The following is a 57671-nucleotide window of genomic DNA, read 5'->3' as shown; positions in this document are numbered from 1 at the left end:
TTCACGCCCCGACCCGACTTGCGGAACAGACCGGGGAACAGGTGTTTTCGCAGGAAAAATCCCAGTGCGCCACGAGTCCCTGCGGCAAAAAGCATTGCAAACTCATAGTGTAAAAGCACACGCCAGCTTTCATTGCCGATAAAGAACCCCTGGTATTTTTTGAGAGCCGAACCGCTGCCGCTCAGGGCATCGACAACGCGATCTTTCGGGACGGCACTGCGCTGTTTTTCCACGTCATTCCCCTGTTCTGGTCACTGTCCATGTGTGGCCTAACACCAACTATTGGTGGAGCTTCTATTGATACCATCATTGTGACAGTCCCCCTCACAGATGAGAGAGCTCTGAAAACTCTGGCTCAAGTAAATTAGTCTCGTATCGAAAGCGGAACTTGAACAATAGGGCTCAATAGATTTCCGTTCGTCGTTTTCAAAAATCGTACTCTCGAATGATCTAGCTTCATATCGTTTCGTCGGCGGCAGCCGACAGGTATTGACCGCATACCGGCACCCAAGGGTCGACGAATCCGTAGTCGAATTCGGTTTCCCGGTTCTGCTGGATCGCAATGATGTTGCTTCTAGTCAATATAGTATAAAGAAACCGGTCCTGCAGTGCTGCAGCCGGGCCGATCATCCGTACCCGATCACCGTACCATGCAAAATACATTTCTGCGGCTAGCTTCTTGGTTGGATTACCCTCACCTGCCAGTGAAGCAAACTCTGTGACGAAGTCATCTATCCCATCAAGCTTCAGAACATCCTGCCCGAAGTGATCTTGCAGCGTACGCCTCAAAAACTGCATCGTACCACCCATTGACAAGGGAAGCGCGGCCAGTGCTGCGATGGCGCCGCCTCCAATCAGGAACATTCGCCGTCGCATGTTCATAGCATTTCCCCCGCATAAAGCGACAAAGCCGCCAGCGTCAAAGTCGGATTGGCCGCCGCCCCAGTCGTGAACACGCCAGATCCTAAGCATGCCAGATTTGGCACACCAAAGACACGACATTTCCTGTCGACAACACCATTCGAACTATCACCGGACATGGGCGTGCCACCGATGATATGTGCTTCTGTGGCGTGAAATCCACCAATTTTGACGATGTCATGATCAAACGGTATCAATGAAGGTAGTATCTCAAGTCCACGGGCGAGACCTGCATAAGTGTAGTCACTATGTCCACTCCACAAAATGACCGGCTCATCGTTCTTTAAGACTACCCGGTTAGTTGCCTGCGGAATATCCTCTGCAACCAATTTGAGTCTAAGTCGCTGTAGCCATTTGCCTCGCTCTATACGGATCGAAGGGGGGGCATTCCAGCTTTCAATAAGTACCGACGCCGCCTCGCTACGGAAATCGCCATCATAGAGCCCATAGCCAATCCCAGTAATGGATGTTCCACCATAATAGTTATCAAATGGGATGTTGATCCAGAGAACCTGACCAAGCTGTTCATGAATGCCACGCCCAACCAAATCGGACCCAATACCTGACCGCAAAAGAATTGCCGAGTTATAGATTGGATTCGCACCCAGCCCGACAAAATCGGCACGTAGTGTGATTGGTCCATCCTCTGCAGTATTGACCACAACTCCCGTCACCTGCCCCGCAGCGGTCTCCACCGCTCGGCATTCGGCGTTCAGCAGGAAATTGAACCCGTCATCCTCGAACAGATCCAGTGAATTCAGAATTGTGAATTTGGCATCGATGGGGCACAGGTTGCAAACCCCCGATGCACAGCAATTGGCCCGCCGTCCGCCGTTGGATCGGGCGCATGGCATGGGCTGCCAGCTCGGTTCGGCCTCAAACATCCGGCGTTCCGCGCGGGTCGGGACATGAGGCGGAAAGGGAAACGGCGCACTGCGCGGCGCATAACCGGCCGGATCGGAGCCGGCGATATCCATGATGTATTCTGCCTCGACCATGTAAGGTTCGACATCGGCATACGAGATAGGCCAGTCCTGCGCCACGCCATAGCGCGAATGCAGCTCGAAATCGCTGGGCTGCAAGCGCGGCGTATTCCCCCACCAGCAATTCGAGCACCCGCCGAACTGGTGGCGCACGGTCCAGTCCTTGCGCTGGCCGGAACTGTTTTCTTGTACAACAGTAGAAGGTATAGGATTCAACCGGTTCTCAAGTTGAGTTGTGTGATCAATAAACGTCCCACGCTCAACAAACAGAACCTTCAGCCCTTTATTCTTCAGCTTGTAGGCAAAAAAACACGAGGCGAAGCTCGATCCGATCAGAATAACGTCCCAACCGATCTTCCGCGCTTCTGTTGTGGATATCTGTTTCAACTTATCGTCCTGTTTGTTCCTGTTGCGAGGCGCGGCTCTATTTCTTGCTCAAAGAAACTACTGAGCTTGCGGTCATAGGCATTCGGACTGAATTCCTGTGCCACGCGTGCTCGGGCCGCTGCCCCCATACGCGTACGTAATTCTGGGTCGCGCAACAATGTAGCGAACCCCCGCGCCATGTCTTTGCTATTTGGATCCACAAGCACTGAAATCGTGTCATCTAGCACCTGCGTGTGAGTTGCCAGACGGGTCGCGACCAGCGGACGCCCGCTATCAAGGTAGGAATAGACCTTCATCGGTGTGTTACGGCCTTGTATGCGTGGTGAAACTGTAATCGCGGCGGCGCGCAGATAGGTCCCCAGTTTTTCCACCGGGCGCGGGCCTAAAAACCGGGCTCTGTCCGCAACACCCAGTCGCTGTGCCTTCGCCTTGTATTGTGCCAGATGCGCATCAGACCCGCCAACGACGACCAGCTCAACAGGCGTCTCATGCTGATCGATCAGAGCAAAGCTTTCGAGCAGCAGGTCCACACCCTGATACCCCTCAAGATTTCCGACATACATGATAACAGGCTGATCGGTTTCAAGATCTTGAGGTCGTTCATCTTCATCTGCATCCGACAACATCGTGACATCTTCCAGAACCTGCACCGGAAGATTCGGTGCATGATCCACGACAATGTCTTTCAAGGCCTGGCAGCAGGTGATCGCTCCAACGGCATTTCGGGTAGCCACGCGTTCAGCCCAAACAAGCGCCCATCGCACCCATGCGGGAATATCATACTTGTCGGTGATCTGTTCGGGGATGGAACTGTCTACATCACAAATATAGGGTACGCGAAAAAACGGTTGCAACAGCATTGCGAAATACGCGGATTCTTCGACGGCGATAATCAGGTCATACCGATTCATCAAGAGTTTCCAGAAAATCATTGGAAACATCAAGCAGTCACACAGCAGCTTTTTTAGTGAGAAACCCGGCGGGACATTTCGCAATCCAATTAATGCGGGCACTCGGGTAAAACTACAACGTTCGATTTCAATATTTTCACCTTCGGCGAATATCATGACATCAATGTCGTATCCACGACGCGACAGCGTTTCCAACAACATCTTCGTCGCAAGGGGTGTCCCCCTTTGCACCATGAAAGGCTGAGGTGCCAATACCAGAATTTTCATGTCAAAAGCCTCGTTAAAAACAGCTCGCGTAGCCGCAATGTCAGCACCAATTATTCAGAAAAGTCCCGATATTTCCTCTTAATTTTCGCAACTGAGAACAAGGCCCTTCCCACTTCCACATTCAGGAGAAATTTGTTCAGAACCCAATCTTGTATCTATGCCGATCCGTTCAGAACAACACCGGATCCGCTCAGGTTCATCTCTTTGAATATATCGAGGCTCCCCAAGATTTCCCCCGACGTTACCTTATTCGCTTCAATCGTGAAAATCCCAAGATCCTGCGTGCTTTGGCTGGCAAAGCTATTTGAAGTATCTTCAAGTCCCGGTGCGTCAATAATCACTACGTCATAAATCTTACTAAGCAAAGTGATCAATTCCTGAACCCGATCAGCATTATAGATGATCGATGGGTCCGCCGTCGAAATCTGAGTGCCAATGCAGTCGAAACCACCGTCCGAGGCTGTCGCCAGCACGCATTCATTCAATGGCTTGTCACTGTGGATTGCCGGAATGAAATTAGCTTTGTCCAGAATTCCAAGGCTCTTGGTCAATTGCGCAGTCCGGAAATCTCCGTCCACCAAAACACAGCTCTTGCCGATCTGGGCACTGGCCCAGGCCAGCAGCACAGACGTATATGTCTTGCTTGCATTTGCGTTGTGCGACGTCACAAAAATGGACCGCAAGGCATACTCGGTATGCAGGTTGACGTTGTCCGTCAGACGCAGGGCTGCATCCGCCAGTACTTTGTTCTTGGACAGAAGGCCGAGCAAATCCTGCGCCGACCCGATTTTTGATAAACGCGGCGTGCTGCCAAATACTGACAATCCCGTTTCGCTGAAAACCTGCCGGGTGGTCGAAAGCCTCTTGGGTCGCCATTCCAGCGCCAGCGCCAGCGCCGCACCAAGCGACAGGCCTCCGACCAAAACCAGAACCGCCGCGACTTTCTTGCGCGGATGTGATGGGCTTGATGGCGGGTTGGCATATCTGACAACCTTGGCATCCGAGATTGGGATTTTCTGGAACTCACTGATCTCCCTGTAGCGCCCAAGGAAGTCTTCGTAGACGTTGCGGTTGATGTCAGCCACACGCTGCAACTGATTCAATTCAATTAGTTGCTTTGAGCGTTCCAAATTCAGACCCTCGAAACTACGCAAGCTAACCTCAAGAGTTCTGACGTTGAGCCTGAGAGTTTCGACGCGGTTGTTCAGTTGAAGCAACTGGTTTTCGACTTCGTTAGTCAGGTCGGCTTCGTTTTTTGCAATCGCACGCCGGATCGATGCCATCCGCGCGGAGTCTTCCGAAAAGTTCTGGGATTCCGCTGCTTCCTCGCGCCGCAGTTCAATGAGCGTTCTGCGAAAATTATTCAGCGCATCGCTGGTTAGGATATTGGCTGTCGCCAGCGGACCTTCGGTTTTGTTCATGTGCGTGGCACGCCGAACTTGGGCTTCGGCTTGCGCCAGTTCTGCCCGAGCGTTGACCAGTTTTGTCGTGAACTCCTGCATCTGCTGTTCCAAACGCGCGCCGTTTTCGGCATCCGCTTCCATCGCGCCGCGCATTTCGAGCACAGCCCGTTCCGAGGCCTCTACGTTGCTGGCCAGTTCTTCAACCCGGCCTTCCAGCCAGGCCGTAAACCGGCCTGCCGCTTGAAACCGCTTGTCGGCCAGAAAGCGTATGTATTCACTCATGACCGTATTCGCGATCGCCGCAGCCTTTTGTGGGCTTTCCGAAGTGGACTCGATTGACATCAGAAATGATGTGCCTTGCTGTCGGATAGACAGACCATTACGGACGGTGCTAACAGCAGATCCAAGCTCTCCGACCAATTGGTCATTTAGAGAGGCGGCTTCAAAAATTTCCGAGTTTGCCGGAGCACCTGTAACCGCTCCGGTCCCCATCTCCTGCCGAGACGGGCTGATCACCGATTTGACCGTATCCTTAAACCAGGTAAGGGCCGTCATTGCCAGATTAGGCTCCTGTATTTCCCTGAGGCTGGGATTGAATTCCGGATCTTCATCCAGCCTCAGCTTGCGCACAACATTGATCAGAATATCGTTGGACCGCATGATCGCGATCTCACCTTCGATCACTGCATTGCTGAGGACTTGGGCTTCGACAAGATCGAAAGAGTTCTGCTCGCTCAATCCCTGCCCGCCCAGCAGAAGTTGACCGCCGGATGTATAAGTCGGCGTGATCGACATGAGATAATAGACTGCACAGGAAAGACAGATAAACGCCGTCGCTGCAATCAGAACGATGCGACGGCGCAACGCAGTCACAACATCCATGAACTCAAGCGTCTTGGGAGGAGACCCTGCAGCAGTCGGCAAACGCATGTTCAGTTTTCTGTCAGGCGGTATAGCTTTGTTCATACTTTTTCACAGGATCAAAAGATCAAAGCAGGCCCGCGGGTCACAACAACGCTCTTTCGTTCACAATCACTACTTTTGGGCGAAATTCACCCGTGGGCACAACCATATTTCAATCTCGGAGATTACAGCCAATTCCAGCCGCTGAAAAGTCAGGACGTTACCTGCAGCCAGATTTGTGCCGCACTTTTCATAAATGTTTACAAACAAACCTCAATTCGAGGAAATTTACATCATTGTTCTCATGCATCGCGCCATTTACACAGTTGAACTTAAAATCCTTGCCAAACTGGTGCGATGTCTCTGTTGGCTGTTAGTTGGTAGGGTTCAATTCACGCGTTTCCAAACCAACCGCCGCCTCGCTTCGGGGATCGCCTTGGCCAAACTGTAACTGCTCTTAAATTCTCACTTGCCCTTAACGACATTCTTGGAAATGGTCCGAAGGCAATCCCCGTCCAGCAAGTAAGCCTCAAGGGGCGGGAAGTACTTTATTGTTCTAGTTTGGTGATGCCGAAGGTTGAAATTGAAATGAAGTGTTCAAAAAAACCGACATTTATTGGTATCGGTGTTCAAAAATGCGCCACATCATGGTTGCATGATCTTCTGAATGCGCATCCGCAGATATTTACAACTGACCCAAAGGAAATAGATTTCTTTTCCTCTTACTTTGACCGTGGCTACGAATGGTACGAACGGTTTTTTGTCGATGGTACTGACTGTGAGGCCCGGGGGGAAACATCCCCATCGTATTTCTATCATCCATCAGCCGCGACGCGCGCCTACGCCTACAATCCGGATATGCGGATCATTGTCATTTTCCGCGACCCCATCGCGCGGGCGTTCTCCAATCATCTGCACGAGCTAAGAGCCGAGCACTTTACCAAAAGCCTGGATTTTGAAACAGGCCTACAAAACAATCCCTGCTATATGGAACAAGGTCGTTATGCCACACATCTGGCAAGTTGGCGTGCCGTCTTTCCTGAAGACCAAATTTTGCCCCTTATCTTTGAGGAAATCATCCAGGACCAGGCGGTGTCAGTTCGCAAAGTCTATGACTTTCTGGGGGTGGACGCGAACGCAGAAATCGATGCTTCCCGCACCAGCGCCAATGAAAGTGTCGCGTATCGCCGGGCCGGGTTGCAGAAGGTTCTGCAAGCAGGCGGGCACAAGCTTCGGCGCGCAGGTTTTGGGTCTGCGTTAGAGAGATTTAAATCCCTTCCGCCGGTTGCCGCCTCATTGAACCTAAACAAGCGAGATCTCCGGAAAGAAATCCCCAAACCTTCACCCGAGACACGCGAGCGTCTCGCCGCCGAACTGGCAGATGAAATGTGCGGGTTAGCGCAAATGCTGGGCCGCCAATCCTTGCCGTGGGAAAGCTTTCCTGCTGAACGACAACAGGCTTAGAGACCTGATTGGTTTTGGGATCCTCTCCTCAACTCGCTCAAAAACCCTGATGCGAACGCATAAAACCCAACACGCCATTGGAGAAATCATGCCCCATATTGAAAAGTAGAAGTAATTGGGCTTTGTATGCTGTTAAAGTAGCTAAATGTTGTCCAATTTTTTTGCTTATCTATATTGTCCGAAACATCTTGGTTTCACTGTGATATGAGTACGCCGCGTTCATGATTGTCGAAACCAAAAGTGTCGGAATTGCGTTCGTCGGATGTGGATATGTGGCTGATCTATATCAGGCCGCGCTCGCCAACTGGGCACGGCATCTCGATCTGCGCGGCGTTCACGACCGCAACACAACCCGGCAGCGACAGTATGCGAAGCATTACGACCTACAAGAATTCAACAGCATTGAAGACATCCTGGCAAACCCCGACGTCGAGATCGTGGTCAATCTGACCCCACCCGATCAGCACTACACGGTGACGAAACAATGCCTTGAGGCAGGACGGCATGTGTATTCCGAAAAGCCACTGGCGCTTGATTTCGGTGAAGCCCGACAACTGGTCGAACTGGCCGAAAAACAGGGTCTCCATGTGGTTTCTGCCCCGTCCAGCTTTTTGGGAACCGCGGCGCAGACACTCTACAAGGCCGTGCGCAGCGGTGAACGAGGGCAGCCCAGACTGATTTATGCCGAGATGGATGATGGTATGGTGCATCGGATTGGTTACGAGAACTGGAAAACGGCGTCGGGCGCATATTGGCCGGCTGAGAATGAGTTCGAAACCGGATGCACGCTGGAACATGCAGGCTATGCTCTGACATGGATGGTCGGCATGTTCGGACCGGTGCGCCGGATGGTATCTTTTGCCAATTGTCTTGTTCCGGACAAGGGCTCGCATACTCCGCCGAATTATTCCACTCCAGATTTTACCGTGGCCTGCCTGGAGTTCGACAATGGCCTGGCGGCCCGGCTGACCAACAGCATATTGGCACCACATGACCACCAGTTCCGCATTTTCTGCGAAGACGGCGTGCTAAGCTTGGCCGAAACATGGGATTTTTCTTCCCCTGTCCGCTCATCACCTGTGCCGTCGACCAGATTCCGGCGTGGTGCCAAAAAGCTCCTTGGGCTTGATTTCGGTCGGCGGGTCACGCCTGAAAGCTCTCGGGAAATACACACAGCCAAGCGGGGCTATCCGATGGATTTCGCGCTGGGGGTTGCAGAAATGGCTAACGCGATACGCAACGGTGCCACGCCGCGCTTGGCCGGTGAATTCTCACTGCACATCACCGAGGTTTCGCTGGCCATCCAGCACCCCGAAATATTTGGTGCCGAGTATTTCCCAACCACTACCCCAAGCCCCGTAAAGCCCATGACCGCATTTTAGGTTGGTTCGTTGAACGCACTACGCCACAAGCCGGAACCATCACCTCTTGTGAGCCGTGACATCGTGCCGACCGATTGCTATTCAAATGAAAGATTTTGAGAAGGCTATTCGAGCATGCAAGTTGAAGAAACCGCCCTGCCCGGTGTCCTTATCCTGACACCGGCGCGGTTTGGGGATGCGCGGGGGTTCTTCAGCGAAAGCTGGAACCGACGCACGATGGCCGAGGCTGGTATCGACCTCGATTTCGTGCAGGACAATCATTCGCTCTCGGCCACGGCCGGCACCATTCGTGGGCTGCATTACCAAGCCCCGCCACACGCGCAGGACAAGCTGGTGCGATGCGGGCGCGGGGCGTTGTTCGACGTGGTGGTGGACATCCGCAAAGGCTCTTCCACTTATGGACAATGGATCGGGGTCGAGCTTTCTGCCGAAAATGGCCGCCAGATTCTGGTGCCTCAAGGGTTTCTGCATGGCTTCGTCACCCGGGTGCCCGATACCGAGGTTCACTACAAATGCACCGACTACTATGCGCCAGAGTGCGAGGGGGCCGTACGCTGGGATAGCTGCGGAATCGACTGGGGCCTCAAAGGGAACCCGGTGCTGAGTGACAAAGACACGACCGCCCCGGCCCTGGCTGATTTCGACAGCCCCTTTGTCTGGGAGGATAAGGGATGAAGCTGCTGGTCACGGGTGGGGCCGGGTTTATCGGATCCGCCGTGGTGCGGCGGGCGATCCGCGACGGGCATCAGGTGATCAACCTGGATGCGCTGACCTATGCGGCCTGTCTTGAAAACGTGGCCCCGATTGCCGATTCCCCCGATTATACCCTCGTTCGGGCCGATATCCGCGACCGCGCGACACTGGATGCGGTCTTTGTCGAGCATATGCCAGACGCCGTGATGCATCTGGCGGCGGAATCTCATGTGGACCGCTCAATCGATGGGCCCGGAACCTTTATCGAGACCAATGTGACGGGCACTTATACCCTGCTTGAGGCCGCGCGTGCCTATTGGCTCGGGCAGGAAAAGCCGGGTAGCTTTCGGTTTCATCATATCTCGACTGACGAGGTTTATGGCTCGCTGGGGCAGACAGGGCAATTCACCGAAGATACGCCTTATGATCCGCGTTCGCCCTACTCGGCCAGCAAAGCGGCCAGCGATCATCTGGTGCGCGCCTGGCACGAGACCTATGGCCTGCCGGTGGTGCTGAGCAACTGCTCCAACAATTACGGCCCCTATCACTTTCCCGAAAAGCTGATCCCGGTGGTGATCCTGAATGCGCTGGCCGGACAGCCAATCCCGGTTTATGGACGGGGCGAGAATGTACGCGACTGGCTTTATGTCGAAGATCACGCCGAGGCGCTGTTGCAGGTGGTGCAGCGGGGCAAGATTGGTCGATCCTACAATATCGGCGGCGAGAACGAGGTCCGCAATATCGAGCTGGTGCAGATGATCTGTGCGATCCTGGATGCCAAACGCCCCAAAGCCACGCCCCATGCAGACCAGATCACCTTTGTCACCGACCGCCCGGGTCATGATCTGCGCTATGCGATCAATCCCACCCGCATCCGCGAGGAACTGGGCTGGCGGCCCTCGGTCTCGCTGGAAGAAGGGCTGGAAAAAACGGTTCAGTGGTATCTGGACAACGAAGCCTGGTGGCGGGCGCTGCAAAACCGGGATGGCGTGGGGCAAAGGCTGGGGGTGAAAGCATGATCCACCTGCTTCATCTGGCTGAAAATACCTCCGCCGGAGGCATGAAAACCCGATTTTCCGAACGGAATGAAAGACCGCGCCCATGACCATCCTGGTGTTTGGGCAGACCGGGCAGGTGGCACGCGAGCTGGCACGGCATCCCAAGGTGCAATGCCTGGACCGGGCGGCTGCGGATCTGAGTAGCCCCAGCGCATGCGCGGCGGCCATCCGCGCGGCGCAACCACAAGCGGTTATCAACGCGGCAGCCTATACCGCTGTGGACCGAGCCGAAGAGGAAGAGGGGCTGGCCACAGCCATCAATGCCATATCACCGGGAGAAATGGCGCAAGCGAGTGCAGCTTTGGGCATTCCCTTTGTCTCGATCTCAACCGATTACGTGTTTTCCGGCACCGGCCAACACCCATGGAGGCCCGAAGACGCAGCCGCTCCACTTGGCGCATATGGGCGTTCAAAACTGGCGGGTGAACAGGCCATCACCGCTGCGGGAGGCGTGACAGCCATTCTGCGCACGTCATGGGTGGTGTCGGCGCATGGGGCGAATTTCGTAAAAACCATGCTGCGATTGGGCCGCGAGCGGGACCGTCTGACCATTGTGGCCGATCAGATCGGCGGACCAACACCCGCCCGCGATATCGCGACAGCCTGCCTTGATATGGTCGCACAGCTTGGCACCGATCCGGATAAGTCAGGAATCTATCACTATGCGGGCACGCCTGATGTCAGCTGGGCGGATTTCGCGCGTGAAATCTTCACCCAGACAGGGACCCGATGCGACGTCGTGGATATTTCCAGCGCCGATTATCCGACCACCGCACACCGCCCGCTCAATTCCCGCCTCGATTGCTCCTCACTGGCGGCCACATTCGGCATTAAGCGACCGAACTGGAAAACAGGTTTAAAAGATATTCTGGCAGAATTGGGAGAGATCCGGTGAGCACACGCAAAGGGATCATACTGGCAGGCGGCAGCGGCACACGGCTTTATCCGATCACCATGGCTGTCAGCAAACAGCTTTTACCGCTCTATGACAAACCGATGATCTATTACCCGCTCAGCGTTCTGATGCTGGCAGGCATTCGTGACATCTGCATCATCACTACGCCGCAAGATCAGGATCAGTTCAAACGAACCCTGGGTGACGGCAGCCAGTGGGGGGTCCGCCTGACCTATGTGATGCAGCCCAGCCCTGACGGGTTGGCGCAGGCCTATCTGCTGGCCGAGACGTTTCTGGACGGTGCCCCCAGTGCGCTGGTGTTGGGTGACAATATCTTTTTCGGCCATGGCCTGCCGGACCTGCTGGCTACCGCCGATACGCGACAGACGGGCGGTACCGTCTTCGGCTATCACGTGGCCGACCCCGAACGTTATGGTGTGGTGGATTTCGACACCGATGGCCGGGCGCGTAAAATCATCGAAAAGCCGGCGCAGCCGCCTTCGAACTATGCGGTGACGGGTTTGTATTTCCTCGACGGCACAGCCCCTGCACGCGCACGCGGCGTGACACCCTCGGCCCGGGGCGAGCTTGAGATCACCGATCTGCTGCAAACCTATCTGGACGACGGCAACCTTCAGGTCGAAACCATGGGGCGCGGCTATGCCTGGCTGGACACCGGCACTCATGGAAGCTTGCTGGACGCGGGCAACTTCGTGCGCACGCTCGAGGAACGACAGGGTTTGCAGGCTGGTTGCCCCGAAGAAATCGCCTGGCGACAGCGCTGGATCAGCGAACAGGCGCTCCGCAATCGGGCAGAGATGTTTTCCAAAAATACCTATGGCGCCTATCTGGAAGGGCTTTTGAAATGAAGATCCTGTTCGTACATCAGAACATGCCTGGCCAATACCGCGAGTTGATCCAGTGGCTGGCAGCACAGGGCGGGCACGAGCTGGTCTTTCTGACCCAACGCAACCCTGCGCCACAAATCGCCGGGGTCAAATCCGTTGTCTACAAGCCTCATCACGTGCCAACCAATGATGCTTATGGCCTGTCCAAGGTCTGGGAAGAGGCCACAGGCGCGGGCTTTGGTGCGGCGATGGTAGCGCGCCAGCTTGAGCGTCAAGAAGGTTTCAAACCGGATCTGGTGCTGGGCCATTCCGGTTGGGGTGAGTTGCTCTTTTTCAAAGAAATCTGGCCGGATGTGCCAATCTTGGGCTTCTTTGAATATTTCTACATCCGCACCGGGGGAATGGTTGGCTTTGATCCCGAGGAGCCGGTGTCGGAACACACACCCTTCCTGCTGCATGCACGCAACGCGGTGCCTTTTGCCAATATCCAGACGGTCGATCTGGGCCATGTGCCCACCGAATGGCAAAAGAACACCTTTCCTGACAGTTTCCACGACAAGTTCTATACCTGCCATGACGGTATCCGAACCGACCTGTTGGGGCCCGACCCGCAGGCCAGCCTGTCACTGGGACGGCTGGGGCGATCGCTGACGCGCGAAGACGAGGTCTTTACCTACATGGCACGCAACATGGAGCGCGCCCGTGGATTCCACATCTTCATGCGGGCCCTGCCGAAAATTCTGGAAGCACGCCCCAATGCGCGCGTGGTGATCATCGGCGGTGATGATACGTCTTATGGCCGCAAAAGCGGCCATCCCGGTGGTTTCCGTGGTGAGATGGAGGCCGAGGTGGGCCATCTTCTCGACTGGGACCGGGTGCATTTCGTGGGCAAGGTACCCTATTCCAACTATTGCCAGATCGTCCAGCTCAGCCGCTGCCACATAGCGCTGACCATGCCGTTCGTAATGTCCTGGTCACTGCTGGAGACGATGGCGATGCAGGCCACGGTGGTATCATCGGATGTGGCCTCGGTCCGTGAGGCAATCACCCACGGCGAAACCGGCCTGCTCGTGGATTTCTTCGACCACGACGCACTGGCCGATCAAGTGATCGATGTGCTGGCCGATCCTGCAGCCTACGCCCATATAGGCCCGGCGGCGCGGGCACATGTGGTCGAAAAATACGATTTCCTGACCCGCTGCCTGCCTGAACACATTGCTCGTATGAACAGTCTGGTCCCGAAGGCAGCGCGGATCGGGATGTCGGGATAAAGCGTGGTCAGCGGCCCCTTCGCCTGCGCGCAGGATGATAGGGTTGTTTGAGTTACAATAATGCCTCTTTGGATAACAATTGAAACCGAACGGCTATACCAGTCCCACTAAACAAAGCAAATATTTCAGCCGAAAATCGGATTTGAAACGGAATGGATTCAATCAAAGATCAACAATAAACCCGTTGTAAGATGAACGTTTCATCAAGGGCATCACTCGGTCAAAAGCCTTGCTTCAATTCACTGCGTTGAACTAAGTAGTAATCACTCAGTGTCGATATTTAGGATCGGTGGTCGACTAACCGCTTGATGAAATTGTATATGAAGCGTTTTCTTTTTTTTAGTATTGGTTCGGTGATTGGGGCAACTATCGACTTTGCTGTAACCTTTAGCTTAATCAATTTGGGTTTGGCACCTTGGCTTTCCCTCGGCCTAGCAATGACGATTTCAGGCAGCACAGTCTACGTAATCCACCAGAAAATCACTTTTGCTGATCTGAACTCCAGCGACTTGCATAGCGGCCGGTTGGCCGCATTTTTGACCAGTACCGTCCTAATTTACGTGTTCCGCATAGCTGTTTTTGAGTGGTTGGGCCTGTTCGGATTTACCACCGCGATCGCCTTGGCGATAGCCCTAGTTGCCTCGGTGGCGGTCAATTTCATAGTCAGTCGTATGCTCATTTTCACCCGTATTGGGAGGAGTAGATGACTCTGATCTCATTAATAATCCCATGCTATAATGAGGCGGATGTTCTCGACGCACTAGCTGAGCGGCTGCGGCAAAATCTTCCCGACATTGCAATGAAGGCGGGGGTGCGTTTCGAACTCATTTTTGTCGACGATGGCAGCCGAGACGCCACTTGCAATAGTTTGCAGGCACTCAACTTTCACTGGCCAGCCCAGCTTTTGATTTTGTCGCGAAATTTCGGGAAAGAAGCCGCTTTGACTGCCGGACTCGACGTCGCGAAAGGCGATGCGGCAATCATGATGGATGCCGACCTCCAGCACCCCCCCGAACGGATACGTGATCTGATCGAAACTTGGCGACGGGGCTATGATCTGGTCTATTTCTTTAAACAAAACCGTGCTCGCGAAGGTCGTAGCCGTAACATGGGGGCGCGGTTCTATTACTGGCTCATCAATCTCGGCGCGCGCGCGCCAATTCCGGAAAATGCGGGTGACTTTCGGCTTCTGAATCGAAAAGTAATTGATGCTTTTCGCAGTCTGCCCGAGCGCGAAAGGTTTCTCAAAGGACTTTATGCTTGGGTTGGGTTTCGCCAAATTGGCCTTCCGTTTGACATTGAGGAGCGACATGGCGACGGACCGAGCCGATTTACGCCGTTCAGATTGTTTGAGCTTGCACTTGATGGGTTGACATCCTTTACAGTCGCTCCAATCCGGCTGATCTCACTTAGTGGTATTTTCATTTGCTCGCTCAGCATGCTCTATTTGGTTTGGATTGTAGGTGAACGACTGATTTTTGGGTCGCCGTTTTCCGGGTTTGCATCGATTGTAGTTCTCGTGGTGTTTTTTGGAGGAGTTCAACTTTTGTGCTTGGGCATAATCGGAGAATATGTTGGCAAGGCACTACTCGAAGCCAAACAGCGTCCGACTTATCTGTTGCGTGAAACAATTGACCTGTTCCAGATAGAGCACGAGCCAGTGATCGCTCACTTACATGATGCAGATGTTAAATCCTAGGCCACTTAACCTCAAACTAATCGCTGACGACTATGGGCTGGGTGGGTGTCATGACAGGGTCATGCGTAGACTTCTGAAAAACGGCGCGATTGATGCAGTATCAGTTCTGGTCGAAACTTGCAGTCAGGCTTCAGCAAAAAAACTGCTGGAGGTTGCTCCGGCTGGTGGGATTGGCCTTCACTTCAATCTTACTTATGCTCCTCCCGGGGAAGCTCCCCGCCCATCGAGAGGCCAATTACTATTGGCAGCCACCCTTGGCATCGGGCGGGATACGGCAAGGCAAAGGCTGGCTGAGCAAAGAGTGCTTTTTGAAGAATTGTTCCATCGCACCCCCGATTTCTACGACGGCCATGAACATGTGCATGCCTTTCCAGTTCTACGCGAGTTAGTCTTGGCCGCCGCTGTTGAAGACAGTCGGCCAGTGCGCAGTATGGTACCGATCGATCGCCCAGAGAATGCCAAAGCCCGCGTCTTGGCCATGCTTGGACGCGGCATTGCCGCTGCGGCGGCGGCAAAGGGTGTGGAGACCAACTGGAGATTTGCAGGAGTCCTTCCAATACAATCCCCTGACCAAGCAATTGCAGCCCTAGAAACCCAATTGGCACAAATGCCATCCTTGGTCTCAACTGCCCCGGGACCGATATGGTTCATGGTCCACCCCGGTGACATCAATGATCCGCAACAAGTGCCGGGCCATCCCCCACGCCTGCGTACGCTCGAAGCCGCGCTTTTGGCCTCTCAAGTGCCTGAGGATGGAGTATAGCGATAAAGCGTCCAACCTCTCGCCCCTTCTTCCGCCACTACGGGCGTTAGCCAATCAAGACCAGACGCAACCAACGCTGTCACACCTGGGCGCTTCCGACGCTCCATAATACCAATGAAGAGATGAACGTCTTCGGCCCGACGACCCTCGGCTACGGCTTGATCAAAGAACTCGCGTAGCTCGTCTTCGGTGTCTGCGTCCCAAAGCCGGATGTGTTCTGCACCAGTATAGAAAGCGAGGTGCGTCTTACGCGCGAAAACCGTATCCCCGTCACCTAATTCACCGCTTACCCTATTGAGCACATTGGCAAGCTCTGGATTACTGCCTGCGGCCACAATTCTGCTGGTATGTCGCGCCGCTAGGACGGGACCAATCAGGATAGCTGCTGTAAGGGCTATAACAATAATACGACTCGCTATATCCGGGGATTTTCGCAAATCAAACAACCAGATACAGAAAAACGCCGCACCAGCGCCGATCCAAGGCATAAGATAGATATGGTAACGCGGTTCATAAGCTTTTAGGTTCACCAGAAGAAGCTGTGCAACAGTAATGGCCAGAAAAGCCAGGAAAAACAGCCCGCGTCTGTAAAGACCCGCGATGATTAGCCCCGGCAGGAACAAGAGGGCAAGGATTGGCCCTGCCAAGTAGGGCGCTTGCTTGACCCCCACGTCATAAAGGTCGCGCAAGAACCCCTTTGCCATTGCTGCAGGGTCGTAGAGTAGCACCTCAGACAGGCTGTTGAACCGTGAGCGGGCTTCGATCATGCCTTCCCAGGATATACGCTCCTCAGTAAAATAGGTGAGCGCGAGGTTGTGATGGGTGCCTTCGGGCATCAGGCTGGATCCGGTAACAAAAGCGAATCCGATGAAACCAAGGATTGCGATAGCGAAACCCGCGAGACTGGCTAAAAAGGCGGTGATTTTTTTGGGGGTATCTGCCTGAAGAAGTGGCAAGGCCAACAAAAGTACCAGCGTTACCCCGTTGGTACGGGTCATCAAGGTAAGCACTATTATGAACCCAACAGCGAACCAGAGTGTGATGCGCTGTCGCTTGGCGGCCAGAGCCGCCATCATTAAGGTCAGACTATAGAGCGCCAGCATATAGATATCGGATGTGGCCATCACGGCGTATTCCCAAAACACCGCTCCGGAAATCAACCCGATCACAGCGCCAAGACCTACCCAGGCGTTAAAAAGAAGCCGAAAAAAGATGTGTGTCGAAATCAACGTAATTGCTGCCGAGATCAAACTAATGAACTTCCCGGCTATAAACCAATCCCCGACCACGCTATTCACGGTCGCCAAGGTCAGGGAAAAAAATGGAGGGTGAAATTTGGTCTGGAGTGGTTCGCCGTTCAGAACCCGGGCGGCTTCACCAACCATACTACCGATGAAATCATTCTCCGTTCCGTAGCCAGGAAGTGATCGAGCCGCCGCCAAAACCGCAAGGTATCCAACCGTGAGCACAATAAGTGTCGCGGCGAGCACATCCGCAGCTTTTGTCCAGAAGTCAGCAACTTTGAAATCCATATCGGCCTGTTGTGACCCAACCGCATCCGACCAACTCATAATTGAACCCGTACCCATGAAATAGCGACAAATTCTGGCTTGCTTATAACAGGCCCACTATAGTGCTAACTAGCTACACCAAACCAAGGCACAAAGCTACCAAGTTCCCTTATTTGCCGACACTATAACACTCTGAATTTTCCTACCGATTGCCCCAGGCCATATTAGGCAACACCAAGTCAGCGTCACAGCACACGGCGCGCGCTTTTATGCTCCGCGCCTACGTGTTCTGGAGTTGAGCCCAAAACATCAGGACCGATCTCTTAGTCACTTCCGGGCAGGTTGACGACTATTTCGGAGTCAGAACCGCGCCCAGCATCCCCGTCAAGAGCCTTCCTCGCGTGAAACTATCATGTTTCTTATTTCTGAAGCCTAGCGCGAACGTCGGCGGCACAGGAAAATGACAAATAGACCTGCGACGGTGTAGACCGCTGTCAACGTGAAAAGGCTGGCCGGGATGAAGACATAGGTTAACACCGACAGCAGAACAACTACCGTTGTGGTCCCGGTGATGCAGTTCATACGCCCGCCCTCTGATGCATGCTAAGCGCAGCCAACGCACACAAACGCGCTTCAGTTTCACTAATGACCCATCCATCGACCGAAACAGTACGGCCCGCGGCAAAATCAGCCTGAATCGCTTGGCGTGCCGCAACAGGCGTACAGGCAGAACCAAGACTCGAGCTAAGAGCCGCACGGTCGGCAGGTATAAGCCGATTTTGGATCAGCCAGCGGCCGATTTCAGCAGCGCTGTTAATGGCTTGCGGCTTGGCACTAGCTGGGAGTGTGTCGCAAACCAAAGCTGCGGCTGATAGAAGCAAGACATCACGGCGTCTCATATTGATCCCCCTAAAGATTTTTCACCCGGTGAAGCCCCTTGAGGTGCTCAGCCAGTCGGATGGAAAAGGCCACAATCGAAAACGTAGGCTGCACGTAACTTCCAGTCGTGAACACCGCACTGCCTGCAATGAACAAATTCGACATTCCATGAACCTTGCAATTTCCATCTACCACGCCGCTATGCGGAGTTTCGGACATACGGGCTGTACCGATAGCGTGCTTACCTTTAGGAAGGTAATTTGGCAGCGCGAAATCATCCCGCAACACCTCCGTCCATGATCGACCCAATCCAAGGCGCCCCAGTTCCTGTACCATCAGTTCGGTTGATCTTTTGAAGGTCCTCAGCTCGTGGTCGGTTAGCTGCCAATCAAGCCCAGTGCGGCGCTGTCCGAAGCGGTCCGTTTCATCGACCAGAACCACTCTGCTGTCGGGGTTCGGAATACATTCTATGCTAAGCCATGGACCAAGCCATTTCCGTTCAAACAGATTGTCATCACCCGACAGTTTGCTCGCGACCGAACCGGCAACGTCGTCGAGATCTGTAAAAACATTAAGAATATGCGAAGATAAATAGGACGGCGGCCAATTCCCATTGCGCAGTGACCGACGCAACATACGGCTGGACCGCACACCTGGAGCCAATGCCGCATCAAGAAAATGAAACATAAAACCGCCAATCTCCTCTTGACGCAGCAATGCTTCGGACGAGGTCGCCGTGGCCCAGAACCCTCCTTGGTCGAGAGAGGCTTCCCCATCGTAAAGACTAAGTTGCCGCTCTGTCATGTTCGGCCAAAGCCACAGCGCCGGTCGAATTGCAACATGATCAGCGAAATAGCGCCCGACCTGATCATGCTCATTGCCAAGACCATTTTTGGCCACACTATCAGACAACAACAGCAAGCGCGCAGTTTCGATACCACCCTGCGCCAATACATAACTGTCAGCCTGAACCCGGAACTGTGGCCCGTCGATACAGGCGACCTTCAGACCAGTGACAACACTAGCCGTATCGTTCGTTTCAATCTCCAGGACGTTGGCATGTAACAAAACTGTCAGATTAGCCGCCACCTCAAGCGCCTCTTCGTATTCGAATCCAAAGAGTGTGGGCGGGCTTGAGCAGGAAACCGTGTTTTGCAGGATATCGCTGTTCCAGTTGATTATCTCTCCTTCAAGCTTGCCTGCCCAATAGGAGAAATCAAAACTGCGATCCTGCTGAATCTGAACGTAGGCTGCTGCTGCACCGTAATATGGTTCAATATCTTCGTACGAAATCGGCCAACGCGAGTGTGGAATCCAGTCACGACCTTCAAAATCCAAAGGGGTAAGCCGCATGCAATATCCAGCCCAGTGGTTGCTTGATCCCCCCAAGAATCTTAGACGCGATTGGTTGATCGGCTCATAGGGGCGTCCCAGATTGGGTCCGGCATAAAGATCTTGGGTTTCGTCTTCGAGGTATGTGCCACCGCTTTCAAGCAGCAATATCTTCAAGCGGGACGCTTTAGCTAACTCCAAAGCTGCCGTGATGCCAGCTGGCCCGGCACCAACAATGCAGATATCCGCTTCTAGAAGCGCACCATCTTCAAGATTCAAAGCATCAAGGATCACAACAGTGACTCACAACTCAAAAAAGAAAACACTGGCTAATAGAGTAGTTAGATAAGTAATTGCCAAAATAACTCAAGCAAAATCCAACAACGGAAATCAGGTCGAACGATGTCTTACCAAAGCCGATCCGGACTACAGCACGCACGAAACTCAAGAAACTCGAAAACGCTCTAGTTCCCGATATTGCTGGTCGCGTTGAACACACCAACAAAGTTACCAATGACGTTGGACACGGTTATCACATCGTTGATCGGCGATTCCGTGGCGATCAACAGATCGTCCGGGTTGATCTGGAATTTCCGTGCGGAAAATAACCCGTCAGCACTGGTCAGATCTACCGAAAAGACCACCCGCGATTGTTCGGGCCCCGTCATCCCCTCCTTCTCTGTCGCGCCAGGGTATTCGCGCAGGATCAGCAGGCCCTTCGGATCTGCCTTGTTGTCTTGAAGCCCTCCCATGATCGATACCGCGTCCATGGCCGAAACATGATCCTTGGGAAAGATGTGCAGGGCTTCCTGCCCTGTGGCTCCAAATGACAGAAAATACCGCTCATCTTCTTCCACAAACACCCGGTCGCCGCTGCGCAACAGCGTGTCGAGCCGGGGGTTGTTCAACAGACGCTCGATTGATGTGCCATAGATAGCCCCGCCACGGACCAACCGGATTTGCGGGTTGTTGAGGTTTGAACTGATGCCGCCCCCCGCCGAAATCAACCCCAGCACCGTAAAATTGCGGTCGGGCATCGGGTAAATGCCCGGCTGTGCCACGCCGCTGACCAGATCCACCGAATTGTTACGACCCTCGGTCATATCCAGCTGCAGCTGCGCCGAGGGGATGATCGCTTCGAGCGCGGCCTGAAGTTCTTCACGAGCCAGGTCCGGGGTCAGGCCAATGACACTGACATTTCCGACATAAGGCATGAAGATCGTACCGTTTGAGGCCACGGTGACATCCTGCAGCTGCACCAGCTTTTGTTCGATCGAGGTGAGCAGCGAGTTCTCACTGCTGTCCCAGATCCGCAGTGTCAGCATGTCGCCGGCCTGAATAATCTGGGTTTTTGCACCCTGGCTGGCCCCGATCCAGCGAAGGTTTTCCTGCGTACCGGTAGGTGGCCATTGCGCAGCGGTTGGTAGAAAGGCTCGGGTGACCGGATAGAGGGCGAATCCGGGATCCTCGGCATCGGCCTGATCCAGGATTTCTTCGCTGACCGGCGCACCACCGGGCAAGCGCCCCCGTGAACACGAAGCTGTCATCAGCGCAAGACTGATCAGCACCATAATATGGATCTTGAAACGCATATTCACTGCCCAATTTGGCGAAACGCCTTGTCATTATTGTTGGGGCTAAGATACTGCCCCCCCAAAACGGGTCAATAAGAACAAAGATTTCCATGCAATTTCCTAAGGTTTTGGTCCTTGGTGCAACAGGTCGGATCGGTGCCATATTACGGCAGTGCTGGTCTGGGAACCGCGCACGTTGGCAATCTCGGAGTACACTGCCAGGGTCAGATTGGCTGTATTTCGACCCACTGAATAACCCCTCAGCACTGATCCGTGCAGCAACCGGATGTGGCACGATCCTGTGTCTGGCTGGTGTCACCAATGCCCGCGCAGCAGCAGGGGGTGACCTGAATGACAACCTGACGCTGGCCCGCGCAGCGATCCGCGCCGGAGCCGAGACAGGGGCGCGGGTTCTGCTGGCCTCGTCAGCTGCGATATATGGGGCCAGCTCCGGGATTCTGGAGGAAGACCGCCCCCCTGCCCCGCTGTCCGATTACGGGCGCATCAAGGCCGTCATGGAAGCCGAAGGGGCCGCATTGGGAGAACAGTTGGGTGTGGATGTGACTGCGCTCAGGATTGGCAACATTGCCGGCCTCGACGCCATTCTGGGCGGCTGGCATCCGGGCTTTGCACTAGATCGTTTTGCAGATGGCCGAACGCCCCGGCGCAGCTATATCGGACCGGAAGCGCTGGCCCATGTTCTGGCCGATTTGTGCACGATACGGAATCTGCCCGGCACGCTGAATATTGCCGCGCCCACACCGATTCAAATGAGCGCCCTGCTGGATGCCGCCGGACTGGAATGGACCGCGCGCCCGGCGTGCAAAGACGCAATCCCACAGGTGCATCTGTCGGCAGAACGACTGACGCGCCTGTGCCCGCCCGTCTCTGCCGATCCTGCGGATATGGTCGCTGAATGGCGGCGCCTAAGACCACAGCAGAGCCAGCGCGCATGACATGGTACAAACGCATATTCGACCTGTTCTTTGCCTGTCTGCTAACCATAATCCTCAGCCCGGTCCTGCTGCTGCTGATGCTATGGGTGGTGCTGCGCGAGGGATCGCCGGTTTTTCATGTGGCCGAGCGGATGAAAGGGATAGATAAGCCGTTCTACCTCTGGAAGCTGCGCACTATGACGGTAGCGGCCTCCGATGCCGGCGTGTCAGGCGGCGATAAAGCCGCACGGATCACACCGACCGGTGCCTGGTTGCGGGCAAAACGTTTGGATGAGCTACCGCAGTTGTGGAACATCCTTAAGGGTGATCTGAGTTTTGTCGGCCCTCGGCCACCGCTGCGAGAATATGTTGATCGCTACCCAGAGCTTTATGCACAGGTGCTGAAATCACGCCCCGGTGTGACCGGTCTGGCCACGATCGTCTATCACGAGCACGAAGAGCTGTTGCTGGCACGCTGCAGCACGCCCGAGGAAACCGACGCGGTCTATAGCCGTTGTTGCGTTCCAACCAAAGCGCGGCTCGACCTGATCTACCAGCGGCGCCAAAACATATGCTACGATTTTGCGCTGGTATTCATAACCATCGGCAATCTGTTTCGCAGATGAGCCTGGTTGGGGTTCATAACAAAGCAATTGGCGGCTAGAAATAGTGTTCCGTAACGGCAATGCCGTTAGCGCCGAATGGCGCAGCTAACAGGTTGACCAGAGGGCCACTTGGCTCGCTCGCTGGTTCGACGCCCTTGATAATCTTACCCTGTTAGCTGAGCACCCAGATTACAGTCACTACGATTCACGCTGCAGCACCAATCGTACGGCGAGGCAATCCTCAAACCGGGGACTTTTCAGAGAGATAAATTCCATTCCATGTCCGCAGTCCGGAGCAATCCGCCACTTGACCATAGCAAACAGAAACGGTCCGCTCGTATCTGTTGCGTCTTCCAAAACGTTTCTAAAACACCTCTCAACTCGGGTACAGCGTCAACGCAATTTAGGAATTCGCGGATTGGCATCATTCGCCAACATTGCCCTTCTTCACCAAATCTTATCGCTGAAATAGCGCCTGCTGAGACAATGCAAGCAAAAAAGGCTACTTCGCGCTTGGGTAGATCGCCGGCAGCTTCAGCGAAGTAAGTTGCCTCATATACAATCGAGCTCTTTGGTATACATATGCCAAACTCTTCCTGTGTTTCACGCAATACACACGATATTGCGGCTACCCCAGCTTCGCACACGCCTCCCGGCAAGTCCCACTGATTTGGAATAGGAATGTGATCGACGTTGTCTCGCAAATAGGTAACCACCGCGTCCTCAAAAATGACGGCTATCTTGGCTCCTTGCAGATTGGTCGCTTCGGCAACACTCATTGTTGCTCCTTAATATCAGATGTCTCTCTGTAGGCAAAAAATGACACCAAGGCATTTATCGCCAAAAGATTGATAAGGACGTTTCAACAACCCAAAGAATACAAAAGTACACACGCCGCTTAACTAAGTCGCTGACTATAGGTAAACAATGGCAGTTAGTGTACTTACAGAAAGTTGTATGGGCTAATGTGAATACGGCTGCCGTTAGTCCCTCTCTCATGCAGCATGCCGCAACCTCAAAACGGAGTTCATCGAGTTGGGCGTAAACGCATTACGTTGACTTTGTCCAGCACAAGCCAGCGTTTGACACACCAAGCAAAACACCGACGCTAAAACAGTATCTAGTCCTAAGGGGAATAGTAGTTCCAATTCTGACGGATTCGACGATAGTGTTGGTCTTCCCAGAGCGACGCCTGCATAAGTCCCTTCGCTTTATCCTCGTTCCAAAAAATCTGAAGAGTCGACCCGTCTTTATGTTCCTCCAGAACGATAAGCTCCTCGCGGAAATCTCCTGCTATATCAGCGGCATAAGTTCGCGCCGCCCGAGTCGGCCAAACGTGAAGGAAATGACCGTCGAGTGCATCCACGAGCGCGATTTGACCATCAACATGACGCTCAGTCACGAAGAGAAGCTGTCGGCCAGTCCCGTCCCAGTGAACTGGCCGCGCTATATCGATACCGTATTCTCCCCTACGGCCGCTCCGACCCCCACGAAAATCAACCCGGATCCAGTCTACAATCTGCTCGAGAACGTTGGCTTCCGGATCGGCCCGACAATTACCAACATAGCACCATCCGGGCGGGGCAGTCTGGCGGACCGACCAAGATCCTATGACCTTTCCATCTGCACTCATCAGCCAAGGATGGTTGCCGCAGGAAGAGCGCGCGAATACTTCCAGTCCTGGGCGCGTTGAATCGAAGTCTCCCACAGCGATCTTATCGGCATCTTCGTTGTAGCGACATTCACCAATTGCCCAAATCCCCCCCGGTTCATGGTGGGTTGACCAGCCTCCTCCTGCCGCGCCGAATACTATTGTCTCCTCATTGCCATGCTGCTCAGCAAGCGCGACCTCGAGCCCCGGCTCGGGCAGAAGATCACCAACGGCGATACTATCAAAGGCGTCAATCCGCGTACCCTCCCGTACAGCGGATTGTATGTGAGTGCCGTTGTGGTCGAGGAGGGTGGGGCCCAAAATTTCGTCGAGACCATCGCCATCAAGGTCGATCGCCCGAACAATGCTGTGCTCTACGCCCCACCAATCCGTGACATGCCAGAGTGTCGCGCCATTTTCCAGGTTAATTGCGCGAATCTCGCGCTGGCTATATTGTAGAACAGCGTCACGATCACCTTTACCGCGTAAGTTCGCGATGGCAAGCGCCAGAGCGTCTGGAAAATAGTAACTACGCTCGATTTCCCCGTTTCTCCCATCCCGGATGTGCAGCGTGCCTTCAGAAAGCAGGTATGCGACTTCCTCCCATCCGTCGCCGTCAACATCGCCGGCTATCGCACCTGGAGCGTGGCTCCCAGGGTATCCGAAACCGCGATCTACGCGGGTTAGTGAAATATCGTCTCGAACGTGCCAAAGCGGTTCTCCAATGCCGGAGTATGCAGCAACATGTCCCGGGGATGTGATGACAAAGTCCATCTTTCCATCTCCAGTCAGATCGTGAGCGAAGAGCGAGCCTAACCCCTTTGAGGAGATCGGGATATCGAGTTGGAAAATCATTGGGTTCTGAGTATAATGTTTGGTGGGCTCGTTTGACGTTTTGCCCACACCGGATGATGGATTTGCCGAAGCAAGCAGCGCCCCAAAAACGACAATCGCAAAACTCACTGCACCCACCAAACAGCTTAGCATTCGACAGAAGGAACGATGATGCACCGCCATATAGACGTTTCCTGATTTGGGGGGTATGAGCCAAGCCACTGTGCACCTCAAGGAAGAAAATATTCTTTCAATGTGAACCAGCTAATTGACGCTGATCCGGCGAATGTCACTGGGGTTATCACACGAGGCATACATGGCCATAAACTATGCGGTTCCGGAGAACGGTTGTTAAGCCCGCAACTCGGTATTTGCCCCAAATTTGTCGAACGTCCGCTATATCGAAGAAGCTGCCGCCAAGATTGAGGTGTGTCAACAACAGTCCCTGATCTCCGAAGTTCACCACCAAGCACAACCGAATATTTTTTGTAACACAACCACCTTATCCTGTCATACTCTCCAAGAAGACAACCAAGGTAATTTGAGAAATCCGCTATTCCTCAAATTGCTTGCAGAGTAGATCTGCCCTCAGAAACATGGCCCACGAAAGAAAAGATGCCTGTATTTCATGCATCGCCGAGGCGATCTGATGTCAAAACCGCACATAGATACATTAATCTTTCATTAATAATCACGGTCCTGTCTTAGACAGCGTTGATCATTAACCAAGCCTTTACCAAAATGAACGCACAAGCCGTGAAACAGCGATCAAGGTCATTTTTGGGATGAGAATGACACATGAAATGACCACTTCGATTTCTTTGATCACCAACTTTAGAAGCATCCGTTTTCAGGCGATGCAATGAGCAAGATCATGCATCTTCTGTCTTCGAGCAACGATGGCAATTTCTGCGGGTCGCAACAATCCGCCACAACCCTGCCAATCGTCAAGCGATTAACCGCCCGCTTGGTTTCATTGAAGAAATCCCTTTGGGAGATACCCAACCTTGCGCTAGGCTCCCCTGACGGATGCCTCGCTAAGCGATTTGAAAACAGACATCGGCGGTGGCGTCTCATAGTCATGTTGCACAAACAACCTACGACTATGGGATATCCTTTGGGGGATGTGATAGATGTTGAATTTGGTTAATTCTTTAAGCCGAAAACAGAAGGCTTGGATTTTTTTATTCATCGATTTGGGGCTTATACTGACTGCAATGCTGGCGACCTATGCGGTGCAACCCATACCCGTACTCACCGGCGTCACCTTGAGTCAGGCCGTTACGGTTCTGCCTTACCTGATATTTGCCTCGGCGCTTTTATCTTTGTTGCTGGGGCTACCCCATATCAAGCTCAAATCCTACGAAAGAAATGCTGTTGGCCTGACCGCAATATACGCTGCAGCGGTGGCCGGACTATCCTTAGTCGCAACCCGGATCGCCGGGCTGAGCCTGCCCCTAGGCACGTATATCGTTTTCGGAATTCTCTACTTCCTTATGATCGCAGCAACTCGCGCGGCACTGTTTCATATCGTCAGTGCCATCTACCGAAGCGGGCAGCCAAGCTGTCGGGTACTGATCTACGGCGCGGGCCCAACCGGCATGCAATTGGTTCAGGCCCTGCGCGCCCATGACAGCATTACCCCGGTTGCCTTTGTGGATGACAAAGCTTCGTTGCAGGGGGTGTTGCTGGCGGGTCTGCCCGTGCTGTCGCCAAACAAAATTGCCGAGCTCGTGGAGCAGCGCAACATTCACCGAGTGCTGCTGGCGATGCCATCACTGAGCCAGCCTAAACAGGCACAGATTGCCCGTCGACTGCAGAAGATGGGGCTTGAGGTACAGGCCCTGCCCTCGTTCGCGCAACTGATCGGTAAGGAAGAGCTGGTCGACAAACTGACCCCGATCGCACCAAAGGCCTTTCTGGGGCGCGCCACCCGCGATCTGGAAATGAACGAGGCCTGCCAGAGCTATACCGGACGCTCGATCCTGGTTTCGGGCGCCGGGGGATCGATCGGCTCAGAACTCTGCCGTCAGTTGCTGGTTTGCCGCCCCGCGCGGTTGGTGCTTTATGAATTGAACGAATTGGCGCTTTACACCATCCATCAGGAGCTGACACAGCTGAACGAAGGGCTGGGGATCGAAATCGTTCCGATACTGGGATCGGTCACCAATCCACAACAGGTTGGCCGAACCCTGGTCGATCACGGGGTGCAGGTGGTGCTGCACGCAGCAGCCTATAAACATGTGCCTCTGGTCGAACTGAATCCTCTGCCCGGTCTGGCCAACAATGTTCTGGGAACCCAAACGCTGGCGCACGAGGCAGCCCGGGCCGGGGTCGAACGGTTTATCCTGATCTCAACGGACAAGGCGGTGCGCCCGGCCAATGTCATGGGAGCCTCAAAACGGCTGGCCGAACTGGTTGTACAGGATCTGGCCACCCGCAACACAAAAACCATTTTCACCATGGTCCGTTTCGGCAATGTGCTGGGATCCAGCGGCTCGGTCATACCGTTGTTTCAAGAACAGGTCAGCCGTGGTGGGCCCGTCACCGTCACCGACCTCAATGTGAAACGCTATTTCATGACTATCCAGGAAGCCACGCAACTGGTGCTGCAGGCCGGGGCAGCCGCCCGGGGCAGCGAGGTATTTGTCTTGGATATGGGCGAACCCGTGTCAATTATACAGCTGGCCCGGCAGGTGATCGAAAGCGCGGGATATACGGTGCGTGACGTAGAAACCCCCGACGGCGATATCGAGATCGAAGTGATCGGTCTGCGCCCCGGCGAGAAGATCGAAGAGGAACTCACTCTGTCGGATGGCCTGGTCAGCACCCGCCATCCCAAAATCTTTTGCGCACATGAGGGCTTTCTGTCAGAGATCGAGATCGCCAGCGTGTTGAAGGGCCTGCGCGAAACCGTGTCCGGTGGCGACGAGATCGGCAGCCGTGCCCTGATCAAGCGCTGGGTGGAAGGATATCAGGAGATCGAACCGAAGCTCAAAACTTCGTAGCCCAAGATTCGCGCCGCCAACAGTGGCGAGATTTTTATAAAATTGTAGCCAAAAAAGAAATAATAGATATCCGTGCTGCATCCGGACACCAACCCAACAGGACAGACCGCACCATATAAGGTGGCCTGGCGCCACCACCCCTCTATATACCGCAAGCCCCATTGCTGTTGCCTGCCCCGATGCAATCTGGTGGTGACGGCGGATGGATCGACCGCTACGCTTCTGGAACGATTCACAGTTTATTTTGACATTATTAAGCAATTTGACGGGTGCGTGATGCTCCAACGGTTTAGGGGAATGGAGAAGACGAATGCGGAATTCTGAGCGTGCCGTAGGGCAGGCCGAACTGCGTGACGTGCGACGCGAAAATCGCGGATTACTTTGGAGCGCAGGCATTTTCAGTATCTTCGTGAATCTGCTGATGCTGACCGGTCCGCTTTTCATGCTGCAGATTTATGACCGGGTTCTGGGAAGCCGCTCTGAAGAAACATTGGTCGCACTGTTTGCGCTGATGGCCTTCCTGTTTCTGGCAATGGGCGTACTGGACTGGGCCCGCGGGCGCTTGCTGGCTCGTATGGGGGCACGGTTTCAAGTCAGCCTCGACCGGCGGGTGTTCAGCGCAATGTTGATGAAGGCGTCGCTGAACCGAGACGTCAAGCAATCCGACAACCAGCTCAAGGACCTCGAGGCGGTGCAACGGTTCTATGCCTCACCGACCTTTGCCGCCCTTTTTGATATTCCGTGGACACCGGTCTTTTTGCTGGGGATAACGCTGTTCCACCCATTACTGGGTATTCTGGCCATCGGTGGGGGCACGCTGCTGATCCTGATTACCGTGCTGAACCAGATCACCACCAAGGGTGCGGTGATGCAGTCAACGGCGGCAAGCTATACCTCGGACAGCATGGCGGAACATCTGCATGGCGAAGCGGAACATATCCGCAGCCTCGGCATGCAGCGCAGTTCCTTCGAACGCTGGTACAAGGCCCGCGGCAAGGCACTTGACCAAAGCCTGCGCGCCAACGATCTGGGAGGCACCTTTTCGGTCACAACCAAGACCTTCCGGCTGTTCCTGCAATCGGCCATGCTGGCGCTTGGTGCCTATCTGGTGCTGCAGGGGCAGATGACCCCGGGCGCGATGATCGCCGGGTCGATCCTGCTGGGTCGCGCCCTGGCGCCTGTCGATCTGGTCGTGGGTCAGTGGACCATGGTGCAGCGCGCCAAACGCGGCTGGGACAATCTGGTCGAACTGCTGGCCGAAGTCCCCCCCGAAACCACCCGTGTCGAATTGCCCAAACCCAAGGCGCGGCTGACGGTCAATCAGCTGACCATCGTGCCACCCAATGCACGGCAAGCTTCTTTGCGGCTGGTGAATTTCGACGTAAAACCAGGTCAGGCGATCGGCGTGATAGGGCCCAGCGGTTCAGGCAAATCCAGCCTTGCTCGTGCCCTGACCGGAGTCTGGGCGCCGGCTGGCGGCAAGATTCGTCTGGATGGGGCCTCACTGGAACAATACGATCCCGAGAAACTGGCCCAATATATCGGCTACCTGCCGCAGCGAGTGCAACTGTTCGACGGCACCATTGCCGAAAATATCGCCCGCCTGAACACCAAGCTCGACGATGCCAAGATCGTGGAAGCGGCCAAGAAAGCCGCCGCACATGAAATGATCCTGAAGCTGCCAGATGGCTATGACACGCAGGTCAGCTCAACTGGCAGCCAACTCAGCGGCGGTCAGGTGCAACGCATAGGCCTTGCCCGCGCCATGTATGGTGATCCGGTTATCCTGGTGCTGGACGAACCGAACTCCAACCTCGACAACGAGGGTTCCGAGGCGCTCAACGCCGCAATCCGGCAGATGAAAAAGGACGGCCATGCCGTGCTAATCATGGCACACCGCCCCGCCGCCATTGAGGAATGTGACATGCTGCTGATGCTGGAAGATGGCGCGCGCCGAGCCTGGGGTACGCGCGAAGGCGTTCTGGCAGAAGTGCTCAAAAACCATGCTCAGATTAAACAAGCCGCCAATAAACCAACCGGTGTGACATGAGTAAAAAGAACAAGACGCGTTTCTCAGCAACTTTCCCCATGATGGTGGGGGTTGGTATGATGGCCATTCTGATCGGCGGTTTCGGAGCCTGGAGTATCATGGCCAATATCTCAGGCGCAGTGGTGGCCTCTGGCCGGGTTGTGGTCGACAAGAACCGGCAAGTCATCCAACACCCTGACGGCGGCGTGGTCGAAGAAGTTCTGGTTGAGGAAGGCGATCTGGTTGCCGAGGATGACATCCTTATCCGGCTTGATCCCACGTTGCTGCAATCCGAACTGACAATTGTCGAAGGGCAGCTGTTCGAACTGATGGCGCGGCGCGGACGGCTAGAGGCAGAACGCGATGACGCTGATGAAGTCCGGTTTGACCGGATACTGCTGGACCACGTCAAGAGGCGTCCCGAGATTGCGACCGTATCTGCGGGGCAAGTGCGTCTGTTCAATGCCCGCCGGGACGCACAGGCCAAGGAAATCGAACAGCTGCATGCCCAGCGAACGCAACTGAACAACCAGATTGAAGGCCTGGATGCGCAGATGGACGCGCTCAGCCGCCAGCAAAGCCTGATTTCGGATGAACTGGCCAGCCAGCAATCGCTGCTCGACAAAGGTCTGGCACAGGCGTCGCGCGTGCTGAGCCTACAGCGCGAAGAGGCGCAACTGGCCGGGACGGTCGGCAACCTCGTGGCGCAGCGGGCCCAGACCCTGGAACGCATTGCAGAGCTTGAGATTGAAGAGCTGCAGATTTATTCCGCCCGCCGCGAAAGCGCTATCACCCGCCTGCGCGACCTGCAATTTAACGAACTGGAACTGGCCGAACAGCGCCGATCGCTGACCGAACGCCTGAATCGGCTGGATATCAGGGCTCCGATCTCGGGCGTGGTCTACGACCTGCAGGTGTTCGGCCGGAAATCGGTTATCCGCCCCGCCGACCCAACCCTGTTTCTGGTGTCGCAGGACCGGCCGCTGATCATCGAGGCGCGGATCGATCCGATCCACGTGGATCAGGTCTATCGCGGGCAGGAAGTGGTGATGCGCGTCGCCGCCTTTGATCTGCGGGATTCGCCAGATCTTTTTGGGTCGGTCACACAGGTTTCACCGGATTCGTTTGTCGACGAACAAACCGGAGCCTCGTGGTACCGTGTCGAACTGGAGCTGCCGGAAGAAGAGTTGGGTAAATTGGAAGAGGGTCAGACTCTGATCCCTGGCATGCCCGTCGATGCCTTCATCCGCACCCAAGACCGATCCCCCTTGGCCTACCTCTCGGCCCCGCTGACCGATTACTTCAGCAAAGCGTTCCGCGACGGCTGAAGCCAGGGTCGAGAGCAATCGTTTACACGGCCCAATGGCCAACGCCCGAATTTTGCCCAATTTGCCCGCTAAATTTGGCTTGATCGGATCCGGACACAACCTATCCGGTGAATCAGTCTTGCGCTGCATAGCAGTATGCGTGCAACGTATTTGGTGTTGCCCTAAAGACAATCTCGGCGTTTTGTTTCCAATATGAACCCCGTGATTGCCCCCAAATGGGGGTAGCGGCAATTCCCCCATCAGTGGCTCATTGGACATGTGCTCGGCAAATTTATGCCGACGTACTGTTTTGCATTAGGGCCGACAAGCCCGGTCCATTGATTGCAGTAAATTGTTCATTTTTACCGGGGGTAAAACATGTCTGAGAAACTAACAAAGGCCTGGAACTCTGTTCCTGGCGCCGTTCTTATCGGCACACCTCAATCCGATAACCTCAATCTGAAACACCCTGACAATAACGGAATCGACAAGGCCAAAGGTCTTGGAGATAACGACTATATTCTGGGTAACAACAATGACAACGTCCTGCTTGGCAACTACGGCGACGATTATCTGCGCGGTGAACTCGGCGATGACACCATCGGCGGTGGCTACGGCAACGACGTCATGCTTGGCGACGGCGCAGTGCCGGATATTTTTGCCGGTGATGACTGTCTGATCGGTGAAGACGGCAACGACGTCGGTGCCGGTAATGGCGGCAATGACACCCTGAACGGTGGCGCGGGCGAAGATTTGCTTATGGGCAACTCCGGTGACGACCGAATCTGGGGTGGCGCAGATGACGACTGCCTGATCGGTGGTGCCGACAACGACACCCTCAGCGGTGCCATCGGTAACGACCTGATGTTCGGTCAGAGCGGCCGTGACACCATGTACGGTGGCGAAGGCGATGACTCCATGTCCGGCGGCGAAGGCGACGACGCCATGTACGGCGAAGACGGCAATGACGTCATGGCCGGCAACGCAGGTATGGACGCGCTTAACGGCGGTGACGGTGAAGACACAATGTGGGGTGGATCCGGCAAGGACGCTCTGCGCGGTGGCAATGACGATGACTGGATGTCGGGTGGCGAAGATGATGACTTCGTAGCCGGTCAGCGCGGTCACGACGAAATCTACGGTGATGGCGGCAACGACGCCCTTCGCGGCAACAGCGGCGACGACTCGATTTCGGGTGGCGACGGTGACGACAACATCCAGGGTAACGACAACGAAGACTGCATCGACGGCGGCGACGGCAACGACCTGATCTGGGGCGACAATGCCAGCGGCAAAGCCTCGACAGAGCTTGCTTCCGACCGGATCGACGGCGGCGACGGCAACGACACCATTTATGGTGGCGACGACGGCGACCACGTCAACGGCGGCGCAGATGACGACGACATCAGTGGTCAGAGCGGCGACGACACGCTTGATGGCAACGACGGCGACGACCGTATCTGGGGCGGCTCCGGTGAAGATCAAATTCACGGAAGTGAAGGTGAGGACAACATCATCGGTGGCTCTGGTAATGATCTGGCCGACGGTGGCTCGGGCGATGACCGTGTTCGTGGTGGCTCCGGCGAAGATACGCTGTGCGGTGGCGAGGACGAAGACTATGTTGGCGGCGACAGCGGCAATGACGTGTTGTTCGGCGACGACGACGACGTCTTCTTCTCGGTTGGCCAGCAGATCGGCTGGACCGACGAGATCAAAGGCGGATCAGGCGATGACATCCTGTTCGGTGGTGGCGGCGACGACCGCGTCATGACCGCAGGCGAAGCCGGGTACCGTCAGGACGGCAACGACTATCGTGGTGACACGGTGGATCCGGATGCTCAATTCGGTGGTCTGTATGGTGGTCTGGGCAACGACACCCTGCTGGGTGGCGATGGCAACGACGCGCTGTTCGGTAACAAGAACGAAGACTGCCTGATCGCTGACCAGGGTGCTGACACTCTGACCGGTGGTGCAGATGGCGACGACTTTGTCTTCGGTTACCAGATCTGCGACGGTCCTGAAGTTCTAGAAGCTTATGCAAGCTTCGGTCAGGGCAACGTCGTGACAGACTTCAGCTATATCAACAATGACCGTTTGGTCTTCCACAAGGCTCATGAAGGTCAGCTGGAAGCCCGTGTGGTCAACGGTGATGACATCGAAATTCTGTCGAATGCGACTGGCGACACGGTTGTGGTCGACGATCTGTTCTCGGAACTGGGTCTGGACCTGTTGCCTGCAGAAGATGTTCCTGGCAACGAAGCCGAATTCAACGCTGCTCTGCTTGAGTATCTTGAGAAGACGGACTTCGGTGAAGGTAAAGGCGTCATCTACTTTGAAAACAAGTGCATTGGCGTCGAAACCTGCGATCCGGATCGCCCGGACACCGGTTGGGAAGGTACGCGCCCGGAATATCCGGCAGGCTTCAAGCCGCTTGACGGTTTCGCAGGCGACACCCTGCCGAACACAACCGTTCCGGACTTCGTCGACCGTTACCTCGACGACGATCAGAACGTTCAGTACGCCGGTGGCGGCCTGAGCTGGGATCTGTTGGCCGAATAATAGCATGATCGGCTCAAGAGAAAGGACAGAGTACCCGGTTGTGGTTTGAAGACTGACCTGGAACTCGTCCCCCGGGCACCGCCCCTGATTTCTTCAGGGGCGGTGTTCTGTTTTGTAATCCACTGGAAAACTGTTCTGCATCGTTGCATATCTGGTTCTCGACACCCGGAGCGACATAGGTTTGAGCAAGGCTCCATACCCTCCATACCCCAAGCATATGCGCAATCTCTCCCGGGGTTGGTCAGAGGCAACATCATAGATCAGCGCATTATTGAATACCTGCGCACGGCAAGATGGTGCCCCCGCAATTCATCTATTCGGAAAAGGCTCTCGGCCTCGCAATTCTCACACAGCGCTTTCCTCCGCCTTGGAATGAACCCCACTCGTTCGAGGGGGCTGATTGGCTAGCTTCAAGAGTGTGGTGAAACACAAAAATCCGGGCCTGAAGAAACAGGCCCGGATCTTAGAATGGAACGGTTCACTGTGAATACAGGAACCTTCGAGGCAAATCAGAGGAGCTGAATGTCCTCGATATTGCGGATATCCAGATCAATGGTCGTGAAGCTGAATGTCTCCGTCAGCACACTGCCGTCATTGATGCTGCCCGGCGCAGGTGAATTGGCATCGACGATTGCCAGATAGACATCGATTTCGGCCTGAACCTCAACCGCATCAGCACCGTTCAGCGTAATCTCGAGCGTGTCGACACCGCTTTCCCCATCAATAAAATCGCGTTCGCCAGCATCATCGGCTTCGGACCAGACAAACTCGTCCGACCCCGCGCCGCCTAGGACTGTATCGGCGCCATCATTGGGGGTGAGAAAACGGTCATTGCCTGCGCCTCCTGAGACATAATCCGACCCTTGTGATCCACGAACAAAATCATTGTCCCCCCCCCCGAACAGGATGTCATCGCCAAATTGGCCAGTCAGCACGTCATCCCCGGTACCGCCAAAGGCGACATCTCCTTGACCGGTTCCGCTGATACTATCATCACCTTCGCCACCAATCATTGTATCGAAGCCTTGCGAACCCGTCAGCCTGTCATCACCGCGCCCCCCGTCAATAACATCATCTCCCGACGCTCCATTGATAGTATCATTCCCGCGCGTACCGAGGATGCTATCATTGACTGAGGGATTACCTACGTATTCAACACCATTCTCGCCCGGTGTTTCAATTAGAACGGTCACATCAGGGTCGGACGGATTAAGCGTCGGCACATCACCGACTTGGACCTCGACCGTTCTGACGAACCCGACACCATTCGTCACGGTGTAGTTGAAGAAATCAAGCCCATTGAAATTCGCTCCGGCGGTGTAGGTCACAGTGCCATCGGCCTCGATAACGACGGAACCAAATCCGCCGTCGTTGACCTGCGCCACCGACAACGTACCTTCTGAAAGCTCAATGTCATTGGCCAGAACGTCGATATTGATCGAACCTCCAGGCAGCGGAGCCGCAACCGCATCGCTTGTACCGCCAGGTACGATCGTCTCAACTGACACCGTGGTATCGTCGAACTGCAGGAACTCGACATTGCGCACCCGGTCCACACCATCAACAGAAGTAATCGTCAGTTCGCCGGTGAACAGGTCGACGATTTCGATGGTCGCATCGGCATAATTGCCGCCAAAGACTGCGGTGTCGACCTCGCCATCGCCGTTGATGTCATCGTTTCCGGCGCCTCCGACGAGTGTGTCGTTTTCGGATCCACCATTCAGATCATCTGCGCCCTCACCGCCTTCCAGAAGGTCGTCATAGCTGTCACCATTCAAAGTATCGTCGCCACCATTACCGATCAGTGTATCCTCACCCGAGAACCCGATGATTGTGTCGCTCCCTTCGCACCCCACCAGCAGATCGAAGCCCCCAACGGGCGAATTTTCATCGGCCTGGCTAGTGCCCTCAATCAACCCGCAGCGCAGCAGGCCGGCGTCGAGGGTCAGGTTGGATTCTCCTTCAGCCAGCGTCACCACTTGCGTCATTGCGTAATCCGGGTCGCCTGCCATGGTCACGGCATCGGAATCGCGCGCATCGTCACCACCCTGATTGGCCACTGTAAAGGCAAAGCCCGCCGGCAGAACAAACCCAACCTTGTAGTCGCCCGCCGCAAGGCCAGTGAACAGATATTTGCCGTCCGCATCAGTGACCTGCTGGTCCAACACCGTGCCGTCCGAAGCCAGCAGATGCACAGTCACACCTTGCACCCCCTGCTCAGTACCCGAGAAGAATGGATCAAGGGCTTCATCGTTGAGGATGCCGTCGCCAAACGTGTCCAACCAAACAGTGTCGCCCAGCTCCGCCGTCATCGGGTCGGAGTTGCGAACGCCAGCGTCATTATCACCGGTGTCGGCATTGGAGACGACCTCGATACCTTCAATGACCGACGACGTGGAATCGCCGATCGCATCGCTGTCAGATGTATCGTCACCGCCGACATTGGCATCCACCAACTCTTTACCAACCAGAACACCGTCAGGATCGGTGAACTTGACCCCGTATGTTCCCGGCTCAAGCCCAGTGAACGCGTAGTTCCCGTTTGCATCCGTCACGGTGGTCGCTCCGGTCGGGTCGCCATTGGCATCCAGCAATGTGACCAGAACTCCGGTAATGCCAGGCTCGTCGCCATTATTGTTGTCAATGGAGTCATTGTCGGTGTCGCAGAAATAGCGACCCGAAAGTGAACCCGGTTCCGGCTTTTCACAGACACCAAGGTCGATATCGGCTTCGCCGTCTTTGGTCACGGTAACGACACCAGACATGCCGTTCGCATCGACATCCGAGTCGATGCGATCGTCGGACCCTGCATCCTGAATGGTGAATTCCGTTCCATCCGGGGCGACGCCCATAATCTTGTAGTCACCGACAGGCACATCATCAAAGCGATAATTGCCATCCGCATCGGTCTGGGTCGTGGCAAGGACGGTTCCGTCCAGGTCCAGCAACTTGATCGTGACACCCTCTTTTGTCGGCTCCGAGATAACTTCAGTCTGGTCCTGACCTTCGAGGACGATATTGTCGATACGAACAAACTCTTTGCCATCACCACGGGCCTTAAGGGTAACATCTTCCCCGTTCTGAATTGCGACGTCTTTGATGACATAGGTTGAGAACCCGCCATTATTGGACCCGCCACCATCGGTATCAGCGTCTAGGCGGATCGCATCAACGAATTCTCCGCCCACTTTCAATCTGATTACGCTTTGCCCATCATTCTCATCCTGCACCCGAATTTTCACGTCGTAGACGCCGGACTTCCCGTCAAACGTAGTGCAGAGTGCGCCGAATCCTCCGGCGCAGGACAACTTCACCAGTTCTCCACCCGAGGCCTGAGACCCCTCGACCACCTTGAACCAGCTACTGTTCATGTCTTCTGCTTCGAACGTGTAGTCGCAGCCGGGGATCACATTGACCTCACCGTTGATTCCGTCGCAATCCACATCGCAGAACACGGTACCCGAAATCGACCCAGTTTCGATTTTATCACCAGCCCCGAGACATTTGTAATCGACCCAGTTGCCCCAAACGTTGCATGTCTGTTCAACAGTCAGCTCTGTGCCTTCCGGAGGTACATCACCATAAAAGGTGAAATAGTCCTCGCCGGCACCGGGCGCATTGTGGCCTTCAATCTCGATCTCAATCAGGTAGTAGGTCTGACCATCCGACCCTTTCAGGACATGGTAGCTTTCGGCATACATCTGCCCACCAACCGCTTCGCCGTCGATATAAGCCCTCTGACCGCTCCAGTCATTGGCATTCTCGTTGCAGCGGTTGTCGCCCGATAGAAAAAGGTCGTCGTCCTTAGTGGACATGCAGACGGTTGCGCTTCCGGGCATGGTGAAGGTGTCACCACATCCGATGCTTGAACCGTTGTCACCCTGATCCAGAAAATCCGCCTCGGTAAAAGCGGTCCACTCATAGTGCTGATAGCTGTTGGTCACAGTTGTTACCCCTTACCCATAACTCGTACTCACAAAAACCCAACCCGCGGCAAGCAGGATACAGAACTCAGGGAACTGTCAGAATGCCTGTTCTCTGAAAGAGAGGCTGCATCGGAATGAATTTCATCAGCCCTAAACGGCCAAACTCTCGCAATCTATTCAACTAATATATTTCCGGCAGGCAAACCGTGTGCCTCACCTACCGGAAATATGGTCGTCCCCCGGATCTTCTATCTTGGTCAACGCTCATTGTTTCGAACGTTGACCAAGATTAAGAAGTAAAGCCGTGTTGCTCGTCAATAACTTTGCCCAAATTCTGACAAATTTTAATCCATTGGGGCCAAGGGGCGACATAAACCACTTAAGCGGGAAACAATTTTGAAAAATGTCTGGTTTCGTTTCCGGCGCATCTGGGTGCTTGTGGCACAAATCCATCAACGAAACGCACGTTGTCCATTCTTCGGATCGTTCAGCCCCGGCAGCCATCGGAAAACGTGATAGACCCTGCACTACGGGTAGCAGAAGGTGCACATATGCAGCCATGTCTTAAGGTCCGGTCGCTGAGTTTCTTTCACGGCTGCAAATATGACATCGCGGGCAAAACCGCCCTGCTTGATCTGGACATCGTCACTCCGGTTCCCGACCTTACATTGACGCGTCTTGGGCAGTTGGACGGATTGGCCCAATTGTCCCCGACCGGCGCTGCCCCCGACATCTTGGGGCCGGACTGGGTGAGCCCACTACTGGTTGGTGGGCGCGGCACAGCGGCGCTGGCGGACCTGTCGGCGGCATTGATCGTGGCATTGCAGTTGTGGGCCCGGGCGGCAGTGGGCCGGGCGCAAGTTCTGAACCAGTCCCCTGATCACATCCGGCTGGCCCTGCCCTGGCAGCGACAACAACTTCTGCGTGAGGCAACTGACTTAATGATTGCCACGCTGACGGCACTGGCATCGGGCACACAGGACCTTCACGCCGAAGCGCAACAGCGCCTGTCCGGATTCCTCGAGCGGGAACACCCCATTGGCCTATCCCCCAATTCGATGCGTTTTGCCCGAGCGGCAATGGCACGGGACATGCCAGTGACAGTCCTGAACCAGCAAACTGTGCAGATCGGTTGGGGCGCCCATGCGCGCAGGCTCCGCGGTGGGTTTACCGACCACACCGGGTCGCTGGCCGAAAAGCTGTCGCGTGACAAGTATTTCTGCATACAACGCCTGGCGCGGGCGGCGCTGCCAGTGACGCAGCAGCGGTTCGTGCGCACACTGGATCAGGCCCGCGCTGCCGCAGCCAATATCGGCTGGCCCGTGGTACTGAAACCGGTGGCCCTGGATCAGGGGCGCGGGGTGCATGTCGGGATCACGTCGGACACGGAACTGGGTAAGGCTTTTGCCGCCGCGACGAGGCTGCAGGATCAGGGTATGGTGATTGAAGCCCTCATACCCGGGGAGGATCACCGCTTGTTGGTGGTAAACGGACAGATGATGATGGCCGCACGACGCATCCCTGGTGGTATCACAGGCGATGGGCAGCAGACCGTGAACGCGCTTTTGGATCAACTCAACGCCGATCCTCGGCGCGGCAGTGACACGCGCAGCCCGCTGATCGAGATTCCCCGCGACAACGAGGCGCTGGCCTGTCTGACGGAGGCAGACCTGACGCCCGACAGCATCCCGGAAGCAGGCCGGTTCGTGCCCCTGCGCCGGACGGCAAATATCAGCACCGGCGGCACTGCCGTCGATGTGACTGACAAGGTGCATCCCGACAACCGGAATGCCGCGCTGCGCGCCGCGCGGCTGGTTGGTCTGGACATCGCGGGGATCGATTTCATCTGCCCCGATATCTCGGTCAGCTACCGTGAGGGTGGCGGCGCAATATGCGAGGTCAACGCCCAGCCGGGATTTCGCCCCCATTGGCTGAGCAATCCCGACCGGGACATCAATGGCGAGATTTTGGACACCCTCTTTGCCGACCGCCCCGCCCGTATCCCAACCGCAGCGATTACTGGCACCAATGGCAAGAGCACCACGTCGATGATGTTGCATCATATCTGGCAGAGCGCCGGAAAAACTGCCGGTGTCTGCACCACGTCCGGAACATGGGTCGGGCGGGACAAGATCGACACCGAAAACCTCAGCGGTCTGCCTGGGGCCGAACTGCTGTTCGGAGATCCCGCAGTTGAGGCCGCCGTTCTCGAAATGCCGCGCCTTGGGCTGATCCGCTTCGGTCAGGCCTGTGATCGCTATGATGTGGCGGCCTTGCTGAATGTGCAGAAGGATCATCTGGGGCAGAACGGGGTCGAGACGCTTGAAGATATGGCGCGGCTCAAAGCCAGCGTGATCGCACGGGCGCATCATGCAGTGGTGATCAATGCCGAAGACCCGCTGTGCCTGCAAGCGCTGGAGATTGTCAAAGCGCCTCGCCGCATACTGGTGGCCCGGTCCCCCGAGGCTCCGGCGCTGGTCGCGCATCTGGATCAGGGTGGCGACGGTATCTTTGTCGCCCCGCAGGACGGTGCCGACTGGATCATCATGGCGCGTGGATCGCAGCGTATCCCGGTCATGCCGGTCGCTGACATCCCCGCCACGCTGAACGGGCTGCTGCGTTTCAACACGCTGAATGCAATGTTTGCCATTGCTCTGGCGGATGCGCAGAACCTACCCGGCGATGTGATCCGCCGCGCGCTTTCTGGCTTTGAGAACAGTCGCGAGATGAGCCCGGGCCGCTACAACATGATTGAGGGCCTGCCGTTTTCGATGCTGGTCGACTATGCCCATAACGACACCGGCGTGGCCGAGCTCTGTCGGATCGTACAAGCCCTGCCGGTAACCGGCCGCCGCCTTCTGGCGGTGCAGGTTCTGGGTAATGCTGGCCCTTTCAAACTGGAAAGCTGTGGCCCGCATCTGCTGCCGGTCTTTGACCGGATCGCAGTGCTGCCCAATCCCGGAAGCCTCCGCAAATATGGTTATTACACGGGGGATAACCCCGAAGAGGAGATGTTGAAAGTCTCGCGAGAGACATTGATGGCCAAGGGCGCGACCGAAGACCAGATTCTGACCGGCACAGATACCGATGCGCTGGTTGCAAAGATGTTGGATACAGCCCAGCCCGACGATCTAGTGGTGTTGATGATCGCGCCCGATCTGGCCTTTGGCCATATAGACAGGTACCGCACCCGAGCCGGGTTATAGCCCTGTATCAGGATGCGGCTCTTCCATAGGGGCTTTGGTTCCAACCAACAGGGGCGGCACCAGCGTATGGTACAGCGTTATAAACTGGCTCTGCCGATGAATACCCGTCTTGGCGAAAATCCGTTTGAGATAGCTGCGTGCAGTTGAAATGGTCAGATTGTTTTCCGCAGCCGCATCCGCCAGCGATTTTCCCGTCAGCAACTGCCGGGCCAGACGTTGTTCAGCCACAGTCAGCCCCATAGTTTCCAACAACCCGTCGCGTAGGGCATCATCGCTGGGCACATATCTAAATACTACAAGCGCCTGACCGGACGACGCCCCCAGCGGCAGCACGCTGATGGTCTGCGGCAGCCCGTCCGGCACATCAAGCTGCACCACCGACAACTTCCCGTCTTCTCCGGTGGCCGACGCCAACGCGTTTAGCAGCATCTTCTGGTTCTGCGGCATCCGCGCGGTGAGCCGACCGCCTGCCACGCATAGCTCCTTGCTGTCTTCCAGCCATTGTCGGGACTGTTTGGTCATGTATCCAACAACCCCGTTGGCATCGGTCGCCACAAACCCAAAGGACAGGCTATGCAGGATGGTTTCCGGAATACCCCCGCGCCCAGTTCTTGGGTGCTCACGTCGGGTGCCAGAATAGTCGTGAAGGATCTGGTCGGCATATGTCAGGCCGACGCGGGCCAGCCGCATCAACCCGCTAGGCACGGCCACCGACGCGGGGTTGACCAGCGCCATCACCGGGGCGAATTCGCCAACCCGTTCGCCTATACCGATCAGATAGCGAGTGGACTGCAGCCAGGTCTCCGTCTCTTTTGCCCGGGGCCGCTGCCGATCGGGCGAGAACAATGCCGGATCGGGCTGTTTGCAGGACAGAAACGTCGCCAGCGCCTTGGACACGAGGCCCGTCACCTCGGCCCCACCCTGTTCGGCACCCCGCTGGCCTTGTCCGAGCCAACCGTCGACCAGCTTGCGCCGCCGCCAGTCCATAATTCCGATAAATGCCGCACTGACATCAGCCGACGCCGCCAGCCGTGATGCCATTTCAACCCGGCGATTATTGTCCCTCAAATCGCAATCACTTGAAGACATGTCTCCCGACTACCCCCGAAACCAATTACAGAATAAATTTTCTTCAAAATTGCTTGAATAGAGTAACAAAAGCTCAAAAACCGGGCAAGCAAACACCCAGAATGAGACTTATGATAGCCCTATCACCTTCATTAAGAAGGTAAAACCGGCGGGAATATGCCAATCACATAGATACATATGATTGAGAGGAATCTTCCCGATACAATCATAGCGGTATTGCGCGGCTCTGCATCGGAGATCTGCCCATGTATCACATTGATTCTCACGGGGACGTGTGGTCTAAATTCTTTAGATTTTAAAAAGAAGTACAGGCAGAATTTCCCCGATGCACGTGATACGGGTATGTTGAGCTTCCTTGCGAACCGCGACTGCGGGGCAAAAAGCGGCTTGGTTCTGCTCACCTCATTTTTGGCCATGAGTGCTCAGGCGCAGGATACCGAACCGACCGGACCTGACTTCGTCACCCCACCCACCCCATCGCTGAATTTCTACGGCTCTCCCGGTCTGATCGACATGCCTACGGCCGAGATGCTGCCTGAAGGTCAGTTCACCACCGGGATTTCAAACTTCGCAGGCCAGACCCGGTTCACCCTGACATTCCAGGCCACACCGTGGCTGTCCGGCAGCTTTCGTTATTCCGGCATTCAGGATCTGGACCTCTTTGGGTTCTCGACCTATTACGACCGGAGCTTCGATCTGCGCCTGCGCCTGCTGCAAGAGCGCAAATATTTGCCCGAACTCACACTGGGTCTGCAGGATTTCGCGGGCACCGGGTTATATTCGGGCGAGTACATCGTCGCCACCAAATCCTTCCAGACCCCTGCCCTGGGTTCCTCGCGCACCCCCGGCCAACTCAAGCTGACCGCCGGGTTGGGTTGGGGGCGGTTGGGGTCGGATGGCTCGATCGGCTCGACCGGTGTTCGCCCGGTTTTCAATGGCGACGACAATGTCGGGGGCGAACCATCGGTGGATCAATGGTTCCGCGGCCCGTTTGCGCCCTTTGGCGGCATCGAATGGCAGGCCAACGACAAGCTGGGCTTCAAGGTGGAATACTCGTCGGACGCGTATGAGCTTGAAACCCAGTCCTCGGATGTGTTCGAACGCAAATCCTCGTTCAATTTCGGTGTCGAGTACCAGGCCACACCGCGCACCCGGCTGGGTGCCTACTACCTTTATGGCTCCAGCTTCGGGATCAATGCGCAATTCCAGCTAAACCCGAAATATCCGCCAACGCCGCTGCGCCAGCCCGCTCCACAGCCGGTGCTGCTGCGGCCCAGCCGGGCCAGCAACCCGGCTGCATGGGATACCAGTTGGGCTCAAAGCCGGGCTTCGGCTCTGACCCTGCGCGACCGGGTCGATCCGGTGCTGGCCGAGGATGGGCTGATCCTGGAGTCCCTGGATGTCTCGGCGCATTCGGCCGAAATCCGGTTCCGTAACACACGCTATCTGCCCAATGCCGCCGCGATCGGCCGGGCCGCGCGGGCCATGGCCCGGACAATGCCTCCGTCGGTCGAGACCTTCCATCTGGTGCTCACGTCGCGCAACATGGGATTGTCGACCACGACAATCCGCCGGTCCGATCTGGAACAACTGGAATTCGCCCCCGACGCCGTGGACGCGATGCTGGCCGCAAGTACCTTCAGCGATGCGGCCTCGCTATCCGACACGACGGTATTCACAGACATCTACCCGGATTTCAGCTGGGCGCTGGCACCCTATTTCGCGCCCGCCTATTTTGACCCGGAACAGCCAATCCTCATAGATGTCGGACTTGATCTGAGCGCCGCGTACCGTCCCGCCCCGGGCTGGATCCTCTCGGGCACCCTGCGCCAGCGCCTGGCTGGCAATGTCAAGGACGGCACCGCATCCTCATCGGAACTGCCCCCGGTGCGCACCGATCAGTTGGAATATGCGCAGTTCGGCACCACGATCAACAACCTCTACGCGGCGAAATACTGGCGTCCGGGGAAAGATTTCTATGCTCGGGTCACAGGCGGCTACTTCGAGTACGGCTATGGCGGCCTGTCGACAGAACTGTTGTGGAAACCGGTGGACAGCCAACTGGGGCTGGGGGTCGAAGTCAACTATGCCGTCAAACGCGATTTCGATCAGCTGTTCGGATTTCAGGATTATGACATCGTGACCGGGCATGCCTCGGCCTATATGGATTTCAACAACGGCTTTCACGGGCAGATCGACGCCGGACGGTATCTGGCCGGAGATTACGGCGCCACGTTCGGTATCGACCGCGTCTTCAACAATGGCTGGTCGGTCGGCGGGTTCTTTACCCTGACCAATGTATCCTCAGAAGAATTCGGCGAAGGGTCGTTCGACAAGGGCATCCGCTTCAGCATGCCGCTGAACTGGTTTCTGGGGAAACCCACCAAACGGCGGGTCGGCCTGACCATCCGCCCAATTCAGCGCGACGGCGGGGCACGGGTGTTTGTACCGGGGCGGCTTTACGGGCAGGTCCGCGATGCCCATCAGAAGGCGCTCAGCGATGGCTGGCCGAGGTTCTGGCAATGACCCGGCGCACAGTCTTCACCCTGGCTCTGCTGATCCTGACCGGCTGCTCCGGTGGCACAGAGCAGCCCCCGCTGGAACTGGAAATCATTGAGGCCGGTCAAGAGGTCATTGTACAGAGCAGGGCCGCCCCTCCGGCCGAACGCCCACCTTTGCGCCGGGCGGATCTGGACGTACTTGACGGATCCTTCATGGAGATCACGCGCGAGCGCGCCGATCTGCTGGCCTACCTTTATGTCAATGCCCAACGGACGGACCGGTTTCCGGGCCGGATCATCGTCTGGCGCAGCGACGACGATGTGACATTGGCCACCCGCAACGGCGTTCTGATCGAAACCCGCGGTATGCGCGGCGATCTTCTGTCCAGCACGGTACGGGTGGCAGGCAACCAGCCCGGTCCGGCGTCGAGTGGCACGCATGTTCAGATGATCCATTCCCTGGACAACCGGCAGGTGCAACTGGCGCTGGACTGTGATTTGGTCGATCTCGGGCCGAAGGTGATCGAAATCGTCGAATACAGACACAACACACGGCACCTGCAGCAGCGCTGCCAAGGTGGCGGTGGCGTGGTGGTTAACGACTTTTGGGTGGATGAGTCCGCCGGTCTGGTATGGCAGTCCCGGCAGTGGGCCGGCCCCCATATCGGCTACCTGCGCTTGCGGCGGCTTACACGCTAGGCTTAGCGCGGCAGCAAAACACCCTACATGTCTCAAACTTGTATGGTTACGTTGAAAAAGGCTGTGTCTTCGACTAAACTGCGTTGGAGTTCCATCGACAGAGGTTTCTGTGATTATGAAAAAAGTAATAGCGAGTTCTCTTATCGCCATATGGGCCACGGCACATGTTGCGAGTGCACAAACCGTCCCCGAGGCCGGGGTCGTCACGCAGGGCGCGGGCACCGCAGGCGCTGTGGCAGGAACGACCGTCTCCACCACTGCAATTGTCGCAGGTGCCATCGTGATTGGGGGCATCGCCATTGCCGCCGGAGGTGGCGATGGTGACGGTGGCTCCACAACGACCTCGACGACGACAAGTGACTGACGTTTAACATCCAGTTACAATCAAGCCCCCCCCTGTTTGGCAGGGGGGTTTCTTTTTGCATCCTTTTACATCGACTTTTGAAAGCTGCCTGCTCTTCGCAATAGAGCAGGCCCTGCCCTATCAGCGGCAAATTCCCGCCAAGATTGCGCCCTATATGAGCGGGATACTTCCAAGCTGTGTCAGGCCGATTGCACCGAATGCGTAACCCGTGCCATCCCCCGAACAGGCACAGGAGCATTTGAATGTCACAGGCAAACTCACTCGAACGCTTGATGCTGGAGTTGATCAACGCAGAACGGACCTCGCGTGGGTACAACCCCCTGCAGCTTGAACTGCGTCTCAACGATGCGGCGGAAGACTACAGCGAATATATGCTGGAGGAGGACTTCTTCTCACATACCGGATTGGACGGCTCGGACCCCGGCGACCGGATGCGGGACGCCGGGTTTGCTTTTTCCGGGAGCTGGACATGGGGCGAGAACATCGCCTGGCAAAGCGAACGCGGTGCGACCGGGTTTGAAGATGACGTGGCCAACCTGCACCAGTCACTGATGAACAGTTCCGGCCATCGCGCCAATATCCTCAACCCGAATTTCGAAGTGATCGGCATCGGCATCGAGGTTGGCGACTATACCACCACTAGCGGCAGAACGTACGAAGCGGTGATGGTCACGCAGAACTTTGCCCGCACCAGCGCACCGCTGCAGATCGACAATGGCAGCAGCGGCAGTGATCCTGCCCCTCTGCCCCCTGCCCCTCCACCGGATCTGGTGTTGAATGGCAACGGTGGTTCCAACACGTTGATCGGCAATAGTGGCGATGACACGCTAACCGGACGGGGTGGCAATGACTCGCTGACCGGCAATGCCGGGCAAGACACGATCTGGGGCGGCACCGGGGACGACACGATCAATGGCGGTGATGACAGCGACCAGATCGGCGGCGGTGGCGGGAACGACCTCATCCGCGGCGGCAGTGGCTACGACCTGATCTGGGGTGGCACCGGCAATGACACCGTTCATGGCGATGACGGGAACGATGAAATCCGCGGTGGCGGTGGTCGGGACGCGCTGTGGGGACAAGGCGGTAATGACCAGATTTACGGCGGCGGCGGCAAGGACACCGCTGGCGGAGGCGCTGGACAGGATGCATTGTGGGGCGGCAATGGCGACGATTTGCTGTATGGCGGGGCCGGTAGCGATACGCTGAACGGCGACAACGGCAACGACACGCTGCGCGGCGGAGCCGATAGCGATGTATTTGTCTTCTCGGACGGCATCGATCAGGTGATTGATTTTGACGCAAGTGATCGGATCGACCTGAGGGGCGAGAATGAAATCACCAGCTTCACCGACCTGCAATCCAACCACCTGTCCGGCGGGACCGAAGCCGTGATCAGCGATGGTCAGGGCAACACCCTAACCCTGCTGGGCGTGGGCGAAGGTACGCTGGATGCCGGGGATTTCATCTTCTGATCCGCAGCAGATAATTTCGAAGCACAAAAAAGCCCGGGCCATGCGTCCGGGCTTTGTGTTGCACGCCATCTGTTACAACGCCCACAAGTCACTCCTTAGTAAGCTATCATTTTGATTGACCGGTAAAAATCCGCCTGCTTTTATTCCCCACGGGGGATAGCAGCAGATCATAGGCCCATATTTTGGGCACAAAATCGAATTTGACCAAGCACACCCGAGCGTGTGCAGCCAAAGTAAATAATCTCAGGGGGATATTCCAGATGACAACCTATATGCTCAACGGCTTTAGCAGCTACTACGACAATAACATCGATGCAGATGTAGGTGTAAAGTCCAGCACAACGCTGGAATTGACCGTACGAGACGACATTACGACAATGCGCTACAGCGTTCTGCCGCTGGCACCTGGCGATTCTGCACCAGACGACCTGTATGTCGATGTCGAGTTGGACCTTTATAATGTCCGCGTGGACGGAGGATTGTTTCAAGGATCGGAAAGCGAGCCTGACACGTCAATTTTTCAGCTCAACTGGACAGACGCCGGCAATGTTGCGCGGGTCTCAACCATCCTGATCCTCGAAGAAAACGACGTCACTGTACCGCCGTTCGGTACGGTCGACAGCCAACACATTTTCCTATTGGGCGGAGACACTCTGCCCACTTTCAATACGCTGGCCGACTTCAACAGCTTCCTCAACAACAATCTGGATACTTTTGATATTCCCCCTGCCTCCAGCCCATTTGGCCCGGACAAGGATATCCCTCTGACATCTCTGACCGGCTCCAGCACAGAGAATGACTCGATTGTAGGCGATGCCGGGGACAATGAACTGGAGGGCGGTGCCGGGAACGACACCATTCTCGGCCTTGAAGGCAGCGACACGCTGCGCGGCGGGGATGGCAATGACTCGCTGAATCCGGGCACCAATGATGATGGCTATGACGAGGTCGTTCCCGGATCAGGTCAGGACACCGTAGATTTCTCGGATGTAGACAGCACTACTTCTGTGGGTCTTGGACATTGGGATCTGGATGCGGGCGTGACAGTCACGATAAATGGTCAGACAAACACGGCCTCTGTCGACAAGGGTGCCAATGGAACAACCCAGATTATCAATGTGGGTAATACCTTTACATGGGGTCTTTCCGTCTTTGGTAGTTCCCACAACGATATCTTCAACATTACCCCGGTTAATGATGAAGACACGTTTCTGGGGGTGACCGGCCGCGAGGGAGACGACACGTTCAACTTCTTTGCCGGTGACGGTTTTGTAAGGCTCAACTATCGCCAATCCGACGTTACCAGCGGTGTCAATATCAATCTCAACACCGGCATTGTCAGCAATGACGGATACGGTGATCAGGACACGATCAACGGTGTCGAAAACCTGTCGGAGATCCGCACGACGATGCTGGATGACAGCGTCATTGGCAGCGACGGTCGCGACCGAGTCATCCTGATGGCAGGCAACGACACCGCTGATGGAGGCGACGGATTCGACCTGCTGCGCTATGACCGGAGTCAGGTCGAAGCGGTGAATGTAAACCTGCAGACCGGGACAGCCACCGGCACCTGGCGCGGGGAAGCTTTCAACCACACGATCAGCAACTTCGAAGAAGTGCGCGGCTCACGCGATGGCGACGACACGATCATCGGCAGCAACGCCGTGGGTGAGTATATCGAAGGCCGTGGTGGTGATGACAGCATCCGTGGCGGCGGAGGTGAAGACACTCTCTATGGCCAGGAAGGTAATGATACGTTGCTGGGTGGCGGCGGCAGCGACCGGCTTGAAGGGGGTGATGGCGATGACTCGCTGAACCCCGGCAGCAATACCGAAGGCTATGACGCCATCATCGCCGGGGCCGGACAGGACACGATTGACCTTTCGAACCTGGGCTCCAACGCCGGTGTTGGACTGGAACATTGGGACCTGGATGCGGGTGCGACCATCACAGTGAACGGGGCCACCAACAACGCCTCGGTTGACAAGGGCATCAATGGCACCACTCAGATCATCAATATCTCCAACGCAATCAATGATTGGGGGCTGGATATCAGCGGCACCCATCACGACGACATCATCAACATCACGTCGGGCCCCAACGCAGACTCATTCATCGCCGTCATCGGCGAGGGAGGGAACGATACGTTCAACATCAATGCCGGCGCCTCTCATGTGCGGCTGGATTACCGCCGGTCCGATGTGCTCAACGGTGTCGACGTCAACCTGTCGACCGGTACCGTCGCTGACGACGGGTATGGTGGTCAGGACACGATCAACGGGGTTGAGAATCTGACAAGCCTGCGCACGACGATGCTGGATGACAGCGTGATCGGCAGCGCCGGGAACGATCAGATCATCCTGATGGCCGGCAACGACACCGCTGATGGCGGCGACGGGATCGACCTGATCCGCTATGACCGGACCGGCGTTGAGGCGGTGAACGTGAACCTGAACACCGGCACTGCAACAGGCACCTGGCGTGGTGAGGCGTTCAACCATCAGCTCAGCAATTTCGAGGAACTCCGCGGCTCACGCGACTTCGGCGACACGCTGACCGGCAAGGACGGCCAAGACAACCAAATCGACGGTCAGGGTGGCAAAGATACGATCCAGGGTGGCGAAAACGGCAACGACTCGCTGTACGGCGGTGACGGAAACGACAGCCTGACTGGTCTCAGTGGCAATGACTTCCTCACTGGCGACGGCGGCAAGGACGTTCTGCGTGGCGATGAGGGCCGCGACACCTTGATAGGCGGTCTTGGCGGCGACACGCTTCTGGGCGGCGATCAGGCGGACTCGCTGGTCGGTGACGATGGTCGGGACGAGCTGTTTGCCGGTGAAGGTGCCGATACGCTGGAAGGCGGTGATGGCAATGACACCCTGGGCGGCAGTGGTGGCAACGACCGTATCTTTGGCCAGTTGGGTAATGACATCGGATATGGCGGTCAGGGCAATGACGTCATGGATGGTGGCGAGGGGAATGACCAGTTCTTTGCCGGCAAAGGCAACGACACAGTCTATGGCCGGTTGGGCGATGACGTGCTCGGCGGGGCTGCTGGCGACGACCAAATCTTCGGCGAAGATGGCAATGACACGCTCTTTGGCGGCAAGGGAGAAGACGTTCTGGGCGGCGGCATCGGCAATGACAGCCTAGCGGGCGGAGCGGACAACGATACGCTCTTCGGTGGGGCAGACAACGACGTTCTGCGCGGCGGCGGAGGCAATGACAGCCTGTCAGCGGGCTCTGGTGCAGACACACTGGACGGCGGCAGCGGAAACGACACCCTGCGCGGCGGTGGCGATGGAGACACGTTTGTCTTCTCGGACGGGGTCGATCAGGTGGCCGACTTTGGCGCAAGCGACCGGATCGACCTGAGCAGCGTGGCAGCCATCACCGATTTCACCGACCTGCAGGCCACCCACCTGTCCGGTGGCGCGAATGCGGTGATCAGCGACGGTCTGGGCAACACCCTGACCCTGCTCGGGGTGGCTGAAGGATCATTGGTCGACGGCGACTTCATCTTCTGATTGATCACCAGAAGGTTCCAGAACATTAAACAAGGCCCGGGTGATTGACCCGGGCCTTTTGGCAAACTATCAAACTCAAAAGTGTATCTATGATACGCTTTAGTCAATACAAATCCAAAAAAGTGATATTAATTTCAGATGTTTGATATTGACGAAATACCGCATTCATATTGAAGTGCCTATCGGGGAAATTGGAATACTAAAGGTAAAATACGTTGGCGATTGACACACAACTGACGGTAATCGAGCTTACGAATGAATTTCAGCTAAACGGATTTGAGAGCGGGGCGCAATTCGGATCAACAGTGCATGCTTTGTCAGGTGGCGGTTTCGCGGTTGTTTATGGAAACCACTTTGACACCACAGATACGCTGGCCGTATCGATCTATTCTGCTGATGGCATTCCGGTCGAAACCGCAACGGGGACCTATGTGCTGCCTTATACTGGGGCGGCCGCAGACGTGCAGATGTTGGGTGATCCGGTTATCGCCGAAAACGCGGATGGCAGTATTCTGCTACGCTGGAACAGTGACGATGGCATATTCGGCGGCGGAACAGACTTATATACCGCTTCAATTAGCCCCACGGACGGGTCGATCACCCGGACGCAGTCCCTTGTTCAGAACTCGACCAAAATCGGGAATTTTGCGCTTACGGTGGCCGACAACGGGTATCAGCACACGCTATACCAGTCATCCGTTTTTGAAAATCTCCGTCTCAATGTGAAAGATGCAGACGGTAGCCACGTTGGGGTATACAGCATTGGTGACGCCCTTGATGACTATGATAATGTGGACATCGTCACGCTTGCCAACGGGAACGTGCTGATCGCGGCGACGGAAGAAGGGACCAGTTCCACAAACCCCGTCTATATTCAGATCCGCAGTGCCACAGGGCTTGTCGTTAGCCCGATGCTCGAATTCGATCCTGTCGGCCCCTCTGATGCGGACACGGATATCAAGCTTGCAGCCCTATCAGATGGCGGTTTTGCCATTGCATATGCCAGTGAAGTTGACGGCACAGACGGTATAACCCTGTACATTTTCGGCGATCAGGACAGCCTGGAGAACCCAACGGCAATTCGTGTGGATACCAATCTGGCCGCGGTTGAAAGCGCGGTGGACATCGCAGCCCTGAATAACGGGTGGGTCGGTGTCAGTTGGACTGAAGCCAATGCAGAAGGCGGAACAGATATTCGCGGGCGTGTTTTCGATAGCAATGGAACACCCCTGACGGATGCACTTCTGTTGTCCAGTGGCGAGACAGATGCCGACGATTCAAGCATTGCCGCCCTGAACAATGGCAGCATCGTTGTGTCCTGGACCGATGCACTGGCGGATTCGGACGGCCACTCGATACAAGGTAAAATCCTCGCGGCGGCCTTGGACATCACCGGCGACGAGTTCGACAATACCCTCATCGGCGGCCTTCTTGACGATGAAATTCGGGGCGGTGACGGCAATGACTCGATCAATGGATTTGGCGGAAATGACTTTCTGAATGGTCAGGCTGGCAACGACACCATTGATGGTGATGTTGGCGACGACTCGATCATCGGCGGAACCGGGCACGACTCGCTGTATGGTTGGTTTGGGAATGATACGCTGGAAGGAAGCGCGGGGAACGACACGCTGCGGGGTGAAGACGGCAATGACAGCCTTCTGGGTGGCGCTGGGTCGGACATGCTATTCGGTGGAAATGGGGACGATTATCTCAACCCTGGCAACAACTCCGGGAACGACTTTATTCTGGCTGGAGCTGGTGATGACACCATTGATCTCAGAGACTTAAGCTCACCGGATGCCTATGTCGAAATAGATAATTTTGGGCTCTCTACAGGTGTAACCGTTACGATCGATGGTGATACGAACACAGCCGGTATCGACAAAGGGCCGAATGGCACGACGACCATAATCGACATAAACCGGGCTATGACGTCCGAGCTCAGCGGTGCTGGCATCTATGGATCCGACCATGACGACGTTTTCAACATCAGCCCGGTGACCGACGGCTTTTTGCTGGTCATGGGCATGTACGGCAATGATGTATTTAATATTCTGAACGGTGATGGATACATCCGGTTTGGATCGTCATGGTGGAACGCGACCACCGGTATGGATATAGACCTGTCCACCGGCATTGTCAGCGAAGACGGGTATGGTGGTCAGGACACGATCAACGGGGTTGAGAACCTGCGCGAAGTTCGCACCACGATGCTGGATGACAGCGTGATCGGCAGCGCCGGGAACGATCAGATCATCCTGATGGCAGGCAATGACACCGCCGATGGCGGCGACGGGATCGACCTGATCCGCTATGACCGGACCGGCGTTGAGGCGGTGAACGTGAACCTGAACACTGGTACTGCCACCGGCACCTGGCGCGGTGAGGCCTTCAACCACCAGCTCAGTAACTTCGAGGAACTCCGCGGCTCACGCGACTTCGGCGACACGCTGACCGGCAAGGACGGCCAAGACAACCAAATCGACGGTCAGGGTGGCAAAGATACGATCCAGGGTGGCGAAAACGGCAACGACTCGCTGTACGGCGGTGACGGAAACGACAGCCTGACTGGTCTCAGTGGCAATGACTTCCTCACTGGCGACGGCGGCAAGGACGTTCTGCGTGGCGATGAGGGCCGCGACACCTTGATAGGCGGTCTTGGCGGCGACACGCTTCTGGGCGGCGATCAGGCGGACTCGCTGGTCGGTGACGACGGGCGGGACGAGCTGTTCGCCGGTGAAGGTGCCGATACGCTGGAAGGCGGTGACGGCAACGACACTCTGGGCGGCAGCGACGGTGAAGACCAGATCTTTGGCCAGCTGGGCAATGACATCGCCTATGGCGGTCAGGGCAATGACTTTATGGATGGCGGTGAAGGCAATGATCAGTTCTTTGCCGGTGCCGGTGACGACACCGTGTTTGGCCGGCTGGGCGACGATGTACTCGGCGGGGCTGCGGGCAATGACCGGATCTTCGGCGAAGATGGCAACGACACGCTCTTCGGCGGCAAGGGCAAGGATGTTCTGGGCGGCGGCAACGACAATGACAGCCTGCTGGGCGGTGGTGGCAACGACACGCTCTTCGGCGGGGCCGGCAATGACACGCTGCTTGGCGGAGCTGGCAATGACAGCCTGTCAGCGGGCTCTGGTGCAGACACACTGGACGGCGGCAGCGGAAACGACACCCTGCGCGGCGGTGGCGATGGAGACACGTTTGTCTTCTCGGACGGGGTCGATCAGGTGGCCGACTTTGGCGCAAGCGACCGGATCGACCTGAGCAGCGTGGCAGCCATCACCGATTTCACCGACCTGCAGGCCACCCACCTGTCCGGTGGCGCGAATGCGGTGATCAGCGACGGTCTGGGCAACACCCTGACATTGCTGAACGTGGCAGAAGGATCACTGGTCGAAGGCGACTTCATCTTCGCAGAAGATCTTCTGCTCTAAATCACCCAAAACGGCTCTGAACACTAAAAAGCCCGGGCCAAACGCCCGGGCTTTGTACTGCGAGCCGGATATTGTCGCCCCTCAGTCCTTGTCGAGAAAGGCAAAGAGGTCGGACCGGCACTGCGGGTCCGATACCCAGCGGTCATAGTCGATCATGTGGCACCGATCAGGGTGCTCATCGTGGTAAGTCCGGTAAAACCCGTCGATGTCTTCAAAACGCTCAGGATCATTACTGCCTTCTGCGGCGACATCGACATGTCTGCGCGTCGCGAATAGGATTTGAGCGTTGTCGAAATGCTCGGACAGGAAAGTCACATAGCGATCCAGGATGGCCGTTTTGTCTGGAATCAGCGTGGATCGGCATCCCGCAACCCGTGCTCCTTCCGGTGGGGTCAGAACTTTCTCCGTGAAAATCTGGGCCAGGGCACGCCCGTAATCCCAGGGGCGTACCTGCTCTGCGCCATAACGGGGATCAGCCGCAACGGCCCTTTGCGCGCGCATCAGATGCAAGGCAGTGTCGTTGTTTTCACCCCGAATGCAGTAGCCGGGCAGATCGTTCAGCGCGCCCTGTACTGCAGCCCCAGCCTCGGAGCAGTAGCTGAACACAAATACATGCCGTTCCGGTGCCTCCGCCGAAGGCACAGCCTCGGCACGCTCTCCGACGGATCGGAACTTCCCCTGCCCCGAGCGCAGCCGGGACATACCTTCGGCATTGATCGCATCCAGCTCGGCATAAAGCGCATAATCTTCTGCGTAGAAATCCCGTATCTCTTCTTCCAACCCGGCAGGCAAATGTTCGATCTCCTGAATGCGACTGGCATTCGCGTGCGGAAGATTCCGGGAAATACCAAATGCCGTGCATATTTCGTGAAACATGCTGTCCAGACGGTCATAGGGGATGATCACATCAGCCAATACCTGACCGTCATGATCCACAAACATATTGCGCTGCAGGTTCCTGCGCCCGTCGCCTTGCAAAATATTCCAGTCTTGCCGCGCCCAAAATTCGGCAAAACTCATGCCCTCGGGTAGCGGGCTTTCGACCTTGTTACCCAACCGATAACGATACCACGAACGGATCCAGTCTAACGGGTCGCGCATCACACCAAACTTGAAAAAACTCTCTGGTTGGTAACCCGGTTGCGAAAACAGGAAATCGTAAGTCGGGAAGATGTCGCGCAATGCAATATGCTTCCGCTGCGCAGTCCCGGCACGAACAATATCTGTATGCGGCCTCAAAACCTGTTCCAATGAAGTCGAAGCCGTCTTTGTGCTGGCCACGAACAAGAACCGTTTTTCAAACCCTATCAGCATCCCAAATCAATTCCGCTCATTCCGACTTTCTGCTTCATAGCCCCACGAACAGCGGTTGAACAGCCGCGACTCGGCACCCACTCTTTCCAGCCGCGGCAATTGAATGATGACCGGACCGGGCGATTGGTTAGGCCTGGTTTCATTGCATTCGCGCAAGGCTCCCCAAATCTGCACAAAACTCTACGACCTCTAGGCAGCCAGCGACATCCGGACCTTTCCGATCCCCTTCGCATCGGGTCAAACACCCATCCTGAGCGCAACCAGCGTGACGCTCAATGTCTGGGACAGCTCCGGCGCTGCGGCTCCGGCAGTGGTACATGCCACTGCGACGGGGCACTGGTTCTGACCTGACTTTATGGCTCTGTTGCTCTCGCAGATGAGCAACGGAGCCGCAGAGCGGCGATGGCCCTACAACTCCAATGTTGTAATCTCAGGGACGGTCTGCAAAGACTTGGTCAAGTCCCGTCTTTTAAGCAGCAAACGGTCGTATTTTATGAAAATTCTTCTCGTCGGAGCCGGGCTGTCCGGGGCAGTGATCGGGCGCCGCCTGGCCGAGCAGGGACATCAGATCACCATCGTAGACAGACGCGCACATGTCGGCGGCAACTGCCACACGGAACGCGATGATGACACCGGGGTGATGGTCCATGTCTACGGTCCGCATATCTTCCATACCGACGACGAAGAGGTCTGGGACTACGTTAATTCATTCACCCAATTCCGGCCTTACAAGCACCGGGTCATGACCACCTCGCAGGAGGCGATCTACTCACTGCCGATCAACCTGCATACGATCAACCAGTTTTATGGGCGTACTCTGCGCCCCGCCGAAGCACGTGCCTTCATTGAAGAGCAGGCCGACACATCGATCACCGACCCCCAAACCTTCGAGGATCAGGCGCTGCGCTTCGTCGGACCCGGCCTCTATGAGGCGTTCTTCCGGGGCTACACGGAAAAGCAGTGGGGGTGCTCGCCCACTGAATTACCCGCCTCAATCCTCAAGCGCCTGCCGCTGCGATTCAACTACGACGACAACTACTTTTTCCACCGCTTCCAAGGGATGCCCGAAGACGGCTACACCCCGATGATCGAGCGTATTCTGGATCATCCAAAGATAACCGTGCATCTGGACACGCTGTTCGCGCCGGGGGATGGGGCCGAATTCGACCACGTCTTCTGGTCCGGTCCACTGGATGGCTATTTTGACTACCGGCTGGGGCGGTTGGGCTACCGCACGCTGGATTTCGAACGGTTCAGCGATCAGGGCGACTATCAAGGCTGTGCGGTGATGAACTATGGCGACCGCGACACCCCCTGGACCCGGATCACCGAACACAAGCATTTCAGCCCTTGGGAAAGCCACGACGGCACTGTCTGCTATCGCGAGTTTTCGCGCGCTTGCGGCCCTGACGATATCCCCTATTACCCGATCCGTCTGGTCAAGGAAAAAGCTTTACTGAGCGAGTACGTGACCCTGGCCGAACAGACCCCCCGCGTCACCTTCGTAGGTCGATTGGGCACCTATCGATATCTGGATATGGATGTGACGATCCGCGAGGCCTTGGACACCGCACAGATGTTCCTGAACCATGTCGCCAAAGGCACAACGATGCCGGCCTTTGCTGCCTCACCACTTTAATCGCGACCTCATCAAATCAGTGCCTGCTGGAAAAATTCTTTTGTGTGCGGTAATTTACCAATAAAGCTGTTCAGTCTTCTTCTCACCGAGGTCGCATGGCGTTTAAAGAGTACGAGTATATTTTTGTTGTGACCTACGGTCGGTCCGGCTCAACTCTGTTGCAAAGTTTGCTGAATTCCTTGGATGGCACGCTCATTCGGGGTGAGAATTACAACGCGTTGTTCCACCTCTACCAAGCGTTTCAAACCATCAACGAAACCAAAATACTGGGACGTAAAAGAAAAACGCAGAACCCGGACGAGCCCTGGTTCGGCGCCGAAGCGATGCAGCCATTCATGTTCCGTCACGCGCTGCTTGACGCCTTTGTGACGCACGTGCTGCGCCCGGAGGGCGACACAAAACGG

Annotated in this window: 38 protein-coding genes (2 of these 38 cut by a window edge); 25 read left to right on the top strand and 13 right to left on the bottom strand. The window is 55.9% G+C overall.

The features are described from left to right. From ACR0L4_RS19200 to ACR0L4_RS19180, 5 genes are all read right to left on the bottom strand, one after another. On the bottom strand, positions 1 to 233 hold the start of the coding sequence (locus tag ACR0L4_RS19200; RefSeq protein ID WP_480514676.1) for an acyltransferase. 520 nt of this gene lie to the left of the window's left edge; 233 of the gene's 753 nt are visible here — the first part of the coding sequence; it begins with the start codon at positions 231 to 233; its stop codon lies off the left edge, out of view. Positions 234 to 456: 223 nt separating this feature from the next. After that, positions 457 to 864 carry a hypothetical protein gene (locus tag ACR0L4_RS19195; protein WP_480514675.1) on the bottom strand — a complete coding sequence of 136 codons (408 nt, stop codon included), beginning with the start codon at positions 862 to 864 and terminating at the stop codon, positions 457 to 459. Between the two features lie 14 nt (positions 865 to 878). After that, complete coding sequence (locus tag ACR0L4_RS19190; protein ID WP_480514674.1) at positions 879 to 2291, bottom strand: GMC oxidoreductase; 1413 nt, start codon at positions 2289 to 2291, stop codon at positions 879 to 881. Then, complete coding sequence (locus tag ACR0L4_RS19185; protein WP_480514684.1) at positions 2288 to 3403, bottom strand: glycosyltransferase family 4 protein; 1116 nt, start codon at positions 3401 to 3403, stop codon at positions 2288 to 2290. Before ACR0L4_RS19185 ends, ACR0L4_RS19190 begins: the two co-directional genes overlap by 4 nt. 221 nt (positions 3404 to 3624) lie before the next feature. Next, positions 3625 to 5802, bottom strand: a complete 2178-nt coding sequence (locus ACR0L4_RS19180) for a GumC family protein (protein ID WP_480514673.1) — start codon at positions 5800 to 5802, stop codon at positions 3625 to 3627. 540 nt (positions 5803 to 6342) lie between these two features. On the opposite strand from ACR0L4_RS19180, the gene ACR0L4_RS19175 reads away from it, so the two are divergent. From ACR0L4_RS19175 to ACR0L4_RS19130, 10 genes are all read left to right on the top strand, one after another. After that, positions 6343 to 7239 carry a sulfotransferase family protein gene (locus ACR0L4_RS19175; RefSeq protein WP_480514672.1) on the top strand — a complete coding sequence of 299 codons (897 nt, stop codon included), beginning with the start codon at positions 6343 to 6345 and terminating at the stop codon, positions 7237 to 7239. Positions 7240 to 7460: 221 nt separating this feature from the next. Next, the gene (locus ACR0L4_RS19170) at positions 7461 to 8621 is read left to right on the top strand and encodes a Gfo/Idh/MocA family protein (protein ID WP_480514671.1); all 1161 of its coding nucleotides are present in this window, start codon (positions 7461 to 7463) and stop codon (positions 8619 to 8621) included. Between the two features lie 114 nt (positions 8622 to 8735). After that, positions 8736 to 9296 carry a dTDP-4-dehydrorhamnose 3,5-epimerase gene (gene rfbC, locus ACR0L4_RS19165; protein WP_480514670.1) on the top strand — a complete coding sequence of 187 codons (561 nt, stop codon included), beginning with the start codon at positions 8736 to 8738 and terminating at the stop codon, positions 9294 to 9296. Continuing rightward, positions 9293 to 10333: a dTDP-glucose 4,6-dehydratase gene (gene rfbB, locus ACR0L4_RS19160; RefSeq protein ID WP_480514669.1), complete on the top strand. Its 1041-nt coding sequence runs from the start codon at positions 9293 to 9295 to the stop codon at positions 10331 to 10333. Before rfbC ends, rfbB begins: the two co-directional genes overlap by 4 nt. An 82-nt stretch (positions 10334 to 10415) precedes the next feature. Further along, the gene (gene rfbD / locus ACR0L4_RS19155) at positions 10416 to 11267 is read left to right on the top strand and encodes a dTDP-4-dehydrorhamnose reductase (RefSeq protein ID WP_480514668.1); all 852 of its coding nucleotides are present in this window, start codon (positions 10416 to 10418) and stop codon (positions 11265 to 11267) included. Then, a complete protein-coding gene (rfbA, locus tag ACR0L4_RS19150; protein WP_480514667.1) occupies positions 11264 to 12136 on the top strand; it encodes a glucose-1-phosphate thymidylyltransferase RfbA in 873 nt (290 codons plus the stop codon). Before rfbD ends, rfbA begins: the two co-directional genes overlap by 4 nt. Further along, complete coding sequence (locus tag ACR0L4_RS19145) at positions 12133 to 13386, top strand: glycosyltransferase family 4 protein (protein ID WP_480514666.1); 1254 nt, start codon at positions 12133 to 12135, stop codon at positions 13384 to 13386. Before rfbA ends, ACR0L4_RS19145 begins: the two co-directional genes overlap by 4 nt. A 320-nt stretch (positions 13387 to 13706) precedes the next feature. Further along, a complete protein-coding gene (locus ACR0L4_RS19140; RefSeq protein ID WP_480514665.1) occupies positions 13707 to 14093 on the top strand; it encodes a GtrA family protein in 387 nt (128 codons plus the stop codon). Continuing rightward, entirely contained in the window at positions 14090 to 15085 is a 996-nt protein-coding gene (locus ACR0L4_RS19135) for a glycosyltransferase family 2 protein (protein ID WP_480514664.1), read from the top strand. The genes ACR0L4_RS19140 and ACR0L4_RS19135 overlap by 4 nt, the downstream gene beginning before the upstream one ends. Further along, entirely contained in the window at positions 15063 to 15848 is a 786-nt protein-coding gene (locus tag ACR0L4_RS19130; protein WP_480514663.1) for a ChbG/HpnK family deacetylase, read from the top strand. The genes ACR0L4_RS19135 and ACR0L4_RS19130 overlap by 23 nt, the downstream gene beginning before the upstream one ends. On the opposite strand, the gene ACR0L4_RS19125 is transcribed toward ACR0L4_RS19130, so the two are convergent. The 3 genes from ACR0L4_RS19125 to ACR0L4_RS19115 form a co-directional block, all read right to left on the bottom strand. Further along, positions 15824 to 17419: a glycosyltransferase family 39 protein gene (locus ACR0L4_RS19125; RefSeq protein ID WP_480514662.1), complete on the bottom strand. Its 1596-nt coding sequence runs from the start codon at positions 17417 to 17419 to the stop codon at positions 15824 to 15826. The two genes, ACR0L4_RS19130 and ACR0L4_RS19125, sit on opposite strands and share 25 nt — an antisense overlap. A gap of 849 nt (positions 17420 to 18268) precedes the next feature. Beyond that, the gene (locus ACR0L4_RS19120) at positions 18269 to 19864 is read right to left on the bottom strand and encodes a GMC oxidoreductase (protein ID WP_480514661.1); all 1596 of its coding nucleotides are present in this window, start codon (positions 19862 to 19864) and stop codon (positions 18269 to 18271) included. A gap of 170 nt (positions 19865 to 20034) precedes the next feature. Further along, a complete protein-coding gene (locus ACR0L4_RS19115) occupies positions 20035 to 21162 on the bottom strand; it encodes a polysaccharide biosynthesis/export family protein (protein WP_170754116.1) in 1128 nt (375 codons plus the stop codon). A gap of 92 nt (positions 21163 to 21254) precedes the next feature. Here ACR0L4_RS19115 and ACR0L4_RS19110 point away from each other — a divergent pair, with 92 nt between their 5' ends. Both ACR0L4_RS19110 and ACR0L4_RS19105 read left to right on the top strand, forming a co-directional pair. Then, complete coding sequence (locus ACR0L4_RS19110) at positions 21255 to 22100, top strand: NAD-dependent epimerase/dehydratase family protein (protein ID WP_480514660.1); 846 nt, start codon at positions 21255 to 21257, stop codon at positions 22098 to 22100. After that, on the top strand, positions 22097 to 22705 hold the full coding sequence (locus tag ACR0L4_RS19105; protein ID WP_480514659.1) for a sugar transferase: 609 nt from the start codon (positions 22097 to 22099) through the stop codon (positions 22703 to 22705). Before ACR0L4_RS19110 ends, ACR0L4_RS19105 begins: the two co-directional genes overlap by 4 nt. Before the next feature lie 236 nt (positions 22706 to 22941). Here ACR0L4_RS19105 and ACR0L4_RS19100 read toward each other — a convergent pair whose 3' ends face one another. Both ACR0L4_RS19100 and ACR0L4_RS19095 read right to left on the bottom strand, forming a co-directional pair. Continuing rightward, positions 22942 to 23463, bottom strand: coding sequence for an NUDIX domain-containing protein (locus tag ACR0L4_RS19100; protein WP_480514658.1), 522 nt, complete (start codon positions 23461 to 23463; stop codon positions 22942 to 22944). 347 nt (positions 23464 to 23810) lie between these two features. Then, the gene (locus tag ACR0L4_RS19095; RefSeq protein WP_480514657.1) at positions 23811 to 25298 is read right to left on the bottom strand and encodes an FG-GAP-like repeat-containing protein; all 1488 of its coding nucleotides are present in this window, start codon (positions 25296 to 25298) and stop codon (positions 23811 to 23813) included. 1004 nt (positions 25299 to 26302) lie between these two features. Here ACR0L4_RS19095 and ACR0L4_RS19090 point away from each other — a divergent pair. From ACR0L4_RS19090 to ACR0L4_RS19075, 4 genes are all read left to right on the top strand, one after another. Beyond that, the gene (locus tag ACR0L4_RS19090; RefSeq protein WP_480514656.1) at positions 26303 to 28177 is read left to right on the top strand and encodes a polysaccharide biosynthesis protein; all 1875 of its coding nucleotides are present in this window, start codon (positions 26303 to 26305) and stop codon (positions 28175 to 28177) included. Positions 28178 to 28487: 310 nt separating this feature from the next. Further along, the gene (locus ACR0L4_RS19085; RefSeq protein ID WP_170754108.1) at positions 28488 to 30227 is read left to right on the top strand and encodes a type I secretion system permease/ATPase; all 1740 of its coding nucleotides are present in this window, start codon (positions 28488 to 28490) and stop codon (positions 30225 to 30227) included. A 56-nt stretch (positions 30228 to 30283) separates the two neighbouring features. Next, a complete protein-coding gene (locus ACR0L4_RS19080; RefSeq protein WP_480514655.1) occupies positions 30284 to 31534 on the top strand; it encodes an HlyD family type I secretion periplasmic adaptor subunit in 1251 nt (416 codons plus the stop codon). Positions 31535 to 31891: 357 nt separating this feature from the next. After that, the gene (locus ACR0L4_RS19075; RefSeq protein WP_170754089.1) at positions 31892 to 34072 is read left to right on the top strand and encodes a calcium-binding protein; all 2181 of its coding nucleotides are present in this window, start codon (positions 31892 to 31894) and stop codon (positions 34070 to 34072) included. Positions 34073 to 34581: 509 nt separating this feature from the next. On the opposite strand, the gene ACR0L4_RS19070 is transcribed toward ACR0L4_RS19075, so the two are convergent. After that, positions 34582 to 38016, bottom strand: a complete 3435-nt coding sequence (locus tag ACR0L4_RS19070) for an SdrD B-like domain-containing protein (RefSeq protein WP_480514654.1) — start codon at positions 38014 to 38016, stop codon at positions 34582 to 34584. Between the two features lie 533 nt (positions 38017 to 38549). Here ACR0L4_RS19070 and ACR0L4_RS19065 point away from each other — a divergent pair. Next, complete coding sequence (locus ACR0L4_RS19065; RefSeq protein WP_480514653.1) at positions 38550 to 41204, top strand: Mur ligase family protein; 2655 nt, start codon at positions 38550 to 38552, stop codon at positions 41202 to 41204. Here ACR0L4_RS19065 and ACR0L4_RS19060 read toward each other — a convergent pair. Next, positions 41199 to 42245: a helix-turn-helix transcriptional regulator gene (locus tag ACR0L4_RS19060; RefSeq protein ID WP_480514652.1), complete on the bottom strand. Its 1047-nt coding sequence runs from the start codon at positions 42243 to 42245 to the stop codon at positions 41199 to 41201. The genes ACR0L4_RS19065 and ACR0L4_RS19060 overlap by 6 nt on opposite strands. Before the next feature lie 390 nt (positions 42246 to 42635). Here ACR0L4_RS19060 and ACR0L4_RS19055 point away from each other — a divergent pair, with 390 nt between their 5' ends. From ACR0L4_RS19055 to ACR0L4_RS19030, 6 genes are all read left to right on the top strand, one after another. Then, positions 42636 to 44819 (top strand): YjbH domain-containing protein, encoded by a 2184-nt coding sequence (locus ACR0L4_RS19055; RefSeq protein ID WP_480514651.1) that lies wholly within the window; start codon positions 42636 to 42638, stop codon positions 44817 to 44819. Further along, positions 44816 to 45493: a YjbF family lipoprotein gene (locus ACR0L4_RS19050; protein WP_480514650.1), complete on the top strand. Its 678-nt coding sequence runs from the start codon at positions 44816 to 44818 to the stop codon at positions 45491 to 45493. Before ACR0L4_RS19055 ends, ACR0L4_RS19050 begins: the two co-directional genes overlap by 4 nt. Before the next feature lie 115 nt (positions 45494 to 45608). Beyond that, entirely contained in the window at positions 45609 to 45857 is a 249-nt protein-coding gene (locus tag ACR0L4_RS19045) for a hypothetical protein (protein WP_170754083.1), read from the top strand. A 242-nt stretch (positions 45858 to 46099) separates the two neighbouring features. After that, positions 46100 to 47332: a CAP domain-containing protein gene (locus tag ACR0L4_RS19040; protein ID WP_480514649.1), complete on the top strand. Its 1233-nt coding sequence runs from the start codon at positions 46100 to 46102 to the stop codon at positions 47330 to 47332. 260 nt (positions 47333 to 47592) lie between these two features. Beyond that, complete coding sequence (locus ACR0L4_RS19035) at positions 47593 to 50865, top strand: hypothetical protein (RefSeq protein ID WP_480514648.1); 3273 nt, start codon at positions 47593 to 47595, stop codon at positions 50863 to 50865. Between the two features lie 215 nt (positions 50866 to 51080). After that, entirely contained in the window at positions 51081 to 54314 is a 3234-nt protein-coding gene (locus ACR0L4_RS19030) for a hypothetical protein (RefSeq protein WP_480514647.1), read from the top strand. An 81-nt stretch (positions 54315 to 54395) separates the two neighbouring features. Here ACR0L4_RS19030 and ACR0L4_RS19025 read toward each other — a convergent pair whose 3' ends face one another. Continuing rightward, positions 54396 to 55595 carry a hypothetical protein gene (locus ACR0L4_RS19025; RefSeq protein ID WP_480514646.1) on the bottom strand — a complete coding sequence of 400 codons (1200 nt, stop codon included), beginning with the start codon at positions 55593 to 55595 and terminating at the stop codon, positions 54396 to 54398. A gap of 526 nt (positions 55596 to 56121) precedes the next feature. Here ACR0L4_RS19025 and glf point away from each other — a divergent pair. Together glf and ACR0L4_RS19015 are read left to right on the top strand one after the other, a co-directional pair. Beyond that, the gene (gene glf / locus ACR0L4_RS19020) at positions 56122 to 57267 is read left to right on the top strand and encodes a UDP-galactopyranose mutase (protein ID WP_170754339.1); all 1146 of its coding nucleotides are present in this window, start codon (positions 56122 to 56124) and stop codon (positions 57265 to 57267) included. Positions 57268 to 57362: 95 nt separating this feature from the next. Then, positions 57363 to 57671: the start of a sulfotransferase gene (locus ACR0L4_RS19015; protein WP_480514645.1), read on the top strand. Its footprint extends 369 nt past the window's final position; the window shows 309 of its 678 coding nt (coding positions 1-309); its start codon is at positions 57363 to 57365; its stop codon lies off the right edge, out of view.

Source organism: Ruegeria sp. AB5 (assembly GCF_056542645.1).
This window is presented reverse-complemented; position numbering and strand designations above follow the sequence as displayed.

Coding starts and splice junctions, on each gene's coding strand:
- ACR0L4_RS19195 (WP_480514675.1), bottom strand. CDS start 864: ATGTTCCTGATTGGAGGCGGCGCCATCGCAGCACTGGCCGCGCTTCCC.
- ACR0L4_RS19185 (WP_480514684.1), bottom strand. CDS start 3,403: ATGTTGTTGGAAACGCTGTCGCGTCGTGGATACGACATTGATGTCATG.
- ACR0L4_RS19180 (WP_480514673.1), bottom strand. CDS start 5,802: ATGCGTTTGCCGACTGCTGCAGGGTCTCCTCCCAAGACGCTTGAGTTC.
- ACR0L4_RS19175 (WP_480514672.1), top strand. CDS start 6,343: ATGCCGAAGGTTGAAATTGAAATGAAGTGTTCAAAAAAACCGACATTT.
- ACR0L4_RS19170 (WP_480514671.1), top strand. CDS start 7,461: ATGATTGTCGAAACCAAAAGTGTCGGAATTGCGTTCGTCGGATGTGGA.
- rfbC (WP_480514670.1), top strand. CDS start 8,736: ATGCAAGTTGAAGAAACCGCCCTGCCCGGTGTCCTTATCCTGACACCG.
- rfbB (WP_480514669.1), top strand. CDS start 9,293: ATGAAGCTGCTGGTCACGGGTGGGGCCGGGTTTATCGGATCCGCCGTG.
- rfbD (WP_480514668.1), top strand. CDS start 10,416: ATGACCATCCTGGTGTTTGGGCAGACCGGGCAGGTGGCACGCGAGCTG.
- ACR0L4_RS19145 (WP_480514666.1), top strand. CDS start 12,133: ATGAAGATCCTGTTCGTACATCAGAACATGCCTGGCCAATACCGCGAG.
- ACR0L4_RS19140 (WP_480514665.1), top strand. CDS start 13,707: ATGAAGCGTTTTCTTTTTTTTAGTATTGGTTCGGTGATTGGGGCAACT.
- ACR0L4_RS19135 (WP_480514664.1), top strand. CDS start 14,090: ATGACTCTGATCTCATTAATAATCCCATGCTATAATGAGGCGGATGTT.
- ACR0L4_RS19130 (WP_480514663.1), top strand. CDS start 15,063: ATGATGCAGATGTTAAATCCTAGGCCACTTAACCTCAAACTAATCGCT.
- ACR0L4_RS19125 (WP_480514662.1), bottom strand. CDS start 17,419: ATGAGTTGGTCGGATGCGGTTGGGTCACAACAGGCCGATATGGATTTC.
- ACR0L4_RS19115 (WP_170754116.1), bottom strand. CDS start 21,162: ATGCGTTTCAAGATCCATATTATGGTGCTGATCAGTCTTGCGCTGATG.
- ACR0L4_RS19110 (WP_480514660.1), top strand. CDS start 21,255: ATGCAATTTCCTAAGGTTTTGGTCCTTGGTGCAACAGGTCGGATCGGT.
- ACR0L4_RS19105 (WP_480514659.1), top strand. CDS start 22,097: ATGACATGGTACAAACGCATATTCGACCTGTTCTTTGCCTGTCTGCTA.
- ACR0L4_RS19100 (WP_480514658.1), bottom strand. CDS start 23,463: ATGAGTGTTGCCGAAGCGACCAATCTGCAAGGAGCCAAGATAGCCGTC.
- ACR0L4_RS19090 (WP_480514656.1), top strand. CDS start 26,303: ATGTTGAATTTGGTTAATTCTTTAAGCCGAAAACAGAAGGCTTGGATT.
- ACR0L4_RS19085 (WP_170754108.1), top strand. CDS start 28,488: ATGCGGAATTCTGAGCGTGCCGTAGGGCAGGCCGAACTGCGTGACGTG.
- ACR0L4_RS19080 (WP_480514655.1), top strand. CDS start 30,284: ATGATGGCCATTCTGATCGGCGGTTTCGGAGCCTGGAGTATCATGGCC.
- ACR0L4_RS19075 (WP_170754089.1), top strand. CDS start 31,892: ATGTCTGAGAAACTAACAAAGGCCTGGAACTCTGTTCCTGGCGCCGTT.
- ACR0L4_RS19065 (WP_480514653.1), top strand. CDS start 38,550: ATGCAGCCATGTCTTAAGGTCCGGTCGCTGAGTTTCTTTCACGGCTGC.
- ACR0L4_RS19060 (WP_480514652.1), bottom strand. CDS start 42,245: ATGGCATCACGGCTGGCGGCGTCGGCTGATGTCAGTGCGGCATTTATC.
- ACR0L4_RS19055 (WP_480514651.1), top strand. CDS start 42,636: ATGTTGAGCTTCCTTGCGAACCGCGACTGCGGGGCAAAAAGCGGCTTG.
- ACR0L4_RS19050 (WP_480514650.1), top strand. CDS start 44,816: ATGACCCGGCGCACAGTCTTCACCCTGGCTCTGCTGATCCTGACCGGC.
- ACR0L4_RS19045 (WP_170754083.1), top strand. CDS start 45,609: ATGAAAAAAGTAATAGCGAGTTCTCTTATCGCCATATGGGCCACGGCA.
- ACR0L4_RS19040 (WP_480514649.1), top strand. CDS start 46,100: ATGTCACAGGCAAACTCACTCGAACGCTTGATGCTGGAGTTGATCAAC.
- ACR0L4_RS19035 (WP_480514648.1), top strand. CDS start 47,593: ATGACAACCTATATGCTCAACGGCTTTAGCAGCTACTACGACAATAAC.
- glf (WP_170754339.1), top strand. CDS start 56,122: ATGAAAATTCTTCTCGTCGGAGCCGGGCTGTCCGGGGCAGTGATCGGG.